General features: G+C 64.6%; 53 protein-coding genes (1 of these 53 cut by a window edge). 26 read left to right on the top strand and 27 right to left on the bottom strand.

Annotated features, from left to right (window positions below):
* Positions 1-244: the 5' portion of an alpha/beta hydrolase gene (locus tag CCR94_RS20065; RefSeq protein WP_104509600.1), read on the bottom strand. It extends 977 nt beyond the left edge of the window; 244 of the gene's 1,221 nt are visible here — the first part of the coding sequence; it begins with the start codon at positions 242-244; its stop codon lies off the left edge, out of view.
* 120 nt (positions 245-364) lie between these two features.
* Between CCR94_RS20065 and CCR94_RS20060 the strand changes: the two genes are divergently transcribed.
* Complete coding sequence (locus CCR94_RS20060; protein WP_104509599.1) at positions 365-1,120, top strand: carbonic anhydrase; 756 nt, start codon at positions 365-367, stop codon at positions 1,118-1,120.
* A gap of 1 nt (position 1,121) precedes the next feature.
* Here CCR94_RS20060 and kdsA read toward each other — a convergent pair whose 3' ends face one another.
* Both kdsA and CCR94_RS20050 read right to left on the bottom strand, forming a co-directional pair.
* Entirely contained in the window at positions 1,122-1,970 is an 849-nt protein-coding gene (gene kdsA, locus CCR94_RS20055) for a 3-deoxy-8-phosphooctulonate synthase (protein WP_104509598.1), read from the bottom strand.
* Positions 1,971-1,986: 16 nt separating this feature from the next.
* Complete coding sequence (locus CCR94_RS20050; protein ID WP_104509597.1) at positions 1,987-2,583, bottom strand: hypothetical protein; 597 nt, start codon at positions 2,581-2,583, stop codon at positions 1,987-1,989.
* A gap of 140 nt (positions 2,584-2,723) precedes the next feature.
* Here CCR94_RS20050 and CCR94_RS20045 point away from each other — a divergent pair, with 140 nt between their 5' ends.
* Positions 2,724-3,083, top strand: coding sequence for a diacylglycerol kinase (locus CCR94_RS20045; RefSeq protein ID WP_244594154.1), 360 nt, complete (start codon positions 2,724-2,726; stop codon positions 3,081-3,083).
* A gap of 7 nt (positions 3,084-3,090) precedes the next feature.
* Here CCR94_RS20045 and CCR94_RS20040 read toward each other — a convergent pair whose 3' ends face one another.
* The 5 genes from CCR94_RS20040 to tpiA all read right to left on the bottom strand — a co-directional run bounded on the left by CCR94_RS20040 (position 3,091) and on the right by tpiA (position 7,064).
* Complete coding sequence (locus tag CCR94_RS20040; RefSeq protein ID WP_158254849.1) at positions 3,091-3,483, bottom strand: type II toxin-antitoxin system VapC family toxin; 393 nt, start codon at positions 3,481-3,483, stop codon at positions 3,091-3,093.
* Positions 3,480-3,716: a type II toxin-antitoxin system VapB family antitoxin gene (locus CCR94_RS20035; RefSeq protein ID WP_104509594.1), complete on the bottom strand. Its 237-nt coding sequence runs from the start codon at positions 3,714-3,716 to the stop codon at positions 3,480-3,482. Before CCR94_RS20035 ends, CCR94_RS20040 begins: the two co-directional genes overlap by 4 nt.
* 64 nt (positions 3,717-3,780) lie before the next feature.
* On the bottom strand, positions 3,781-5,409 hold the full coding sequence (locus CCR94_RS20030; protein ID WP_104509593.1) for a CTP synthase: 1,629 nt from the start codon (positions 5,407-5,409) through the stop codon (positions 3,781-3,783).
* 325 nt (positions 5,410-5,734) lie between these two features.
* Entirely contained in the window at positions 5,735-6,133 is a 399-nt protein-coding gene (secG, locus tag CCR94_RS20025; RefSeq protein WP_104509592.1) for a preprotein translocase subunit SecG, read from the bottom strand.
* A 181-nt stretch (positions 6,134-6,314) separates the two neighbouring features.
* Positions 6,315-7,064: a triose-phosphate isomerase gene (tpiA, locus tag CCR94_RS20020; RefSeq protein WP_104509621.1), complete on the bottom strand. Its 750-nt coding sequence runs from the start codon at positions 7,062-7,064 to the stop codon at positions 6,315-6,317.
* 333 nt (positions 7,065-7,397) lie between these two features.
* Between tpiA and CCR94_RS20015 the strand changes: the two genes are divergently transcribed.
* From CCR94_RS20015 to CCR94_RS20000, 4 genes are all read left to right on the top strand, one after another.
* A complete protein-coding gene (locus CCR94_RS20015) occupies positions 7,398-7,916 on the top strand; it encodes a hypothetical protein (protein WP_104509591.1) in 519 nt (172 codons plus the stop codon).
* A 393-nt stretch (positions 7,917-8,309) separates the two neighbouring features.
* The gene (locus tag CCR94_RS20010) at positions 8,310-10,199 is read left to right on the top strand and encodes a SurA N-terminal domain-containing protein (RefSeq protein ID WP_104509590.1); all 1,890 of its coding nucleotides are present in this window, start codon (positions 8,310-8,312) and stop codon (positions 10,197-10,199) included.
* A 6-nt stretch (positions 10,200-10,205) separates the two neighbouring features.
* A complete protein-coding gene (trpE, locus tag CCR94_RS20005; RefSeq protein ID WP_104509589.1) occupies positions 10,206-11,726 on the top strand; it encodes an anthranilate synthase component I in 1,521 nt (506 codons plus the stop codon).
* 234 nt (positions 11,727-11,960) lie between these two features.
* Positions 11,961-13,700: a DEAD/DEAH box helicase gene (locus CCR94_RS20000; RefSeq protein WP_244594153.1), complete on the top strand. Its 1,740-nt coding sequence runs from the start codon at positions 11,961-11,963 to the stop codon at positions 13,698-13,700.
* Between the two features lie 344 nt (positions 13,701-14,044).
* Here CCR94_RS20000 and CCR94_RS19990 read toward each other — a convergent pair whose 3' ends face one another.
* From CCR94_RS19990 to argS, 6 genes are all read right to left on the bottom strand, one after another.
* A complete protein-coding gene (locus tag CCR94_RS19990) occupies positions 14,045-15,229 on the bottom strand; it encodes a radical SAM protein (protein ID WP_104509586.1) in 1,185 nt (394 codons plus the stop codon).
* Between the two features lie 284 nt (positions 15,230-15,513).
* Complete coding sequence (gene scpB / locus CCR94_RS19985; protein ID WP_104509585.1) at positions 15,514-16,248, bottom strand: SMC-Scp complex subunit ScpB; 735 nt, start codon at positions 16,246-16,248, stop codon at positions 15,514-15,516.
* Positions 16,249-16,376: 128 nt separating this feature from the next.
* The gene (locus CCR94_RS19980; protein ID WP_104509584.1) at positions 16,377-17,186 is read right to left on the bottom strand and encodes a segregation and condensation protein A; all 810 of its coding nucleotides are present in this window, start codon (positions 17,184-17,186) and stop codon (positions 16,377-16,379) included.
* Between the two features lie 287 nt (positions 17,187-17,473).
* Positions 17,474-18,478, bottom strand: a complete 1,005-nt coding sequence (gene nagZ / locus CCR94_RS19975) for a beta-N-acetylhexosaminidase (RefSeq protein ID WP_104509583.1) — start codon at positions 18,476-18,478, stop codon at positions 17,474-17,476.
* Between the two features lie 14 nt (positions 18,479-18,492).
* Complete coding sequence (locus tag CCR94_RS19970) at positions 18,493-19,782, bottom strand: SPOR domain-containing protein (protein WP_104509582.1); 1,290 nt, start codon at positions 19,780-19,782, stop codon at positions 18,493-18,495.
* A gap of 51 nt (positions 19,783-19,833) precedes the next feature.
* Complete coding sequence (gene argS, locus CCR94_RS19965) at positions 19,834-21,612, bottom strand: arginine--tRNA ligase (protein WP_104509581.1); 1,779 nt, start codon at positions 21,610-21,612, stop codon at positions 19,834-19,836.
* Positions 21,613-21,707: 95 nt separating this feature from the next.
* On the opposite strand from argS, the gene CCR94_RS19960 reads away from it, so the two are divergent.
* Entirely contained in the window at positions 21,708-22,784 is a 1,077-nt protein-coding gene (locus CCR94_RS19960) for an acyltransferase family protein (protein WP_104509580.1), read from the top strand.
* 12 nt (positions 22,785-22,796) lie between these two features.
* On the opposite strand, the gene CCR94_RS19955 is transcribed toward CCR94_RS19960, so the two are convergent.
* On the bottom strand, positions 22,797-22,961 hold the full coding sequence (locus CCR94_RS19955; RefSeq protein WP_104509579.1) for a Flp family type IVb pilin: 165 nt from the start codon (positions 22,959-22,961) through the stop codon (positions 22,797-22,799).
* Between the two features lie 87 nt (positions 22,962-23,048).
* Entirely contained in the window at positions 23,049-23,687 is a 639-nt protein-coding gene (locus tag CCR94_RS19950) for a hypothetical protein (protein ID WP_104509578.1), read from the bottom strand.
* Positions 23,688-23,755: 68 nt separating this feature from the next.
* Here CCR94_RS19950 and CCR94_RS19945 point away from each other — a divergent pair, with 68 nt between their 5' ends.
* The gene (locus tag CCR94_RS19945) at positions 23,756-24,286 is read left to right on the top strand and encodes a gamma carbonic anhydrase family protein (protein WP_104509577.1); all 531 of its coding nucleotides are present in this window, start codon (positions 23,756-23,758) and stop codon (positions 24,284-24,286) included.
* 4 nt (positions 24,287-24,290) lie between these two features.
* Here the strand turns inward: CCR94_RS19945 and CCR94_RS19940 are convergent, their stop codons facing one another.
* The gene (locus CCR94_RS19940) at positions 24,291-24,896 is read right to left on the bottom strand and encodes a PilZ domain-containing protein (protein WP_104509576.1); all 606 of its coding nucleotides are present in this window, start codon (positions 24,894-24,896) and stop codon (positions 24,291-24,293) included.
* Between the two features lie 85 nt (positions 24,897-24,981).
* Positions 24,982-25,608: a PAS domain-containing protein gene (locus CCR94_RS19935; RefSeq protein ID WP_104509575.1), complete on the bottom strand. Its 627-nt coding sequence runs from the start codon at positions 25,606-25,608 to the stop codon at positions 24,982-24,984.
* A gap of 518 nt (positions 25,609-26,126) precedes the next feature.
* On the opposite strand from CCR94_RS19935, the gene CCR94_RS19930 reads away from it, so the two are divergent.
* Positions 26,127-26,894: a rhomboid family intramembrane serine protease gene (locus CCR94_RS19930; RefSeq protein WP_104509574.1), complete on the top strand. Its 768-nt coding sequence runs from the start codon at positions 26,127-26,129 to the stop codon at positions 26,892-26,894.
* A 147-nt stretch (positions 26,895-27,041) separates the two neighbouring features.
* The gene (locus CCR94_RS19925) at positions 27,042-27,473 is read left to right on the top strand and encodes a CBS domain-containing protein (protein WP_104509573.1); all 432 of its coding nucleotides are present in this window, start codon (positions 27,042-27,044) and stop codon (positions 27,471-27,473) included.
* A 362-nt stretch (positions 27,474-27,835) separates the two neighbouring features.
* Here CCR94_RS19925 and CCR94_RS19920 read toward each other — a convergent pair whose 3' ends face one another.
* The 6 genes from CCR94_RS19920 to CCR94_RS19905 all read right to left on the bottom strand — a co-directional run bounded on the left by CCR94_RS19920 (position 27,836) and on the right by CCR94_RS19905 (position 31,797).
* A complete protein-coding gene (locus CCR94_RS19920; RefSeq protein ID WP_104509572.1) occupies positions 27,836-28,840 on the bottom strand; it encodes a patatin-like phospholipase family protein in 1,005 nt (334 codons plus the stop codon).
* A 260-nt stretch (positions 28,841-29,100) separates the two neighbouring features.
* Entirely contained in the window at positions 29,101-29,496 is a 396-nt protein-coding gene (locus CCR94_RS19915) for a DUF3126 family protein (RefSeq protein ID WP_104509571.1), read from the bottom strand.
* Between the two features lie 138 nt (positions 29,497-29,634).
* On the bottom strand, positions 29,635-29,790 hold the full coding sequence (locus CCR94_RS25260; protein ID WP_158254848.1) for a hypothetical protein: 156 nt from the start codon (positions 29,788-29,790) through the stop codon (positions 29,635-29,637).
* 73 nt (positions 29,791-29,863) lie between these two features.
* The gene (locus tag CCR94_RS25255; protein WP_158254847.1) at positions 29,864-30,022 is read right to left on the bottom strand and encodes a hypothetical protein; all 159 of its coding nucleotides are present in this window, start codon (positions 30,020-30,022) and stop codon (positions 29,864-29,866) included.
* Between the two features lie 88 nt (positions 30,023-30,110).
* Entirely contained in the window at positions 30,111-30,935 is an 825-nt protein-coding gene (gene cysE / locus CCR94_RS19910; protein WP_104509620.1) for a serine O-acetyltransferase, read from the bottom strand.
* A gap of 55 nt (positions 30,936-30,990) precedes the next feature.
* Positions 30,991-31,797, bottom strand: a complete 807-nt coding sequence (locus CCR94_RS19905) for an alpha/beta fold hydrolase (protein WP_425332348.1) — start codon at positions 31,795-31,797, stop codon at positions 30,991-30,993.
* Between the two features lie 200 nt (positions 31,798-31,997).
* On the opposite strand from CCR94_RS19905, the gene CCR94_RS19900 reads away from it, so the two are divergent.
* The 5 genes from CCR94_RS19900 to cobU all read left to right on the top strand — a co-directional run bounded on the left by CCR94_RS19900 (position 31,998) and on the right by cobU (position 35,732).
* Entirely contained in the window at positions 31,998-32,630 is a 633-nt protein-coding gene (locus CCR94_RS19900) for a hypothetical protein (protein WP_104509569.1), read from the top strand.
* A 134-nt stretch (positions 32,631-32,764) separates the two neighbouring features.
* The gene (locus CCR94_RS19895) at positions 32,765-33,007 is read left to right on the top strand and encodes a zinc-finger domain-containing protein (RefSeq protein ID WP_104509568.1); all 243 of its coding nucleotides are present in this window, start codon (positions 32,765-32,767) and stop codon (positions 33,005-33,007) included.
* A complete protein-coding gene (locus CCR94_RS19890) occupies positions 32,980-34,230 on the top strand; it encodes an FAD-dependent monooxygenase (protein ID WP_104509567.1) in 1,251 nt (416 codons plus the stop codon). The genes CCR94_RS19895 and CCR94_RS19890 overlap by 28 nt, the downstream gene beginning before the upstream one ends.
* Before the next feature lie 84 nt (positions 34,231-34,314).
* Positions 34,315-35,229, top strand: coding sequence for a division plane positioning ATPase MipZ (locus CCR94_RS19885; RefSeq protein ID WP_104509566.1), 915 nt, complete (start codon positions 34,315-34,317; stop codon positions 35,227-35,229).
* Positions 35,229-35,732 (top strand): bifunctional adenosylcobinamide kinase/adenosylcobinamide-phosphate guanylyltransferase, encoded by a 504-nt coding sequence (cobU, locus tag CCR94_RS19880; protein WP_104509565.1) that lies wholly within the window; start codon positions 35,229-35,231, stop codon positions 35,730-35,732. The genes CCR94_RS19885 and cobU overlap by 1 nt, the downstream gene beginning before the upstream one ends.
* 117 nt (positions 35,733-35,849) lie before the next feature.
* Here cobU and CCR94_RS19875 read toward each other — a convergent pair whose 3' ends face one another.
* Entirely contained in the window at positions 35,850-36,320 is a 471-nt protein-coding gene (locus CCR94_RS19875; protein WP_158254846.1) for a helix-turn-helix domain-containing protein, read from the bottom strand.
* A gap of 433 nt (positions 36,321-36,753) precedes the next feature.
* On the opposite strand from CCR94_RS19875, the gene aroQ reads away from it, so the two are divergent.
* Complete coding sequence (gene aroQ / locus CCR94_RS19870) at positions 36,754-37,191, top strand: type II 3-dehydroquinate dehydratase (protein ID WP_104509563.1); 438 nt, start codon at positions 36,754-36,756, stop codon at positions 37,189-37,191.
* Positions 37,191-39,257 carry an FUSC family protein gene (locus CCR94_RS19865; RefSeq protein WP_104509562.1) on the top strand — a complete coding sequence of 689 codons (2,067 nt, stop codon included), beginning with the start codon at positions 37,191-37,193 and terminating at the stop codon, positions 39,255-39,257. Before aroQ ends, CCR94_RS19865 begins: the two co-directional genes overlap by 1 nt.
* A gap of 11 nt (positions 39,258-39,268) precedes the next feature.
* On the opposite strand, the gene CCR94_RS19860 is transcribed toward CCR94_RS19865, so the two are convergent.
* Positions 39,269-40,060, bottom strand: a complete 792-nt coding sequence (locus CCR94_RS19860; RefSeq protein ID WP_104509561.1) for a sulfite exporter TauE/SafE family protein — start codon at positions 40,058-40,060, stop codon at positions 39,269-39,271.
* Positions 40,061-40,281: 221 nt separating this feature from the next.
* Here CCR94_RS19860 and CCR94_RS19855 point away from each other — a divergent pair, with 221 nt between their 5' ends.
* Positions 40,282-42,354, top strand: coding sequence for an elongation factor G (locus tag CCR94_RS19855; RefSeq protein WP_104509560.1), 2,073 nt, complete (start codon positions 40,282-40,284; stop codon positions 42,352-42,354).
* Positions 42,355-42,401: 47 nt separating this feature from the next.
* Here CCR94_RS19855 and CCR94_RS19850 read toward each other — a convergent pair whose 3' ends face one another.
* Positions 42,402-42,872 (bottom strand): Crp/Fnr family transcriptional regulator, encoded by a 471-nt coding sequence (locus CCR94_RS19850; RefSeq protein WP_158254845.1) that lies wholly within the window; start codon positions 42,870-42,872, stop codon positions 42,402-42,404.
* Between the two features lie 390 nt (positions 42,873-43,262).
* On the opposite strand from CCR94_RS19850, the gene CCR94_RS19845 reads away from it, so the two are divergent.
* From CCR94_RS19845 to rpoC, 8 genes are all read left to right on the top strand, one after another.
* Positions 43,263-43,538, top strand: a complete 276-nt coding sequence (locus CCR94_RS19845; RefSeq protein ID WP_146090114.1) for a hypothetical protein — start codon at positions 43,263-43,265, stop codon at positions 43,536-43,538.
* A gap of 49 nt (positions 43,539-43,587) precedes the next feature.
* Complete coding sequence (locus tag CCR94_RS19840) at positions 43,588-44,022, top strand: cupin domain-containing protein (protein WP_104509557.1); 435 nt, start codon at positions 43,588-43,590, stop codon at positions 44,020-44,022.
* Between the two features lie 237 nt (positions 44,023-44,259).
* Entirely contained in the window at positions 44,260-44,688 is a 429-nt protein-coding gene (gene rplK, locus CCR94_RS19835; RefSeq protein ID WP_104509556.1) for a 50S ribosomal protein L11, read from the top strand.
* Positions 44,689-44,691: 3 nt separating this feature from the next.
* Positions 44,692-45,390 (top strand): 50S ribosomal protein L1, encoded by a 699-nt coding sequence (rplA, locus tag CCR94_RS19830; protein WP_104509555.1) that lies wholly within the window; start codon positions 44,692-44,694, stop codon positions 45,388-45,390.
* Between the two features lie 639 nt (positions 45,391-46,029).
* Positions 46,030-46,557 (top strand): 50S ribosomal protein L10, encoded by a 528-nt coding sequence (gene rplJ, locus CCR94_RS19825; protein ID WP_104509554.1) that lies wholly within the window; start codon positions 46,030-46,032, stop codon positions 46,555-46,557.
* Positions 46,558-46,614: 57 nt separating this feature from the next.
* The gene (gene rplL / locus CCR94_RS19820) at positions 46,615-46,989 is read left to right on the top strand and encodes a 50S ribosomal protein L7/L12 (protein WP_104509553.1); all 375 of its coding nucleotides are present in this window, start codon (positions 46,615-46,617) and stop codon (positions 46,987-46,989) included.
* A 236-nt stretch (positions 46,990-47,225) separates the two neighbouring features.
* Positions 47,226-51,359 carry a DNA-directed RNA polymerase subunit beta gene (gene rpoB, locus CCR94_RS19815; RefSeq protein WP_104509552.1) on the top strand — a complete coding sequence of 1,378 codons (4,134 nt, stop codon included), beginning with the start codon at positions 47,226-47,228 and terminating at the stop codon, positions 51,357-51,359.
* 105 nt (positions 51,360-51,464) lie between these two features.
* Positions 51,465-55,646, top strand: coding sequence for a DNA-directed RNA polymerase subunit beta' (gene rpoC, locus CCR94_RS19810; protein ID WP_104509551.1), 4,182 nt, complete (start codon positions 51,465-51,467; stop codon positions 55,644-55,646).
* Positions 55,647-55,816 lie beyond the last annotated feature (170 nt).

The raw sequence follows: 55,816 nt of genomic DNA, 5'->3' as shown, positions 1-55,816 counted from the left end.
CGATGACGCGATTGGCGTCGGGCGGGATCGACACCAGAATGTCGGCGAAATTGTAATTGTTGTCGCGCTCGCCGGAAAACATCTTTTCCGGCTCGGGCGCGGGTCTGCGCGTGGTCGCGACGAGGACGTTGACTTGGCTGGCGCCGGGAACCGTGCCGCTCACGGGCAAAAGGCCGCCGTCGAGCCGTCCGGCGCAGCCGGCCAAAGTCAGGCACATGAGCGCGAGCGCACGATAAAAAATCATCCAAGCCCTTCCAGCGATTAAGCCTTCTAGCATGAACCCGAGATTAACCCAAGCGCGCGCGGCGGTATGTCGCGCGCGCGAACCATGCTAGCATAACACAACTAAAACGGGAGAACGTTCATGCATCTCAATCGACGCGCCATGCTCACCGGACTGCTCGCCTGCCCCGTCTGCGCCGGCCTCGCCCGCGCCGAGGGCGCCGCGCCGCACTGGGCCTATGAGGGCCACGGCGGGGCCGACGACTGGGGCAAACTCGATTCAAAATTCCAGGCCTGCGCCGTCGGGTCCGAGCAATCGCCGATCGATCTGAAAAAGGCGACCAAAGCCGATGTCGGCGCGCTGAAGATCGACTGGGTTCCGGAAGCCAACAAGATCCTCAACAACGGCCACACCATCCAGCTTAATGTCGCCGGCGCCAGTTCGGCCAAGCTCGATGGCGAAAATTTCGTTCTGAAACAATATCATTTCCACACGCCCAGCGAACATGCGCTGGAGGGCGCCCGCACCGACATGGAGGCGCATTTCGTCCACGCCAACGCCGCCGGCAAGCTCGCGGTGGTCGGCGTGCTCATGAAGGCCGGCGCGGCGCACAAGGGTTTTGCGGCGATCATGGCCGCCGCCCCGAAGGCGGAAGGCGAGGCTGCGCTCACCGCCGCCATCGACCCAAAAAGTTTTCTGCCCAAGGGCAAGGCCCGCTTCCGCTATGAAGGCTCGCTGACCACCCCGCCCTGTTCGGAAATCGTCGATTGGAACGTGTTTGAACAGCCCATCGAAGTCGCCGAAAAAGACATCAGGACGTTCGTGGGCCTGTTCCCGATGAACGCCCGTCCGTTGCAAGCCGTCGGCCGGCGCTTCCTGCTCAAGGGCGGGATCTGAGCTAAAAGCCCTTGGCGATCAGGTCGAAGGCCTGCAATTTCGCCAGCAGCGGCTCCAGTTCGTGGAGCGGGATCATGTTCGGCCCGTCGGAAAAGGCCTCGTCGGGGCGGTCGTGGGTCTCGATGAACAGGCCGGCGACCCCGACCGCCACCGCCGCGCGCGCCAGCACCGGCACGAATTCGCGCTGGCCGCCGGACGAGCTTCCCTGCCCGCCCGGTTGCTGCACGCTGTGGGTGGCGTCGAAGATCACCGGCGCGCCGATCTGTTGCGCCATGATCGGCAGGCCGCGAAAGTCCGTCACCAGCGTGTTGTAGCCGAAGCTGACGCCGCGTTCGGTGACGAGCACATTTGCATTGCCGGCATCGGTGATTTTCGCCGCGACATTCTTCATGTCCCAGGGCGCGAGGAACTGGCCCTTCTTGACATTGACCGGCTTGCCGGTGGCGGCGGCGGCCAGCAGCAGATCGGTCTGGCGGCACAGGAAGGCGGGGATTTGCAGGAGGTCCGCCACCTCGGCCACGGCGGCGCATTGCTCCTTCTCATGCACGTCGGTGACGACGGGCAGGCCGAAGGTCTGCTTGATCTCCACAAAAACCTTGAGCGCCGCGTCCAACCCTATGCCGCGCCGGCCGGAAGCCGAGGTGCGGTTGGCCTTGTCGAACGACGACTTGAACACCAGACCGAGTTTGAGGCGCTCGGCGATCGCGCTGAGTTTTTCCGCCATGAACAGGGCGTGGTCGCGGCTTTCCAGCGCGCAGGGACCGGCGATCAGGGCGAAGGGCAGATCGTTGCCGAAACGCGCGGCGCGCGGGCCGGCGCCGATGGTGACGATAGGGGCGGCTTCGGACATGGGGACTCCGGGAGGGTTACGCCTCGAAGGCGAGAATGAGGCCGGCGAGGCGCTCGGCAAGGACGAGGCGGCCGAATTTTTCCTCGAAGGCGAGGCCGGCGGCGCCGAAAAAGGCGCGGACAGCGTCGAGATCGGCGGCGAAGACGAGGGCGTCGGCGGTCAGGCCCGGATCCTTTGGATTTTGGGGATCTTGGGTGTCCGGGTCGCCGTAGAACTGGGTGAAGGCGGTGGGCGTCAGTATGTCCTGACGGGCGTTTTCGAGCTTGATTTCGATTCCGGCGGAGGTCGCGCGGATTTCGCGCTGGCCGGCGTCGCGGGCGCAAAATTCGGCCAGAGCGGCGGGATTTTCGCTCACCTTGACCAAAGCCGCAAGGCCGCGCGCGCCATTGCCGTGCGCGGCGCATTCGGCCGCCGGCGAGTTGCTGTCGGCGAACACGATGTGCGACACGCGCGGCGGCGGCGCTGTTTCGGCGCCCCGCAGGTAAATCGCGGCGGAACCCAGGGCGATGCGGCCGTCCCCAGCCGCGACGACAAATCCGAGCCGCGCCCAGGACTCGCGCGCCGCGTCCGGGTTCTGGCTCATGATCACCACGGAATTCAGGTATTTCGGCATTCAGGCGTCCGTCGGGCTGCGGTCGCCGCTTTATGATCCAGGCGGGGCCGCGCGTCCAGCCGCAAACACTTTGTCATAAAACCGAGACTTGCCGGCTCTATCGCGGGTTGAACCTGCATCCCTTTCCCGACGAGCGCCCATTGTCCTCGCCTCCGCCCGTGTTTCAAGCCTTGCTGCACTCCCTCGCCGGCCTGCGCGCCGCCCTGCGCAGCGAGCGCGCCTTCCGGCAGGAACTGGTCCTGCTTGTGGCCGCCGTTCCCTTGGCGCTGGTCCTTACCGGCGATCCCTTCCGCCGCGCCGCGCTGATCGCCAGCATTTTCGGCCTGATGAGCGTGGAACTGCTCAACACGGCGATCGAAAAACTGTGCGACCACGTCACCCCCGAGCGCAACGACCGAATCGAAGTCATCAAGGACATGGGCTCGGCGGCGGTTTTTTGCGCGCTTGTGCTGGCGGCGCTGCTTTGGGGGGCGACGCTGGTGGAGCGCCTGGGGTTTTGATCGAGGTTCAATCGTTCACATCCGTCGCCGCGAAATCATCGCCAACGTAAATCAGCTTGGCCTGAAAAAAACGCGCGGCGGCGTAGGAGAGGCAGTCGCCGAAATTCAGGCCGTGTCGGCCGGCGCCAAATTTTTCGCGCGCTGAAATCGCGATGGGCGTCATCTCCGGAACGATGGCGGCGACCTGCGCGCCGAGAACCTCGACAAGCTCCTGGATGAGGCGATGCGCTTCGCTCGGCGTCACCTCGCGAACGCGCACGAGCGCCAGCGCGGCTTCGAACACATTGACGCAAGTCGTCATCGGGGCATCAGCGGAAGCGATGGTGTCGGCCAGCTTTTCCCAGCCCGGCTCTTCCAGGCCGATGGCGACCAGCGCGCTGGTCTCGACCAAGAGCTTCACTCGCCCCATTCCCGGTCGAAGAAGGCCTTGTCCGCGCTCTCGCCCGTCTTGCGCGCCGCGCGCAAGCGCGCATGGACTGCGGCCAGACGCTCGGACACGGGCTGCTTCGCCTCATCGCGCGCCAACGCCTCCTCGCAAGCGGTTTTCACCGCCTCGGTCAAGGTAAGTTTGCGCGCTTGCGCCAACCGGCGCACCGCCTCCGTGGTTTCGGAACCCCTGATGTGCAGCGGCATGGCTCGCCCCGTCTACACAAGGAGATAGCATTGTCTACACCGCGCCTCAAGCAAGCGATCCCGCTTAAACCAGCCGGCTCTGCGCCTTGGCCGCCGCGATAAAGCTTGCGAACAACGGGTGCGGCTCGAACGGGCGCGACTTCAGCTCCGGGTGATACTGCACGCCAATAAACCAGGGGTGGTCGGCCAGCTCCACCGTTTCCGGCAGCAACCCGTCCGGCGAGGTTCCGGCGAAGAGCAGGCCGCAGGCCTCCAGCTTTTCCCGATACCCCATGTTGACTTCGTAGCGGTGGCGGTGGCGTTCGGAGATTTCGGTCTTGCCGTAAATCTCCGCGATTTTTGAACCCGGTTTCAGCTTCGCCGGATAGGCGCCGAGCCGCATGGTGCCGCCCATGTCGCCGCTCTTTTCGCGCTTTTGCAACTCGTTGCCCTTGAGCCATTCGGTCATCAGACCGACCAGCGGCTCCTTCGTCGGCCCGAATTCGCTGGAGCCGGCCTTTTCCATGCCCGCCAGCGAGCGCGCCGCCTCGATCACCGCCATCTGCATGCCAAAACAAATGCCGAAATACGGCACTTTGCGCTCGCGGGCGAAGCGCGCCGCCGCGATCTTGCCTTCGGAGCCGCGCTGGCCGAAGCCGCCGGGCACGAGAATGCCGTGAACGTGCTGGAGATAGGGCGCGGGATCCTGGTGCTCGAAAATTTCCGATTCGATCCAGTCGAGATGCACCTTGACCCGATTGGCCATGCCGCCGTGGGTCAGCGCCTCGGTCAGCGATTTATAGGCGTCGAGCATGCCAGTATATTTGCCGACCACGGCGATGGTGACGTCGCCCTCGGGATTGTGGATGGCGCGCGACACGGCCTGCCAGCGCGTCATGTCGAGGCGCGGCGCCGGGTCGATGCCGAACGCCGCCAGCACTTCGCGGTCCATGCCGGCGCCGTGATAGGCCAGCGGCACGTCATAGATCGAGGCGGCGTCGCGCGCCTCGATCACGGCGGATTCCCGCACATTGCAGAACAGGCCGAGTTTGCGGCGCTCCTCCACCGGAATTTCGCGATCACAGCGGCACAACAGGATGTTCGGCTGGATGCCGATCGAGCGCAATTCCTTGACCGAATGCTGCGTCGGCTTGGTCTTCACCTCGCCGGCGGAAGCGATATAGGGCAGCAAGGTCAGGTGGATGAAGCAGGTGTGGTTGCGCGGCAGGTCGTTGCCGAGCTGGCGAATCGCCTCCAGGAACGGCATGGCCTCGATGTCGCCCACCGTGCCGCCGATCTCCACCAGCACGAAATCGCAGCCTTCATTGCCGTCGAGCACGAACTCCTTGATGGCGTTGGTGACGTGGGGGATGACCTGCACCGTGCCGCCGAGATAATCGCCGCGCCGCTCCTTGGCGATAATGTCCTGGTAGATGCGGCCCGTGGTGACATTGTCCATGCGGTTGGCCGAGCGTCCGGTGAAACGCTCGTAATGGCCGAGGTCGAGATCGGTCTCCGCCCCATCGTCGGTGACGAAACACTCGCCGTGCTGGTAGGGCGACATGGTGCCGGGATCGACGTTGAGATAGGGGTCCAGCTTGCGCAGCCGAACGGAATACCCGCGCGCCTGCAACAGGGCGCCCAGCGCCGCGGAAGCCAGGCCCTTGCCCAGCGAGGACACCACGCCGCCGGTGATGAAAATGTACCGCGCCATGAAAGATCCTCACGTTTTTGGCGCGCGAAAAACATGAGTCTTTCGCGTCTCGCGCATTCTTCGATGGGGAGATTCGCTGCGGGCGAATCGCGGGGAATATTAGACGAGACTGCGCTGCGGGCATGTTACAACCCGCGCGGCATCCTCAACATTGTCGCGCACGCGGCAAAGAACCACGCGCGCAACCGCAACCTGCAAGCGCGTACACGACTTTATTGCGCCACCGCGACCCTGTTGCGTGCGTGGCGACGCCTTTACTACGTGCGTGGCGGCGCTTTTTTACTGCGTGCGTGGCGGCGCTTTTACTGCAAGCGTGGCGGCGCTTTTACTGCGTGCGTGGCGGCGCCTGCGCGGGTTCCGGAGCCGGGGGCGCGGGCGGCGTCTGGTCCAGTTTCTTCAACTGGTCGATCAGATTGCCGGATTGCGGCGCATCCTTCGGCGCTTCTCCCGCCGGCGCCGAGGCCGCAGGCTGCTCGAACACCGATTTCTGCGTCCGGGTGTAGCTGGCGAGAATGGTGAGGCCGAGACTGGTCGCGAAGAACAGGGTCGCGAGAATGGCGGTGGCTCGGGTCAGCAGATTGGCCTTGCCGCGCCCGGAAAAGAACGAGCCAGCCCCGCCGCCGCCGCCGATTCCCAGCGCGCCACCCTCGGAACGCTGCAACAGCACCGTCACGATCATGGCCACGACAATCAGCATGTGAATGACGATAAGAACCGTCTGCATGGTACATCCCAACGAGGCAAGCCGCCGGAGACTCGGACCCGGCGGCGGAATTTGTGGCGTCTTAGACCAAAATTCCGGACAAAGGAAGGGGAACCCCTCAAAAGGAAATGCTCGAACGTCATCTTGCGCCGCTCGCCGGAGCCGGCATCATGCGCAAGCACGTCACGGCCCGGCTCTCGGCTTATTTGTAGACGCCGGCGATCGCCAAAAAGTCCTTGGCCGTCAGGCTGGCGCCGCCGACCAGCGCGCCATTGACGTTTTCGACGCCCATCAATTCGGCCGCGTTGGACGGCTTGACCGAGCCGCCATAGAGAATGCGGACCTTTTCGCCCTCGCCCGGCAGCAGGTCGATCAGTTCATGGCGGATGAAGGCGTGGACTTCGGCGACATCCTCGATCGTGGGGGTAAGGCCGGTGCCGATGGCCCAGACCGGCTCATAGGCCACCACCAGGGTCGCGGCGGTGGCGCCGTGGGGCAGCGAGCCGGAGATCTGGGCGCCGACCACGGCGAGCGTCTGGCCGGCTTCGCGCTGGTCGCGGGTTTCGCCGACGCAGACAATCGCAATCAGGCCGGCGCGCAGGGCGGCTTCGGCCTTGGCGCGGACGGTTTCGTCGCTCTCGCCATGATCGGCGCGGCGTTCGGAATGGCCGACAATCACATAAGTCGCGCCGGCGTCCTTGAGCATTTCAGCCGAAATATCGCCGGTGTGGGCGCCGGAAGCGGCGGCGTGACAATCCTGTCCGCCAACGGGCATGCCGCCCGCCGCTTGAACGGCGGCGGCGACCAGCGTCGCCGGCGGGCAGATCAGCACTTCCGCGCGACCGGCCTCGCCCGCCTGAGCGGCGCGCGCGATCGCGGTCAACTCCGCCAGCGATGCGGCGAGACCGTTCATTTTCCAGTTTCCGGCGGCGAGCGGACGAATGTCTGTCATGGTCGGGACTCCCAAATTCTGCGGTTGCGATAGCAGAGGCGCGGCTTCTTGCCCAGAGGCGGCAAAACGCGCCGCGACAAAAGGCCGCTGGCTCGGAACTTGCTTCGTCGTCCCCAGGAGTTTTCCGGATGCGAAACCGGCCCGCCATATTGGCGCGTCCCCGTCATCCGCGCCACTGATCGCGCCCGTTTGTCGGGAAAGCTCCATCTTCGACATCGCCCAATGTTCGCGTGTCAATTTCGCGCGCGCGCCAGAATTCGCGCGCGCCAAGCGACAAAATTCCGCTACACTCCTGGATGGTTCAGGAAGGAGCGGGTCTTCGAAAGTCCTTCCATGACCGTCACCGAAACCTCCGCGTTGCAAGACCTCGACGCGCGACTGGTCAAGCCCACCCACAAGGGGCCGACCCATGTCGCCGGGCGCACCGCCTTTCGCGGCGACATCCTGCTGACCGACGCCGAATCGCCGGCGCTGACGGCGGCCATCGCCGCGGCCGAAAGCGGCCCCGGCCTGTCCTTTCTCGCGGGCCAATTGGAGAAATTCAGCCTGTTGCCGGTTCTGGTCGAGGCTTTCAACGGCGCCCTGGTCGCGGGCGGCAAATATTTCATCTATGTCGCCGACGTGAAGCGCGGCGACCGCTACCAGATCGCCTTTGGCGAGGCTTCGATCTACGTGCTGCCCTATGACGACGTCTCCGTCTATAACGAGTTGATCGACTTCTTTTATCTCGACAAGACCAAGCTGAAGAAGTTCGACACCGCCGCCAAGATCGACGCCCTGGCCGACGGCGCCGCCAAATATGACGAGAGTTTTCCCAAACTGACCTACGAGGAAGGCCTCGCCCGGCTCTGAACACGCGCGACCGGGTTCGCTCGGCAACCCGGTCGCCTTCGCAAACCTGCGTCCCGCCATCCGGGGCAATCGGGTAAACGCGTATAGCGGCGGCCAAGCTGGCGATCCCTTCTCCCCTTGCGGGAGAAGGTGGATCGCCGGCCGCCAGGCGGCGAGACGGATGAGGGGGCGCCAGCCGGAGAAAAACGCCTTTGTTCTTGCGTTTGCCCCCTCATCCGCTCCCTTCGGGGCCACCTTCTCCCGCAAGGGGAGAAGGAAACACGACCGTGCGCGCCCCTTTCATTATTCACCCGATTGCCCTGTCCCGCCGTCGCAAATGGATTGCGCGGGACGCGGCGCGTTTCTATAGTCCGGCGCCTTGCGCCACCCCCGGCGCCGAACAAGAGAGAAGCAATGCTCGACGGCCTGCGGATCATGTCGAAAAACTGGTTGGGGCGGACGATCCTCGCGGCCTTCGCCACCCTGATCGTCATCGGCTTCGGGTTTTTCGGCATTCGCGACGTATTCACCAATTTCCGCGCCGACCAGCTCGCGAGCATCGGCGCGACCACCATCGGGGCGACGCAATACCGCGCCGAATACCAGAACGAATTGCAGCGCCTGCAACGGCAGGCCCGGCGCGCCGTCACCAATGACGAGGCGCGGGCGCTCGGCCTCGACCGGCAGGTGCTGGCGCGGCTCCTCACCGATTCCGCGCTCGACCAGGACGCCGCCCGTCTCGGCCTGAGCCTGGCGGACGCCGAAGTCGCCAAGGCGATCAAGGCCGAAAAAATGTTCGCCGGCCCCGATGGCAAGTTCGACCAGTCGCGATTCGACATGATTCTGCGCGACAATGGCTACAATGAAGCCAGCTACCTGCGCGAGGAGCGCGCCACCGCCGTGCGCCGGCAACTCGGCGCGGCCATCGCCGGCGGTTTCAAGGTCCCCCACGCGATGCTGGAGGCGATCAACCGCTTCAACGCCGAGACGCGCAAGGCCGATTACTTCATCCTGCCGCCCGCCGACGCCAGCGCCCTGCCCGCGCCGGCCGAGCAGGCGATCAAGGAGTTCTACGAGCTGCGCAGGGACGCCTTTCGCAAGCCGGAATATCGCAAGGTGACGACGCTGACCGTCTCCGCCGAAACGCTGGCCAAGAGCCTGACCGTGTCCGACGCGGCGGCCAAAGCCGTCTATGACCGCGACGTCGCGCAAAAATACAGCACGCCGGAAAAACGCGCGCTGTCGCAATTGACCTTTTCCAGCAAGGAAGCGGCGGACAAGGCCCGCGCCCGCATCGATGACGGCGTGCTGTTCAAGACCGTGTCGCAGGACCCGCAGTCCGGCGGCGTGCCCGTCGATCTCGGCGAGGTGGCCAAGTCAGGCGTGTTCGATCCGGCCGTGGCCGACGCCGCCTTCAAGCCGACCGAGCCGGACGTGGTCGGTCCGGTGCAGGGCAAGTTCGGTTACGTCATCGTCAAGGTCGCCAGCATCACGCCCGGGACGACGCAGAGCTTCGACTCGGTCAAGGACGGAATCAAGGCCGAACTGGCCAAGACGCAGGTCAAGGGCGACGTGCAGAACAAGCACGACCGCATCGAGGATTTGCGCTCTTCGGGCAAGACCTTGACCCAGGCCGCGCAGGAGACCGGGCTGAGCGCGGACACCCTCGTCACCGACGCCTCCGGCGCCGGCAAGGACGGCGCCCCCCTCGGCGTCGCGCCCGAACTGGTCAAGGCGATCTTCGCCTCCGACGTCGGCGTGGACAATGATTCGGTGTCGCGCAAGGACGGCGGCTTCTCGTGGTTCGAGATCGCCGCCATCGAGCCGTCGCGCCAGCAGCCGCTGGATGAGGTCAAGGATCAGGTGGCCAAGGCGCTGAAAGACTCCGACGCGCAGAAGGCGCTCGCGGCCAAGGCCAACGAACTCGCCAGGAAAATCGACGGCGGCTCTGACATCGCCGACCTCGCCAAGGCCAATGGCGTCGCGCCGCGACAGGCCGCCAACGTACGCCGCGCCGGCGGCGAGGGGCTGACCGAAGCCGCCGTGGCGCAGATCTTCGCCCTGCCGGTGGGCGCGGCCGGGGTGGCGCTGGCCGATCAGGGCGGGCGCTATGTGCTGAAGGTGACGGATTCCACCACGCCGCCGCTGGACACCCGGGATCTCGGCCTCGCCCGCGCCCTGCCCCAGCTCGAAGCCGCCATGGCCGACGATCTGCTGGTGCAATATGTCGGCGGCCTGGAATCGCAACTGGGCGTAAAAATCAATCAGACGGCGCTGCGCGCGGCGCTCGGCTCGGACCAGTGAGGTTTCATGTTCAGCCCGGAATTCGACGTTTTCGCCAAGACCTATGAGAGTGGCGAACCGTCGCTGGTCAGCCTGAAACTGGTCGCCGATCTGGAAACCCCGGTTTCCGCCTTTCTCAAACTGTCGGCGGGCCGCGCCGGCGATGTGTTCCTGCTGGAATCGGTGGAAGGCGGCGCCGCGCGCGGCCGCTATTCCATGATCGGCCTCGATCCCGACGTGATCTTTCGCGTCAAGGACGGCACGGCCGAGATCAATCGCGACGCGTTGCGCAACCGCGACTCTTTCGTCCCCTGTCCGGAAAAGCCGCTCGACGCGCTGCGCGCCCTGCTCACCGAATCGGCCATCCCCGCCGCGCCGGGCCTGCCGCCGATGGCGGCCGGCGTGTTCGGCTATCTCGGCTATGACATGGTGCGCGAGATGGAGCGGCTGGCCTCGCCCAAGCCCGATCCGATCGGCACGCCCGACGCGCTGCTGGTGCGCCCGACCGTGATGGCCGTGTTCGATACGGTGCGCGACGAAGTCTGGCTGGTGACGCCAGTGCGCCCCAGCGCGGGCGGCGCCGCCCGCGCAGCTTACGAGAGCGCGCTGGAGCGGCTGGAGCAGGCGGTGGCGGCGCTGGAAAGCCCCATGCGCCACGAGACGCAGGCCGAGGACGCGCTGCTGTTGCAGTCGCACGCGCCGGTCTCCAACACGACCGAAGCGCGCTATCTCGCCATGGTCGAGCAGGCGAAAAGCTATATCCGCGCCGGCGACATTTTCCAGGTCGTGCTGTCGCAGCGCTTCACCTCGTCGTTCCAACTGCCGGCCTTCGCGCTCTATCGCGCGCTGCGCCGCGTCAATCCCGCGCCTTTCCTGTGCTATCTCGATTTCACCGATTTCCAGATCGTCTGCTCCAGCCCGGAGATTCTGGTGCGGGCGCGCGACGGCAAGGTCACCATCCGCCCGATCGCCGGCACCCGTCCGCGCGGCGCGACGCCGGAAGAGGACAACGCGCTGGCCGAGGAATTGCTGGCCGACCCCAAGGAGCGCGCCGAACATCTGATGCTGCTCGATCTCGGCCGCAACGATGTCGGCCGCGTGGCGGCGACCGGCACGGTCGAGGTGACGGAAAAATTCGTCATCGAGCGTTACAGCCATGTCATGCACATCGTCTCCAACGTGATCGGCGCGCTCGATCCGTCCAAGGACGTGATCGACGCGCTTTGCGGCGGCTTCCCCGCCGGGACTGTGTCGGGCGCGCCGAAAGTGCGGGCGATGGAGATCATCGACGAACTGGAGGCGGACAAGCGCGGCATTTACGCCGGCTGCATCGGCTATTTCGGCGCCAGCGGCGAGATGGACACCTGCATCGTGCTGCGCACCTCCGTGGTGAAGGACGGGTTCATGCACGTGCAGGCGGGCGCCGGCATCGTCTACGATTCCGACCCGAAAAGCGAACAGCAGGAATGCATCAACAAGTCCCGCGCGCTGTTCCGCGCGGCCGAAGAGGCGCTGCGCTTCGCGTCGAGCATTAAACGCGGGCAGTGACGGGAAGGCTTTCCTCCCGTATAGAAGCAAACGACGCCACGAACACGAGCCGTCAGGACCGGGCTTGTCCCGGTCCGCCATGCGGTTAGGTCAGAGGAATCCCCTGGAAGGTCCTGCCTCGTGAATTGGCGTAGGCCCGGCGCAATCCCCCGGATCAAGTCCGGGGCGCGCATGACGTCACCTTGTGCTGTAATCTCCCTTCCCGGGAACAGACAAATCCAGATCGGCTATTCCTTGACCCTGTCCACGATTCCCCCCGCCCTCGCCCGCGCGCTCGACGAACGCGATTACAAGAGCCTCACGCCGGTGCAGGAAGCCGTGCTGCGGCCCGACGCGGAGGGCCGCGACCTGCTGGTGTCCGCCCAGACCGGCTCCGGCAAGACCGTCGCCTTCGGCCTCGCCATGGCGGCCAACCTGCTCGGAGAGTCCGGCAAATTGCCGGAGCGCACGGCGCCCGCCGCCCTGGTGGTCGCGCCGACCCGCGAACTGGCGTTGCAGGTGGCCCACGAACTGACCTGGCTCTACGCCTATGCCGGGGCGCGCATCGTGTCCTGCGTCGGCGGCATGAACCCGCATTTCGAGCGCCGCGCGCTGGCGGGCGGCGCCGATATCGTGGTCGGCACGCCCGGACGGTTGCGCGACCATATCGAACGCCACGCGCTCGACCTGTCGCATATCGCCGCGATCGCCCTCGACGAGGCCGACGAAATGCTCGACATGGGTTTTCGCGAGGATCTCGAATTCATTCTCGGCTCCGCCCCGGAAGGTCGCCGCACCGTATTGTTTTCCGCCACCATGCCCAAGGGCGTCGCGGCGCTGGCCAAGAAATTCCAGCGCGACGCCCTGCGCCTTGAGGTGGTCGGCGCGGCGCGCGCCCATGCCGACATCGAATACCGCGCCGTGCGCGTCGATCCGCGCGAGATCGAAAAGGCCGTGGTCAATCTGCTGCGCTATTTTGATCCGCCGACCACCATCGTGTTCTGCAACACCCGCGACGCCTCGCGCCATTTGCAGGCGACCCTGCTGGAACGCGGCTTTTCCGCCGTGCTGCTGTCCGGCGAACTCGGCCAGCACGAGCGCAATCTCTCGATGCAGGCCTTGCGCGACGGCCGGGCGAAGGTTTGCGTCGCCACCGATGTCGCCGCGCGCGGCATCGACCTGCCCAGCGTCGGGCTGGTGGTTCACGCCGACTTCCCCCACGATGTCGAGGCGCTGAAACACCGCTCCGGCCGCACCGGCCGCGCGGGGCGAAAGGGCGTGTCCGCCCTGCTGATCCCGCCGAAGATGAACCGTCGCGCGGAAAACCTGTTCTCCGACGCGCAAGTGTTTCCGGTCTGGCAGATCGCGCCGGGACCGGAGGATATCGCGAAACTCGACCGCGTCCGCATCGCCGAAGACCCGGTATTTTCCCACGCTGGCGACGAGGAAGAGGTGGAGTTGGCCAACAGCCTGCTCGCGCAGCATGGCGCCGAAAAATGCGCGGCGGCGCTCGCCCGTTTCCTGTCGGCGCGCTGGCCGGCCGCCGAGGAACTCAAGGACCCCGGCTCCGCGCCGCCGCCGCGGGACAAGGAGCGCCGCGAGCCGCGCGCGCGCGTCGACATGACCGATTCGGTGTGGGTGCGGCTCGGCGTCGGCCGCGGCCAGCGCGCCGAGCCGAAATGGATCCTGCCCATGCTGTGCCGGAAGGGCGGCCTGAACCGCGAGGAAATCGGCGCGATCCGCATTTTCCAGGACGAGACCAAGGTCGAGATCGCCAGCGCCAAGGCGGAAGCTTTCCTGAAGGCGATGCGCCGGCCCGGCCCGGACAATATCCCGGTGGATCTGGCCAGCGCGCCCAGCGATCAGGAGCTTCAGGCCCGCGCGAAATCCCGCTTCGCCAAGAAACCCGACGGCGACAGAAAGCCCTACAGCGACAAGAAACCTCACGACGAAAAGAGCGCGGGCGACAGCAGGAAGAAAACCGGCAAGGTCTGACCGAACATCATGCCGCCGCGCGCATCGTGCTCTAGACACTTTGTTTTCGCATGATTTTTTCCAAAAACCGGTGTCCACTTTTTGGGATCATGCTCTAGATCGCGACGGCGAAATTCCGCGCGAACGGAATAAGAAATCCGAATGGATCATTCGGATTTCTTATGACAAGTCTCGCGGCAAGCGAGAGCACAAGAGTCTTCATCGTCGGCGTTCGGAAGCGCCTGAAAATTGAGGGAAATCCCATCCATTCTCACGCACGCCCTCTTGCCCGCAACTAGAAAGCTGGGCGACAACAAAGAAGATTGCGAAATTATGCGATTCGCATCATGTCCCAGTAACCCACATCACGCCCACTCCTCGATCTCCCTTTTCGAGACTTTCCAAGGTATTGGATGGCGTTCCTCCACGCGACAGTAGTGACAAAACGGGATCGGGCGAGCTAAAAACGCCATAATTTCGTCGGCGCTTATGTTGTCATGGATATTTATGCTGTTGCGGTCCGAAATAGAAATCGGAGCATTAAAGTAATCTTTCAATGTATATGCGTAAGCGGCCTGCGGACAGGTATAAATACGCCCATTTCGGAGGGTAAAATCTAAATTGGCGCCATAACAATTAATAAAGTTATTCAGATTCCTTTCAGGACTATGTCCGTTAGGCGCCACGTGCAAGTCAATATTTTGGGAAATCCACTGGACGTTCTCATCGGATAAAAGGACAGCAATGCCTTTATCCCGACAAATCCGAGCAAATTTATCATAATCTACCTTGATCGGATATCTTGACATGCGAAGAGAAATCTTGAATTTTTTCATGGACTCCCAGAACGCGTCGTCCATCTTCGATAGCAACAGCCCGTTGGTCAATATGTGGACCGGCGCGTTTGGAAAACAGGCTCTGGCAATTTCCATAAATGAATTGATTTCTTTGTGCAGCAACGGCTCGCCACCTAAAATTTCGATTAGCTCAGCCTCGCCACGAAACAAATGCGAGAGCCGTTCATAATCGCGCCTATATTCTTCAACACTAAGAAATTTTTCACTATGAAGATTTGAAAAGTGAGCGCATCCTGCGCAGTTCAGGTTACAGTGATCGACGATATGCGTTTGAAACCGGCCTATATTACGTGGTGTTAACTTCGTTAGTCTCCGCATTTGCACAGCTTCCGATTGCATTCGCTGATCAATATGCGCTCTTGTTGTGTTTAACTCGTTCTTTATTGTCGTTATTTCGACTTGCGCACCGGCCAGCTCATTCTTTGCGTTTATCAGGTCATTATGCGCAGTATGTAAATTGTTGCTTGTTGCCGTTAACTCATTTTTTGTAACATTTAGCTCATCTATTGTCGTCGCCAGCTCGTCCTTTGTCGTATTTAATTTAAATCTCGCGCCATCTCGCTCTCTATAAAGCCGAGAAACGAGGGGCAGGTTCTGCTTCAGGATTCGCTTCCAATACCCGCTACGCATGAATTCTTCTCCAATGCTGTCGATTTCATTTGGGGACTTCGGCGGCGGCCCCGCCTCAGCCATGGCCTCTGAAATGACCCCGCGCTCGGGGCGGCTTTAGCCGACTTCTTCATAAGCCGAGTCTCTCCCCCTGCTACGCCGAGGCGGAATCGCATATTTGACGTTCTTGAGGAACCGGCATGGAATCTTTTCCCACAATGGGCCACCAAGCACAACGAACGCTCAAAGGGAATTCATTCGAAACGGGCGCGCAAAGATTGCGAAGAACCCAAGGCAATTCTATATGCTTACTTGGACATGACGCCCATTCGCGACTCTCTCCGTTGGCAGCCTCCGGTAGGGACAGGCTAACTTTCCTCCGCTTCGCCTTCCGACGGATCGGGGGCGAAAGCCTCGCCGAGCGGTTCGTCGCCGAGCGGCTCCTCGTCGTCCATCAGGGCGGAATCGTCGCGCGGTTGCGGCACGCCGAACCCCTTTGGCAGGCGCCCGTCGAACAGGCCGGCCGCCTTCAAGTCATCGAGGCCCGGCAGGTCGGCGATCTGCTCCAGGCCGAAATGCAGCAGGAACTTGTCGGTCGTGCCAAAGGTCACGGGACGGCCGGGCGCGCGGCGGCGGCCGCGCAACCGCACCCAGCCGGTCTCCAGCAGCACGTCCATCGTGCCCTTGGACAGCGCGACGCCGCGGATATCCTCGATTTCCGCGCGGGTGGCGGGCTGGTGATAGGCGATGATCGCCAGGGTCTCCATGGCGGCGCGCGACAGTTTCTTCGGCTCGACCTGCTCGCGCTGCAACGCCCAGGCGAGGTCCGGCGCGGTGCGGAAAAACCATTTCTTCCCGACCCGGACGAGGTTTACGCCGCGCCCGAAATATTCGGCTTTCAGATAGGCCAGCGCCTTGGCGACATCGGCGCCCTCTGGCAGGCGCTTGGCCATTTCCTCTTCGCCGAGCGGTTCCTCCGCCGCGAAAACCAGCGCCTCGCACAGCCGCATATGCGCGCGCTGCGTCTCGCTCGGCGTTTCCCGGGCAAGGAGCGAGGCGGCGTCGGCCGCGCGTAGGTCGAAAAGGTGGTCCTGGTCGGGCATCTCAAGTCGTCTCGACGGTCGTAACCTATAACAGGCCGCCGAAAAGGCGCCCAGCGCCCTCGTCCTTCGAGACAGCCCTTCGGGCCCTCCTCGGGATGAGCGCTAATCCATTGATGGTCTCTATCGCCTCATTCGGCCGCCAGCGCGGGCGGCGGCTCCTCCTTGCGCCGCAGCCACAGCGGCCCGAACGTCCTGTCCTGACGCAGGTCGATCCGCCCCTCCTTGACCAGCTCCAGCGTCGCGGAAAAGGTCGAGGCGCGCACGGTGCGGGCCTGGGTCGGGCTGGTCACCCATTGAATCAGGAAATCGTCGAGCACGGTCCATTCCAGCGCCATGCCGAGAATGCGCTCCAGCGCCTCGCGCGCTTCCGCCAGCGACCAGACGACGCGCGTCTTGAACGAGACATGGGAAAGGGCCTGCTTCTGCCGCTGCCGGGCGTAGGCCGAGAGCAGGTCGTAGAGGCTGGCCTGGTAAAGCGGCGCGTTGACGACATCCAGCCCTTCCGGCGCGCCGCGCGCAAACAGGTCGCGGCCCATTTGCGGGCGCTCGCCCAGCAGCGCGGCGGCGGCGCGGATTTTTTGCAGGCGCTTCAGCCTTTGGGCGAGGTTGGCGGCCAATGAGGCGGCGTCGGGTTCTTCCGCCTTGGGCGGCGCCGGCAGCAGCAGGCGCGATTTCAAATAGGCCAGCCAGGCCGCCATCACCAGATAATCGGCGGCGAGTTCGAGCCGCACCTTCCGGGCCGCCTCGATGAAACGCAGATATTGATCGGCCAGCGCCAGCACGGAAATGCGCGCGAGATCGACTTTCTGGCGGCGGGCGAGATCGAGCAGCAGGTCGAGCGGACCTTCATAGCCGTCGAGATCGACGTGGAAAGCCTCATCCGGGTCTTCCCGCCGATCGTCCTCGAAATTTTGCCGCCCGTCCTTCTCCAACCCCATCGCGCTCCCTGAAGCGAATCATGCAGTTGAAGGGTGTGCGAAGCTGGCGCAAGCCGCAAGCGCGGAAAGGATTTGTTAAGAAGAGTCCACAGGAGAGAGCGGACACAACGCCCCGCTAAAAGCGAAATTTCCGAGACCCCTTCAACCTTGGGGCCGTCATGGCCGGGCTTGTCCCGGCCATCCACGCGGCGATAAAGCGCAAAACTCTCCGGAGACTTGGTCTCGCGGCACGGCGTGGATGCCCGGGACAAGCCCGGGCATGACGGAGGTGGGGTGTGACGGACGCTCTATGTAATGAGCGCCAGCGCGGCGAGTTTTCGCCGGGCCTCGGCCGCATCAAAATGCTGCAAACCGCGCACCCGCTCGCGCGCAACGAGCGCCCGCGCCTCCAAAACCCGCGCCAGCGCCTTGCCGGCAAGCTCCGGCGCCGCCTCGGCCACCGCCCGCGCCTCGGCGAGATCGCCGTTGCAATGCAGCGCCAGATCGAGGCCCGCTTCAAAGCATCTCTTTGTCCGCTCACGGAAATCGCCCGTCAGCGCCTTCATCGACAGGTCGTCGCTCATCAACAGCCCATCGAAAACGATTTTTTCGCGCACGACATGCTGGATGACCTTGCGCGACTGCGTCGCAGGCGCGTCGGGATCGAGCGCCTGATAGACCACATGGGCGGTCATGGCCGCCGGCAGGCCGGCATTGGCCGTGAACGGCGCGAAATCGCGCTCCAACTCGGCGCTGTCGGCCGAGACGACCGGCAATTCCAGATGGGAATCGGAAAAAGCGCGGCCGTGACCGGGAATGTGCTTCATCACCGGCATCACCCCGCCGCGCATCAAACCGCGCGCGGCCGCCGCGCCGAGGCGGGCGACATCGTGGGGATCGCGGGCATAGGCGCGGTCGCCGATCACGTCGTGCGCGCCTTCAATCGGCGTGTCGAGCACCGGCAGGCAATCGACGTCGATGCCGAGCGCCAGCAGATCCGCCGCCATCAGCCGGGCGGACAGTTCGGCCAGCGCCTCGCCGTCGGGCGCAAGGCCGAACCGCGCGGCGGCGGGATAAACAGGCCAATGCGGCTCCCGCAACCGCTGCACGCGCCCGCCCTCCTGATCGACCAGAACCGCCGCCTCCGCGCCCACGATGGAGCGGAAATCCGCCGTCAGGGCCGCGACCTGCGCCGGGCTTTCGACATTGCGGCGAAACAGGATCAGCCCCCAAGGCCGCGCTTCCGCGAAAAAAGCCCTCTCCTCCCCGGAGAGGGCCAGACCGGCGCAGCCGGCGATGAAGGCCTTGAACATCAGTTTCCGCAACCTCAGTTCTTGGCGGTGAAGCAGGCGCCGCCCTGCCCCTTGATGGCGTTGCACATGCTGTTGGCCGCTTCCTTGCTCATGTGGCCGACGCGGACACGATAGATGGTTTTGGCGCCGACTTGCGCCGAGACGAAGGTCGGATGACGGCCCTGCAACGCGGCGGCATATTTTTCGGCGTAGCGGCTGGCGGCGGCGCGGGCCTCCTCTTCCGTCGGGGCGCCGGCGAGTTGCACCGCCCAGTCGCCCGAAGCGGCAGGCGCCGCGGCGGCGGCGGGTTCCGGCTTGGCCTTGGGCTTGGCCTGCAAGGCGGCCTCGGTGGTCGAGGGCGCGCGCGGCGGCGCCGGCCGCGCCACGGGAATGGGCGGAGCGGCGCCCGGACCGCCAGCGGCCAGCGTGGGCAGGGTGCTGCGCGGCTTGGCGTCGGCCGCGTTGAGCAGGCTGCCGTCGGCGCGGATGGAGACGGTCTTGACCTTCTTGGGCGCCATCGGCGGCGCCTCGCCCCCCTGCTGCGGCCCAGCCGAACCGGACGTAGCAGAACTTGGCGCGGCGGAACCTGGCGCGGGCGGCGCGGGCGTGGCGATGGCGGCGGCGGACGTGGCCTGGGCCTGTTTGGCGGCGACCGTGAGGTCGGCGGCCTGCTCGCTCTTGCTCACCACCTTGGCCGGCGCATTGTCGTCCTTGCGGTCGAACAGGGCTTGGCCCGAACCGTTGGCGGCGCTTTCCTGGACGGCCGGCTTGACCTTGGCGGGATCGCTGTCGGCCTGGATCGTGACGACCTCGCCGGAGGACGAGCCCTTCTTGAGCGCCAGCCCGCCCGCGAACAGCGCGACGCCGCCGACCAGCACCGCCGCCATGGCGTACATCACCTTGCGGCGGCCGATGCCCGGACGCGGCGCCTGTTGCGCGAAGGCATGGGTGTCGGGCGCGAATTCCGGCGCCTGCGACGCCCAGGGCGCATCGACGCGAGGCGGCTCCTCGACCCAATGCGGGTCGGATTCGGCGGCGAAATGGTCCGCGCGCCGCGCCGGTTCGGCCTGTCCGAAATAAGGCTCGTGCGGCGCCTGCACCGGCGGCGCCCCTTCGGACACGGCCTTCTGGGCGCGAAACAGAGCCTCGAACGGATCCTGGCGGCCCTCGCCGGCGCCGCCGACGAGGCGGGCCAGTTCGGCGAGGGGATCGGGCGCGCTCGCCGCAGGCTGGCGCGACTGGGGCATCGGCGCGGCGGCGCGCAGACGGCGTTCGAACTCGTCGAGATCGAGTTCGGGACGATATTTGGCGGCGGACTCACCCATGACCAACCCTCGCAAAAAGGTAGAAGGCGGGAGGAGAGGCGACGCTTTACGTCAGCGCATCTCGTCCGGCGCGTTCACACCCAGAACAGATAGACCAGAGGCCAGGACGATCATTAACCCTGTCACAAGAGCCAGCCTGGCGCAGCTCAACTCTCCACTATCTTGATTAACAAAGCGTAATTGAGGCTGATCCTTGCCACGGTTCCAATGAGAATGGAACAATGACGCGAGGTCGTGCAGGTAAAACGCCAGTCGATGCGGTTCGTGGGCGCTGGCGGCCGCCTCGATGACACGTGGATATTGCGCCAGATGTTTGATCAAAGCTTGCTCGCCCTCGTCGTCCAGCAAGGCTAGGTCCGCCCGCGCCAGCGCCGCCGGCGACAGGTCGATCGCCGGGAAAGTCGCCAGCGCCTGCCGCAGCACCGAATGGGCGCGGGCATGGGCATATTGCACGTAAAAGACCGGATTGTCCTTGCTCTGTTCGATCACTTTGGCGAGATCGAAGTCGAGCGGCGCGTCGTTCTTGCGCATCAGCATGATGAAGCGCACCGCGTCCACGCCGACCTCGTCCACCACCTCGCGCAGCGTGACGAAGTCGCCCGAGCGCTTGGACATTTTCACCGGCTCGCCGTCGCGCATCAGCTTGACCATCTGGCACAGTTTGACGTCGAGCGCGCAGGTTCCCCCGGACAGGGCCTCGACCGCCGCGCTCATGCGCTTGACATAGCCGCCGTGGTCGGCGCCCCAGACGTCCACCAGCACATCGTATCCCGCCTCTATCTTCTTGCGATGATAGGCAATGTCCGAGGCGAAATAGGTGAAGGCCCCGTCGGATTTTTTCAGCGCGCGATCGACGTCGTCGCCGAACTGCGTCGAGCGGAACAGGGTCTGCTCGCGGTCCTCCCAATCGTCGGGAAGCTGACCCTTTGGCGGAGGTAATCTTCCTTCGTAGATCAAGCCCTTGGAACGTAGTTCCTCAAGCGCCGCCTCAACATCGGAGACGCCGTTTTTCTTCACGTGCAGGCTGCGTTCGGAGAAGAACACCTCATGGGTGATGTTGAGCGCGGCGAGGTCGTCGCGGATCAGCGCCATCATGGCGTCGATGGCGGCGTCGCGCACCTGCGGCAACCAGTCCGCCTCGGGCTTGTCCTTGAGGCTCTCGCCATGCTTGTCCGCCAGCGCGACGCCGACCGGCTTCAGATAATCGCCGGGATAGAGGCCCTCGGGAATCGTCACCGTCTCGCCCAGCGCCTCGCGGTAGCGCAAAAAAGCCGAGCGCGCCAGAACGTCCACCTGCGCGCCGGCGTCGTTGATGTAATATTCGCGCGTCACCTTCGAGCCGGCGAAATCGATCAGGCTGGCCAGGGCGTCGCCGAACACGGCGCCGCGACCGTGGCCGACATGCATCGGGCCGGTGGGATTGGCGGAGACATATTCGACATTGACCCTACGCGCCTTGGCGCGGCCGGCGGCGCCGCGGCCGAACTCCGCCCCTTGCGCCAGCACGGCGCCCAGAACCTTGCCGTAAACGGCCGGCTTGAGCCGGATGTTGAGAAAGCCGGGACCGGCGACCTCGGCCTGGTCCACATCGTCGCAATCGACCAGAGCGGCGGCGAGTTCGGTCGCGAGCTGGCGCGGATTGTGGAAGAACGCCTTCGCATCCTTGGCGAACACCATGGCGGCGTTGCAGGCGAGATCGCCCATGCTGGCGTCGCGCGGCGGTTCGACCACGAAGCGCGCGGGATCAAGGGCCTGCGGCAGGCGCCCCTGTTCACCCATGGTCTTGAGCAGATCGGCGATTCGGGCGTGAAAGTCAGCGAAAATGTTCATGATTGCTCGGTTAGGACAAATCCGCCGCCCCGTAAAGACGCAAGCCTCGGACAGGGCCGCGCTTCCATGATCGCGCGCCTGAAGCAGAGCGTCAGATGACCAAAAATTTTTCCCTCGCCCTCGACGCCCTGCGCTTCCTCGCCGCCCTCTGCGTGTTTCTCGACCATTTGTCTTCCGCGCCCTTCACGGAAAATGTGATTCCGCCGCGCCTGGGCGCCTATGGCGACATCGCCGTGACCATATTTTTTGTGCTGTCGGGCTTCGTCATCGCCCATGTGGTGGCGACTCGCGAGGGCAACGCCAGAGATTACGCGCTGTCGCGGCTGTCGCGGCTCTATTCGGTGGTTCTGCCGGCCCTGCTCGTGACCCTGCTCGCGGATTCGCTGGGCGCCTGGCTCAGCCCCGACTTCTATGCGGCGCAAAAAGTGCTGTGGAAGCCGGTCAGCGCGGCGGGCTACGCCTCCTCGGCTTTTTTCGTCAACGAATTCCAGATTTTCGGTTTTGGCGGCATCGCCCCCGGCAGCAACGCGCCGTTCTGGAGCCTGAGCTTTGAAGCCGCCTATTATGTGTTGGCCGGTCTGGTCCTGTTCGGGTCGCGGCGGGCGCAAACCCTGGCTATCCCCGCCTTGCTGCTGTGCGCCGGGCCGACCGTCGCCATTCTCGCGCCGATCTGGGCTTTGGGCTTCGCGCTCTACCGCGTCGCGCCGCCCAAGACGCCCATCCTGCTCGCCGCCGCCGCCCTCGGCGGCTTCGCGGTCATCCTGTTCGCGCCCGAATTGTTCGGGGCTTTCGATAATTTCGGGGTGAAATTCCCCTGGGGCTGCGGCGCCTTCAACCGCAATCTCGCGCAGGATTACGGCGTCGCGCTCGGCTTTGCCGCCTTGGTTCTGGCCCTGCGCGGCCTGCTCGGGACCGGCCCCGCGCTCAACCCGGCGGTGGAGCGTCTGATCCGCAAGGCCGGCGCGCTGACCTTTCCGCTCTATTGCCTGCACTATCCGATTCTTTGCTTCGTTTGCGCGGAAAGCCCGTTTGGCGCCAACGACCCGCGCCGCGCCCTGCTCGCGGCGGTCGTCGCCCTTGGCGCGGCGGCGGCGCTGACGCCGGCCTGCGAGCGGCTGAAGGCGGTGTTGCGCCAGATGCGTTTCGGACGCGGGGTTTTCGCGCGCGCCTGAAAACCTGAAAACTCAATTCATGGCGTTGCTGATGGCCTGGTAATGGCTGTTGACCTTGGCGCCCAGCATGTTGAGACCGCTGATCGCCGCCACCGCCAGCAGCGCCGCGAGCAAGGCGTATTCCACGACGGCCATGCCCTCGCTCGCCTTCAGGAAGTGAAGCCAGGATCTCTTCATGTCGCGTTCCGCCAGACGCCCCTCCCCGCGAGGCGCGCGCGAATGCAATCTAAGGTTGAGTTGCTGCGATCTGTTTAATTTCTAACTTCAGGGCGCGAGCGCGCCGCGCGTCAGCAGCAGCGCATTGGCGCGCATGACAGCCCATTGCGGCAGCCAGCGCGGGTCGAACCGCAGCGCGACATCAACGCCCTCGACCGCGAAATGGGCGAGACAGACCTCCGGCAGGCCGTCGTCCGGAATTTTTGGGCGCTGGCAGCGCGCGGAAAACTCCTCGCCGTCGGGCGCGCTGTAATAGAAATCCTCGCCGGGGAAAGGCGACTTGTCCTCGAACCGGCGCCGCAACAGCCCGCCTTCGCCAACCTGCACGTCCGGGGTCAGGTGCGGCGCGTAGCGGTCGGCGGGCGCGAGCCGGCCCGCTTCGCCGGAGGCCGGGGTCAGCGTGATGAAAATCTGCGCCGCGCCGGCCTTGTCGGCCTCGCCGGCCCCCGGCAGGCGGCGCGGATCGGCGGCGGCCGGCGCGAAATCCGGCGCGAGCACCACGAGATCGGCGCGATCCGGCTCGGTGACCTCGCGCAGATAGGCCGAGGTGAAATGCAGCCGCTTCGCGCCGATGGTCACTTCCACCGTTCCCGGCGGCGGCGGCGACGGCCACAGCCGCCACAAAGCGACGCCCGCCAAAACCAGCAGGGCGGGCGCAAAACCGAGCAGCAGCAGGAACCGGCGCATGGAAATCTCAAATTTTTCGGCGGCCTCGCTTTGATCCGATTATGATCGGCTTCGCAAGGGAGAACAGCATGAGTTTCTATTCGCTCGACGGCGAGGCCCCGGAACTGCCCGCAAACAGTCGCTATTTCGTGGCGCCCGACGCCAATGTGATCGGCCGGGTGCGGCTGCGCGAGGACGCCAACATCTGGTTCGGCGCGACGCTGCGCGGCGATAACGAATGGATCGAGGTCGGCGCGCGCGCCAACATCCAGGACGGTTGCGTGCTGCACACTGACATGGGCTCGCCGCTGACCATAGGCGACGACGTCACTGTCGGCCATGGCGTGATCCTGCATGGCTGCTTGATCGGCGAAGGCAGCCTGATCGGCATGGGCGCGACCGTGATGAACAATGCGAAAATCGGCAAGTTCTGCATTGTCGGCGCCAACGCCCTCGTCACCGAAGGCGCGGAATTTCCCGATTATTCCCTGATCGTCGGCGCGCCGGCCAAGCTGAAGAAGACGCTCGATCCCTCGGTGGCGGAAAAACTGCTGACCAGCGCCCGCCACTATGCCGAAAACGGGCGGCGCTATCTCGCGGGGCTGAAACGGATCGATTGAGGGCTTATAGCACGACGTTCTCATCAAAAACGTCGAACGACAGCGGCAGGGCGAATTCCAGCGCCATGCCGTGCTCGAACATGCGCACCACCCGCGCCGGGCGGCGGCCGATGTGGAGCATCGACCCCATCGGCGCCCGCGCCATGCAGGCGATCGCCGCGCCGGACACCGAAATGTCCACGATTTTCGCCGGCGCCAGGGTCCCGTCGGGGAAGCGCAGCGTGGTCTGGAGACAGTTCGGGATGATGCGCTCGTGGCGGCGGTCCTCGGGCAAGCCAAGGGTCTTGCGATTGACCAGCCAGGTCAGTTGGTTCACCAGCTTCTCGCGCTTGGCCGGCGGCATGTTCGCGGTCATCGCGAAGCCGAAATCGATGTGGCGGACGATGGTTCCCTCAATGCGGCCGAGCGAATCGAAATAGGCGATGACGCGCTCGCCCAGGGCGCCGCGCACCGGCGCGGTCACGGCGAGCCCGCCCACCGAGACATCGATGGTCTGGCAGGGAAACTCACGGCGGTCTTCAAGCATGTAGCGCCCCAGCAACGCCAGTTTTACGCGGGCGTGCCGCCGGCGCTCCACAGGCCTCGCACTGATCTTGGGCTGGAGATTCATGTCGCCGCCAATATGTCCAAACTATTGACGAAACTATAGCGCCTGTGCGGTTAACCCGATGTTACGAGGGGCGGGCGCTCCAGAATTACGCGTCGGACTTGTCGCGCCCGCCGGGGATGACGAAGAAGGAAAAGCGCCGGAATTTACCACGCGACGCAAGGTCGCCGGGTTTTTTCGCCGGCTCGGGCGGCTTGATGAACGACGCCACCGGCACGGACTGTTCGCTGTCGAGAAACCGGATCGCGATCAGCCGCAGGCACAGCGCCGCGCGCAGACCGAACCAACTCGGCAGCGTCTGCGGCGTCAGCGACGCCAGCAGTCGCGCATGGGTCCTGCCGCGATGGCGCAGCGGCAGCAACAGCAGTTCGAGCGCGATCTCCTCGCCGTATTCCGCTTGCGCCGTGAGTCCGGCTACGGCCGGGCGCTGGCCGTCGAGCACCGCTTGCGCCATGGCGCTGATTCCGGCGCGGTCTTCCGGCGCGAACAGAGAGACCAGGTTTCGCCCCTTCTGCTCGTCGAGAAACAGGGCGTTGAGCCGCGTCCCGGAAATGCGGATCGGCAATTGCCGTTCGTCATCCACCTCCAGGATCATGGTGTCGGCAAGGATGTGGCGGATGGCGGAGGGATCGATCTCCTCGCGCTCGGGCGAAAGCCGCGCGCCGCGCAACCGGTTCCAGTAGGAATAGAGTTCCTGCGTCGCCGCCTGTCTCATTTTCTTGCCCTTGACCTGTTCCGGGGCGTTTCCGTGCCGGTGCGAAACGGACAGCCCCTTATTTTTAGTTTCAAGGAGGAAGGAGCGAAGGTCGGGCCAGTTGCCCTTGGGGTTCTGGCGACCGCGCCCCGTCGGGCGGCGGGTCCGAAATTTCGGGGCGCGGCGGGTTAACGTTAATATCTCGTTGACGTTGTCAAAATGTTAGGACTTTGGCACTCTCCATAGACCGAACGGAGCCGAAACGGACAGCGACCCGGATGACGCAACGTTCACTCTAAAACGCAAGATGCGGAATTTAGACGATTTTTCCTTCAAAATCTCTGCTCGGGAAGATGAAGGGGTCGAGAAATCGTCGGGGCGCGCGCCTGAAGCGCCACACGCATCCTGTCCGCGCGGGGTTTGGCTTGGTTAACGCCCCCGCAACGTCGCCAAAGGGGGAGAGCCTGTCGCTCTCCCCCTTCGTTTGACTGTTTGGTTCCGCGTTTGCTTATTCCGTTCCGCATCCTTAAGTCAGGCCCATGCGCGAAAGAATTTTCAATCTCCCCGGCGTCGTCACCGCCCTGTTGCTGACGCTTGCGCTGGCTCATCTCGCCCGCGTCTTCCTGCCCGACGCCATCGACCTCCAGTTGCTGGCGACCTTCGCCTTCGTTCCCGGACGGTTCGGCCTGTTGCTGGACTCCTCGGGCGTGATCGCGCATTTGAACGCGCTGGCCCGCGTCTCCGACGACCAGGCGCAGCTCGCGCAATTCTTCCTCACCTACGCCTCCCCGTCCCTGCTCTGGCTCACGCCGATTTCCTACGCCTTCCTGCACGGCTCCTGGACCCATCTCGCGCTCAATGGGGTGTGGCTGGCGGCGTTCGGCGCGCCGGTGGCGCGGCGGTTCGGTTCGGCGCGCTTCCTGGCGCTCACCCTGCTCGGGGCCGTGGCCGGGGCGGCGGCGCAATTCGCCGTTCATCCGTTCGAACTCGGCCCGATGGTCGGCGCCTCGGCGGGCATATCCGCCTGTTTCGGGGCGGCGGCGCGCTTCGTGTTCCTGCCCGGCGCCTTCGCGCGCGATGCGCGCGCGCGCGACGAAGCGCCGCCGCTCGCCGGTTACGCGGAGATGATCCGCAACCGCCAGGTTCTCGCCTTTGTCGGGTTCTGGTTCGCCTTGAACCTGTTCACCGGCCTCGCCGGGCAAGCCGGCGGCTTCTCCGACGCGCCCATCGCCTGGGAGGCCCATATCGGCGGCTTCCTGTTCGGCCTGCTGGCGGCGCCGCTGTTCGACCAGCGACACAAGGCCTGATTTCGGCAACTCTCGATTGCGCGCGCGAAAAATAGGGCGCATCCTTTTGGTTAATGAGCGGAGCGCGGTCGCGCGGCGGGAACTCGAACAAAGCCGCCGCGTTTGACCGAATGAAAACAACCCGCTGTTCCCACAGGAGGAAATCGCATGAGCGTTGCACGGATCCTCGCGGCCAAGGGCTCCGAGGTCGTCACCATACCGCCCCACCGCACGCTTCAGGAGGTGGCCGCCCTGCTCGTCGAAAGAGGCATAGGCGCGGCGATCGTCTCCAACAGCGCCGGCGAAATCATGGGGATCGTTTCGGAACGGGACATCGTCCGCGCGGTCGGGCTCGTCGGCGGGGCCGTCCTGAACACCGCCGTGTCCGCGCACATGACCAGCAAGATCGCCACCACGGAGCCGGGCGAAGCGGTGGACGCCGTGATGGAAATCATGACAAACGGGCGGTTCCGCCACTTGCCCGTCATCGACAACAGCCGGTTGGTCGGCGTGGTCTCCATCGGCGATATCGTCAAATATCGCCTGGAAGCGATGGAATCCGACCAACGCGCCATGCGCGACTATATCACCACCGCGTGAGTTTTCAGGGCCATATGCGCTAGGTTAAGCTTGGTGGCTGCCGAGAACAGCGTGAGTTGATCCCCTCGTGCTTCGAGACGGCGAGCCTTGCTCGCCTCCTCAGCATGAGGGGATCAATGGAATCAATCGAGTAGCCCTCATGCTGAGGAGGCTCCGAAGGAGCCGTCTCGAAGCACGAGGGCGGTCCACGGCTCTTGCCGCAGCCCGCCAGCGCTTAATCTAAGCAGGATTTCCGAAAAGTGGCCCCCGGTTTTCGGACAAAAATCCTGCCCAAACCAAGGAGTCTAAGCAAACATTCGTTGGCGAGCCAAAGAATGTTTGCTTAGCGCATATGACCTTCAGGACCGGCGCTCCCGGCCCTGCTAAGCCGTTTCGTGCAGCTTGCGCTCCAGCGCGGCCATTTCGGCGATGTCGTCGAGCGCGCGCCGCGCCGCCTCGCGGCCGAGCGCGATCAGTTCGTCGGCGCGATGGAATTCGAAAAAGCCGATCTTGGCCAGCCTGGTGTTGATCAGGACGTCCGGCGGGTCGCCCGCGAGCCGCGAGCGCGCGATGCGGTCCTGGGTGATGTTGAAGGCTTCGAGCAGCGCGGTGGCGATCCCCGGCGCGCCATTGGCGCCCGGCAGGAATTGCCGGCGCAGCCGGCGCGCCTCGCTGGACGGCGGCGGCGGCTCCTCCTTTTTCGCGGTCGGGGGCGCGTCGCCATTGCCGCCCAGATCCGAAATCAGCGCGCCGCGATAGGCGGCGTCGCCGATCAGATTGACCGCGACCACGATTTCCGCGCCCATCGCCCGGCACAGAGTGACCGGCACCGGATTGACCAGCGCGCCGTCGAACAGCCAGCGGTCGTCGAACCGCACCGGCTCGAAAATGCCCGGCAGGGCGTAGGAGGCGCGGATCGCCTGCACCAGATCGCCGCGCCGCAGCCAGACTTCGTGGCCGAGGCCGATCTCGGTGGCCACCGCGCCGAAACGGATCGGCAAATCCTCGATGCGGCGGCCCGCCAATGTGCGGTGGAGTTCGTCGCGCAATTTGGAGCCGGCGAGCATGCCCGCCCCGGAAAAGGACAGGTCCATCAGCGAGATCATGCGGCGCTTGGTCAGCGAGCGCGCGAAGGTTTCGAGCTCAGCGAGCTTGCCGCCGGCATAGCAGCCGCCCACCACGGCGCCGATGGAGGAGCCGGCGATGACGTCGATCGGGATTTTGCGCGCGTCAAGCTCCTGCAGCACCCCGATATGCGACCAGCCGCGCGCGGCGCCGGCGCCGAGGGCGAGGCCGATGCGCGGGCGGCGCTCGGTTTTGACAACAGCCCCGCCCCCGCCGGCGGCGGATTCCGGGCGGTCGTAATTCTTCCAGTTCAATCCGAACATGGCTCGACTCCACTGCGCAAACTCCCCGGGATGACGCTATTACGGTTGCGTCATTTTGTCACAGCCTGCGCGCGGAAACTTGCGGAAGCCTTAAGCTCCCGCCCGCGTCGGGCCGCTCGAACCGAAAGGCGGAAACACAAAAAATGTTTCCGCCACCGAGGTTTGTCGCTTGCGATCGCCCTGGGCGCGTCGAGCGGAGATAGACGAAGTGTCGATCGGAGACTGACCAGGCGTCGGTCAGAGACCGACGAAAGCGTCGATCAGATATCTTCGAGATCGATGTCGAGGATCGCCATTTGCAGGGTGAAGGTCTTGCACTTGGGATCGTCGGCGGAAATCACCGCCAGGAAATCGTCGCCCCGGTTCAGTTCGACGGAATCGGTTTTCCGGCCGCGCGCGACGATGGTCAGATCGTCATTGTCGAACAGGCGGCGCAGGTACTCTTGCAGCACCGGGCGCTCGACCGGGAGCTTCATGGCGAAAGAGAACGAGCGGTCGCCGTCCTCGTCATCGACGACGATCGGCCCGAGCGCGCGCTCGCCGAAAGAGGCGACCGCCGCGTCCTCGTTCTTGGGATCGAGACCGACCTTGATGCCGGGCGCGCCGAAGGCTTGGCGCAGAAACTCCTGCAATTTCCGCAATTCACTCTTGTCCAACGCGCGACTCCCTGGCGGTTTCGTCCGCGAAGGCTTGCCAAAATACAGGGCGCCGCGCAAGGGGAGACGCAAAAGAGAGAAAACGCAAAAGAGAAGCGCCGCGCGAAAAAACCCCGCGCGGCGCCCGTTGAAGCAGGTTCAGCGAACGGGCGCCGACTCGGCGGTGGTCCTGACCTCGGCGGTGACCGCCGTCACGACGGTGACGACCGAAAAGCCGAGCAGAAGGGCGATGAACGCCACCTCCTTCAGCGAAGCGCCGGCCTGACGCTTGAAAATGCGGGCAATTGCGAGCATGAAAAGTTCCTGACGCGCCGGAGACCTCCGCCCCGGCGTCAGACAACCTTAGGTTGCAAATATTCAACGCGCGTTAACGCTGGCTCACCGCCATGCTGGTCGCATAGACGCCATAGCCGACCACGCCGACCATCGACGCCAGCGAAAATCCGATCAAGCCGGCCATCACCGCGAGTTCCTTGACCGTCGCCCCGGCCTGCCGTCTGAGAATGCGAGAGAACGCCACGACCATCGCTGCCTCCCTGGTTGAAGCGAATTCTTGTGGATTCGCTTGCCTCATCATGGCGCCACAACAAGATGGAGGGAAGCTTAACTCAAGACTATTCGTCTTCGGTTTTTCCGGAAAGAATCTGGTCCATTTCCCGCGCCGGCTCCTTGCAGCCGGAGGCGCCGACGATGCGCGCCGGCACGCCGGCCACCGTGACCCCCGGCGGCACGGTTTTCAGCACCACCGAGCCCGCCGCGACGCGCGAGCAGGCGCCGACCTCGATATTGCCGATGATCTTCGCCCCGGCGCCGATCAGGACCCCCTTGCGGATCTTGGGATGGCGGTCGCCGCGCTCATGGCCGGTGCCGCCGAGCGTCACGCTGTGCAGGATCGAGACTTCGTCCTCGATCACGGCGGTGGCGCCCACCACAAGGCCGGTGGCGTGGTCGAGGAACACCCCCTTGCCGATCCGCGCCGCCGGATTGATGTCGGTCTGGAACACGGCCGACGCCCGGCTTTGCAGATAGAGCGCGAAATCCTTGCGCCCCGCGTTCCACAGCGCATGCGCGAGACGGTGGGTCTGCAAGGCGTGGAACCCCTTGAAATACAGCAGCGGCTCTATCAACCGGGTGCAGGCGGGGTCGCGGTCGGCCACGGCGAGCAGATCGGCGCGGATCGCCTCCCCTATCGACGGATCGCGGCCGGCGAGCTCCAGAAAATTCTGTTCGATCAGGTCGCCGGGAAAATCCAGATGCGCCAGCCGCGCGGCGATGCGGTGCGCCACGGCGTGTTCGACATTGGGCGCGTTGAGGACCGAAACGGCGAGGAACCCGCCCAGATCCGGCTCGCGGCGCGCGGCCTCCTCGGCTTCCGCGCGAATCTGCGCGAACACCGGATCGGCGGATTTGTTCAGGGCCAACACGTTGGCGGCGATCATCTGTTTCTCCTCGATGGCCCGGAGGCCGGCGACGGTCTGGCTTAACACATAGGAGCTAAACGGCGGGTTGCAAACTCTCCAGGAAGGCCAGCACGCCCTCCTTGAACAGTTTGTCGCCCACGGCGCGGTTGTGGTCGCGCCCGGGAATGACCAGCGCGCGGGCGTCGCGCATCAGCGCGGCCAGCGCCAGCGGATCGCCGGCGATATCGTCCTCCGATCCGACGCAGATCAGGGTCGGCTGCGCGACGGCGCCGATCTCCTCGACCGTCATGGCGCGGCGCGAGCCGCGAATGCAGGCGGCGAGCGCGCGCCGGTCGCTGCGCGTCGAATCGGCGAAGGCGCGGAACATGCGCTGCTTGGGATCGGTCAGATCCTCCAGCGACGAGGCCTCCATGGCCTCGGCGACGCCCGACGGCGGGCCGTCGTCGTCGATGAGATGGATGCCGATCCCGGCCAGAATCAGGCCGCGAATTTTTTCCGGCGCGGCCAGCGCCAGATGCGCGGCGATGCGCCCCCCCATCGAATAGCCCATCACATCGGCGCGGGCGATTCCCAGATGATCCAGCAACCGGGCGGCGTCGCCGGCCATGGTCTGGGGCCGGTAGGCCTCCGGCTCGTAAAGCTTTTCGCTGCGGCCATGGCCGCGATTGTCGAACACGATCACGCGCCGGCCCGCTTGCGTCAGCGTCTTGACCCATTGCGGAAACAGCCAGTTGACGCCGTGATTGGAGGCGAAGCCGTGGATCAGCAGCACCGGCGTCTTGTGACGGTCTGTCTGGCCCGCCGCCCCCTCCGGCGGGAAATCGAGATAGGCGATCCGCACGCCATCGGACAGAAATTCCAGCATTCCCAACACTTTCATCGACCGGCTCCCGATCAGCCCGCGCGCGGAACGATACAGACGGCGGCGCCGGAACGCCAGAGCGCGGCGTCTTGGGCCGCGCGCTGCTGTCGCAGGCGCTAGCGGTTTTTGCCGACGGAATTTCGGAGTAACATGGGGCGCCGCGCAGGCGCGCAATCGCGAGAAATGGCGTAGCATTATTTGGTTGAGGATCACGCCAAATGACATCAGAAATAGCCGAAGCCCAAAAACTGTCCGGCATATTCCAGACTTTTACCACGGGACGCGCGGTCGCGCCGGACATCCAGGACAAGTGCAACGCGCACATGGACGCCCTTAGGGAAGAATTATCAAACAACAGATTGAAATATCTGGATTACGCCATCGCCTTCAAGAGCCGCAAACGCGAGATCGTCCGCAACGATCTGTCCCAGCATATCGTGGATGTGCTGTTCCTGGTGGACGAAGTGCGCAAGCCTTTCCGCCACGAGGTCGTGGCGGCGAACATTTGCGCCATCTACAACACCGACAAGGACGAGTTCTTCTATGTGATCAAGCGGGAGATCGGGCATCGGATCGGCGCCCAGAGCCTGACCGAGGATGAGTACGCCTATCTGACGGCGACCGTGAACGTCCCGGTGTCGTCGCCCGAACGACTCGGAATCGAGTTGCGCGAGCTTCAGACCCGGGTCTGGTACGGCGACAAGCAACCGGGCGAGGGACGCGGCGTTCGCGACCTCGTCGTCAAATACGCCAAGCGCGTGCAGGGGCCGTCCATTTCCGCGGTGGCCAATGTCACCATCGGCCTTGTCAATCATTTGCGGCGCAAGCGGGAAGCGCACGAGCCGTTATGACGAGGCGTTCCGTCGCCCGCCCCTCTACCCAAGGCGCGACGTGTTGATTATGGTGCGCGCCCTGTGCGGCGCGACGCCGCACCCCGGAATCAGGGATCGCCCCTCCAAGGTATCGCCCCTCCAAGGATCGCCACATGTCCGACCACGCCATTCCGCATTTCCACAACCAGCCGGGCCTGGCGACCATCCGGGTCGGCGCCAGGGAATTCATGTGCATCGGCGCGCTGCCGCCGTTCGACCATCCCCATATCTATATCGACATGGGCGGCGATACCGAGGCTTTGTGCCCCTATTGCTCGACCCGTTACGTTTATGACGCGGCGCTCCACGGCCATTCCGAGCCGGCGGAATGCGAAGTGACGCCCAAGGCCGCCTGAACGGCCAGCGCGTGGACTCCTCGCCCATTGTCATCGCCGGCGGCGGCGTCGGCGGCCTGTGCGCCGCGCTGGGGCTGGCTCGGGTCGGCCGGCGCTCGCTGGTGCTGGAGCGCGCGCCCGCCTTCCGCGAGGTCGGCGCCGGATTGCAACTCGCCCCCAACGCCACCCGCATCCTGCGCGACTATGGCGCGCTGGAGTTTCTCGACGGACTGGCGGTGGCGCCGACCGAGATCCGCATCCGCCGGGGCCGCGACGGCGCCGGTCTCGCCCGCCTGCGCCTCGACGACGCCGAAAAACGCTGGGAAGCGCCCTATCTCAACGTCCATCGCGCCGACCTGCTCTCCGCCCTGGTGGAGCTGGCGCGGCAAAACAGCCTGATCGAGATCCGCAATGACGCGACCCTGACGGGATTCGTCCAGGACGAGCAGGGGGTGGCCGTCACCTACCGCAGCCAGGACGAAACCCATCGCGCCTCGGGCGCGGCCCTGATCGGCGCCGACGGGGTGCGCTCGGTGGTGCGGTCGCGGCTGCACGACCCGCGCATCGACAAGGCCAATTTCACCGGCCACACCGCCTGGCGGGCCTTGATCCCCGCCACCGACCTGCCGCCGGCCTTCAGCGCGCCGGCGTCGAACCTCTGGCTCGGGGAAAAGGCCCATATCGTGCATTACCCGCTGCGCGGCTGCGCCATCGTCAATATCGTCGCCCTGGTCGAGGACGAGTGGCGCGGCGGCGGCTCCGAGGCGCCATCGGGCGAAAGCGGCCAGTTCTGGGACCAGTCCGGCGACCGCCGCTTCCTGCTCGAACGGTTCAAGGACTGGTGTGGCGAGGCGCGAGAGCTTTTGTCCGCGCCGGAGCACTGGCTGCGCTGGCCGCTGTTCGACCGCCCGCCGCTCGAGTCTTACGCGCGCGGGCGCACGGGTTTGCTCGGCGACGCCGCCCATCCCATGCTGCCCTATCTGGCGCAGGGCGCGGCCCAGGCGGTCGAGGATTCGGCGGCGCTGACGCTGGCCTTTCTCGAATTCGGCAAGGATCCCGGCAAGGCGCTCGCGCAATATTCGGCCGCGCGCCTGCCCCGCGCCAGCGCGATCCAGCAGGCCTCGCGCGCCCAGGGAAAAATCTACCACATGGCCGGCGCGCCGGCCTTCGCCCGCGATCTCGCGCTGCGCCTGACGCCCTCCAGAGGCCTGATGGCGCGCCAGAACTGGATATATTCGGCTTGAGGGGCGCGCGCATAAAGGTTAATCAACGTTAACTCCTTTACCGTGCGTTGAGTCGGCCCAGACTCCGCCCCTTATGAGCGCCTTATGAGTTTTGACGCCGAAGCGCCGGACCTGCGCCCAGCCCACGTCATCGTCGTCGCCAATGAAAAGGGCGGCGTTGGCAAGTCCACCTTGTCGATCCACCTGTCGGTGGCGCTGCTCAAGGCCGGCTATCGTCTGGCGACCATCGACCTCGACACGCGCCAGCGCAGCCTGACGCGATTCTTCGAGAATCGCGCCTCCTTCGCCCGCGGCGCGCCCTATGACGTGGAACTGCCGCGCCATTTCGCCCTCGACCATGTCCGCGGCGACAACGCCAATGACAATGAATCGGCTGAGTTCGCCGCCTTCGCCGAAGCCATCGGCGAGGTCGAGCATGCCTTCGAATTCGTGGTGATCGACACCCCGGCCAGCGACACCTATCTGATGCGGCTGGCCCATTCGCTGGCCGACACGCTGATTTCTCCGATGAACGACAGCTTCATCGACATGGATGTGCTGTCGCGCGTGCATCACGACCGCGCCCATCGCGGCCAGGTGGCGCAATATGCCGAAATCGTGCTGGAGGCGCGTCGGAAACGCCGACTCGTCGACAATGGCCTGATCGACTGGGTGCTGGTGCGCAACCGCATCGCGGCGCTGCACTCCAACAATGCGCGCCAGGTCGATCAGGCCCTGCGCAAGCTCGCGGTGGAATTGCAGTTCCGCGTCGCCGACGGACTGCGCGACCGGGTGATCTTCCGCGAACTGTTCCCGATCGGCCTGACCGCGCTGGACGCCATCGAGGAGGCCAACCACCAGCTGACGCCATCGCAACAGACGGCGCGGCGGGAAATCGAGATGCTGGTCAGCGACCTCAGGCTGCCCGCCCGCGTCGCCGGCGCGGATTATCTTGAGGCGCGCCACGTCTGGTTTGAGTCGATCTCGTCTTATTATCGCGAATTGAAGAGCGGCGGCTGATGGCGACGCTCGTTCTCGGCGGGGCGCGCTCCGGCAAGACCGGCCATGCGCTGGGCCTCGCGCACAGGTCCGGCCTCAAGAAATTCATGATCGTCACGGCGCCGGCGCTCGACGGCTCGATGGCGCAACGCATCGCCCGCCACCGCGCCGAGCGCGGCGACGACTGGACCGTGTTCGAGGAGGAGACTGATCTCGCCCGCCTGCTGCGGCGCATCGCCGCGCCGGACCGGATCGTGGTGATCGACTGCCTGACGCTGTGGCTGTCCAATCTGTTCTTTCGGAACCGGGATTTTGCGCTGGAAACCGGGCGCCTCGGCGAGGCGGTTGCGGCGGCGCCGGGCGAAATCGTGGCCATTTCCAACGAACTGGGCCTCGGCGTGGCGCCGGAGACCCGACTCGGCAACGATTTCCGCGACGCCCAGGGTCTCGTCAACCAGAGGATCGCGGCCGCCTGCGGAAGAGTCTTCTTCGTCGCCGCCGGACTGCCGCTACAGTTAAAATAACGCCGCCTGAAACTCGAGAGCCTTCCCCGCGTCGCTTGAAGCGGGGAAGGCTCTCGAGTCCTTTGAAAACGCGTATCCTTTTCGCAAAACCGGCGTCCACTTTTGCGGGATGCGCCCTTAGTTCGACCAGGGGCCGTTCCGGAAGGCGCGGAGCTGCGCGATATTGCTGTCGAGGTCGTTGGCGGGACGCAGCAATTGCGCCGCCTCGACCAGTTCCGGCGAACGTCCGCCCTTGGCGAAGGATTCGGCGAGATCGGCGAGCACGCCGCGCAGTTCCGGACTCTGGATCTGGAAGAACGCCCGATAGAGCCGATGCGCGTCGCTGAGCAGCGCGTCGCGTTCGCCGGGACGGCCTCCCGGCGCCGTGAAGTCGTCGTCCGCCACCAGGAAGCAGGACGGCGGCGCGTCGAGCACGCCGCACAATTGTTGCAATTGCCGGGCGCTCATGCGCCGCTCGCCGGATTCGAAGGCCTCGATCGCCTCCATGTCGAGGTTCAGAGCCGTTGCGACGGTGGCGCAACTCAGGCCAAGCGCCTCACGCCTGCGGCGTAAACGCACGCCGATTTCCTGATCGATTTGATTCGCCATTGCTTTCGCCCTCGGCGCCGGGGTCGCGCCCTGATTCATTGAGGTAAACGTCTCTTTAATGACAGAACCTGCACAAATTCGCCGTGACGTGCAAGGGCGACTGACAGGATTGCATCGTCAACCTTACGACGCGAATCTGACTCGCTCCGAACACTCGCACCTTGATTTTGCCGCGCTTTTGATTTTAACGCGTTTTGGATTTTAACGCGACTTGGGTTTTAACGCGGCTTGGGCCAGCAGAATCGACGCTCTTGCTCCATGCTCCCGGGCGCGCCTATCCTGCCGTTGATAATCAGTGCAATAAGCTCTGTCACGCTTGCGGTGCGATTGCAATTCGGCAATGACCGCAATCGATGTTTTTTCTTCGCCTTCGCAAGGGCTTGGCTTCGTTTGGCCTTGTCCTTGCCCGCATCTTGCTCCGGAACCCTCCCCCATGAGCCGCCTCGTTTTCCTGCTGAACGGCCCGAACCTGAACCTGCTCGGCCAGCGCGAGCCCCATATCTACGGAGCGGAAACGCTCGACGATGTGAAGCGCGCCTGCTCGGATTTGGCGCGGGATCTCGGCCTCGAACTCGACTTCCGCCAGACCAATCGCGAATATGAGCTGATCGACTGGATCCATGAGGCGCGCGGCAAGGCGGGAGGCGTCGTCATCAACCCCGCCGGCTACAGCCATACGTCCGTGGCCCTGCTCGACGCGCTCTGCGCCTACGAAGGCCCGGTGATCGAGGTTCACATTTCCAACATCCACAAGCGCGAGGAGTTCCGCCATCACTCCTATGTCTCGCGCCGCGCCGACGGCGTGATCGCCGGTTGCGGCACGCAGGGCTACCTGCTGGCGCTGCGCCGGCTCGCGAGCCTGCTGGCCTGATGCGCATCCCGCCGTCCCTGTTCAAATATCTGCTCGGCCAGCATATCCTCAACGGCTATGCGGTCGCGCTCGGCGTGCTGCTGGTCGGACTCGCCTTCGGCCTGCTGGCGGGTTTCGACGCCGCCCTGGCCGCCGCTTCCGGCGCGCTCTGCGTCTCGGTCGGCGACACGCCCTCCCCGCTTTCGGCAAAAATCCGCATCCTGCCGGTGTGCTGGTGCAGCGCCGTCGCGAGCGCGCTGCTCACGGCGCTGGCCGACGGCAGCGTGGCGCTGGAGGCTTCGGCCGTGATCGTCATCGGTTTTGTCGCCGGCCTGCAAATCGCCTGGGGCCGCTGGGCCATTCCGCTGTCGATCCTGACCCTGCTCGCCATGGTGTTCACGCTGGGCGCGCCCGGCGACAAGCTGGCGTTCTGCGGCATGATCGCGCTGGGCGGCGCGCTCTACATCCCCATCGCGCTCGGCCTGACCCGGCTGCTCGACGCCTCCGGCCGGCGGGTGATGCTGGCGGAGCTGATCCGGGAATTCGCCACGTTCCTGCGCCGCATGGCCGACTTTTACCGGCCGGGCGCCGACGAAGGCGCGGCCTGTTTGAAGGTGGTGGAGCAGCAGGCCAGCTTTTCCGACCATCTCCAGACCGCGCGCAGCCTCAGCGTCCAAGCCGCAAATCCCGAATCCGGCGCGCGGCTGATCGCGGCGCTCGCGGTCCTGCTCGAAGCTTTCGACGGCATGATCTCGACCATGGCCGACCACGCGCCGCTGCGGCTGGCGGCGGCGCAATCGGACATCGCCGCCCGCGTGGAAGGTTTTTTGCGCGGCGTCGCCGAGGATCTGGACGCGCTTTCGCTCGACCTGCTGATCGCCGGGCGCGAGCCGAGCTTTCCCGATCACGCCGCCGCGCTGGACAAGCTGGCCGAGGCGATCGCCCGGCTCGACCCCGGCGATCCCCGCCTGCTGCGCGCCGCGCGCATGACCCGCGCCCGCCTCGCCTTCGTGCTCAACCATCTCGCCCGCATCCCCTCGGTGGTCTCCAGCTTTGCCGAAGCGGAAAAGGCGGTGGCCGGCCTCGATCTGCGCAAATTCGCGCCGCCGCTGCGGGTGTCGCTGGCGCCGGTGATCGCCGAACTGCGCTGGGACTCGCCGGTGTTCCGCCACGCGCTGCGGCTGTCGGCGGCGCTGGCCTGCGGCTATGCGCTGATCACGATTTCGCCCATGCTGCGTAACGGCAACTGGATTCTGCTCACCATCGCCGTGATCATGCGCGCGAGCTACAGCGCCACCACGCAGCGCCGCGACCAGCGGCTGTTCGGCTCGGTGGTGGGCTGCGCCATCGCCGGCGCGCTGCTGTGGTTCGGTTCGAAACCGCTGCTGCTGTTCGCGCAACTCTCGGCGGTGGGAATCGCCCATTCCTTCGGCCGCGTCGATTATCGCCTCACCTCGGTCGCGGCCTCGGTGATGGCGCTGCTCGGCCTGCACCTGCTCGATCCCGGCGAGACCGCGCCGGTGGCGTCGCGCCTGATCGACACCGTCATCGGCGCCGGCGTCGCCTTCCTGTTCAATTTCCTGCTGCCCAATTACGAGCGCTACAGCGCGGGCGCGCTGGCGAGCGCCTTTTTGCGCCGGCTCGCGACCTACGCGGACAAGGCGCTGCGCTGGGACGTGGCGGTGCAGGATTACCGCCTGGCGCGGAAAGCCCTGATCGAGAGTCTTTCCGCCCTTGGCGAATCGTCCAGGCTGGCGCGCAAAAATCCCGGGGCGGAAAATTTCTGGCCGAGCTACAGCAAGCTGATCGCGCAAGCCTATTTCACCGCCGCGCAGATCGTCACCATCCGGCTGCTGATCCGCAACCGCATCGCCGAACTCGACGCGCGCGCCTGCGCCGCGCTTCTGGACGACACCCGCGCCGCCGTGCTGGCGCAATTACGCCCGGATTGCGCGCAGCCGCCGCCGAGCTGCGCGTCCGCGCCCGACGAGAGCGACGCCTTCGCCGCCCTGCGGTTGCGCTGCGCCGAGGCGGCGGTCGAGGCCGAAAGATTGCGGCGGCGCGCCACGCAATTGGGCGCGGCTTGAAAGCGCGCGCGTTACTGAAAAGCCAGTTTGGCGCCAACCAGCGCGAGGACGCCCGCGAGCAAGCCGCGCAAAAGCTTGTCCGGGGCGCGCGAGGCGAAAGCGCTGGCCAGCGCCACGCCCGGTATGGAGCCGGCAAGCAGCCAGACCAGCATGGACCAGTCCACCGAGCCCATCGCCCAGTGGCCTGAGCCGGCGATCAGCGTCAGCGGCGCGGCGTGGACGATGTCGGAGGCGATGATGCGCAGGGTCGGCATCCGCGGATAGAGCATGAGCAGCACCGTCACGCCGATGGCGCCGGCGCCCACCGAGGAAATGGTGACGAGCACGCCGAGCAAGGCCCCGAGCGCCACCGTGAGCGCGGCGATGGCGCGTTCGGACATCGCGTCGAACCGGGGCGCCATGCGCGCCACCAGCCAGGGACGGAACACCAGCGAGATCGAGGTGAGCAGCAGCGCGATGCCGAGGGCGAAGGTGATCGCGGAGCCGGCCTGGCCCGACTCTAAGCCGAGACGCGACAGGCCGAGCAGCGTGAGCAGGGCCGCCGGGACGCTGCCGGAGGCGAGGCGCAGCACCACTTTCCACTCGATCGACTTGTTGGCGCCGTGGACGGTCGAGCCCGCGATCTTGGTGAGGCCGGCGTAGAACAGATCCGTGCCGACCGCCGTCGCCGGATGGATGCCGAACAGCAGGACGAGCAGCGGAGTCATCAGCGAGCCGCCGCCGACGCCGGTCAGGCCGACCATACCGCCGACCAAAAGGCCCGAGAAAACAAAGGGCCACTCCACCAAACCGGTCCACGCCATGGGTCGTCTCTCCTAACGAGAGAGTGAAAATATATATTCTAGTGAAATAGTCAAATATTTTCCAACCGCAGCACGCAACCAGTGCGCGCCGATTTTTACGTTTCGTCAGCAAGTTACGCGGAGGCCATGATCTTGATCATTGGCAAGAAGCGACGGAAGTGAAATATTTGCGACAAGTCCCGTGGTCATCCGGGCCTTTATAAAGCCCAAGGAGGCTTGAGATGAGCGAAGTTCTGCCCGGCGACAGACGCGTAGCGGGCCCGCGCTTGATTGCGTTGGTTGGCCCGTTCCAGAGCGGCAAGACCAGCCTGCTCGAATCCATTCTGACCCGCGGCGGCGCGCTGGCGCGCCAGGGATCCGTGCGCGACGGCTCCTCCGTCGGCGATTCCAGTCCCGAGGCCCGCGCCCACGCCGCCAGCGTCGAGGTCAACATCGCTTCCGTCGATTATCTCGGCGACCGTTTCACCTTCGTTGATCTGCCCGGCTCCGTCGAATTCGCCTACGAGGCCCGCAACGTGCTGCCGCTGTGCGACGCCGCCGTGGTGGTGTGCGAGGCGGACGAGCGCAAACTGCCGGCGCTGCGCGTGATCCTGCGCGAACTCGAGGATCTCGGCCTGCCGCGCGTCCTGTTCATCAACAAGATCGACGCCGCCAATGTGCGAATCCGCGACGCCCTCGCGCTGTTGCAGCCGGCCTCGCGCACGCCGCTGCTGTTGCGGCAGATTCCGATCTGGCAGAACGGCATCGTCACCGGCTTCATCGATCTCGCGCTCGAACGCGCCTTTGTCTATCGCGAACACGCGCCGTCGGTGGTGGTGGACGTGCCCGCCGGCGAATTGCCGACCGAGAAGGAAGCCCGCTACACCATGCTGGAGAAGCTGGCGGACTATGACGACGGCCTGATGGAGGAACTGCTCTCCGATATCGAGCCGCCGCGCGACCAGATTTTCGACGATCTGAGGCGCGACCTGCGCGACGGCCGGGTCGCCCCGGTTTTGATCGGCTCGGCCTCGGAAGGCCACGGCGTCACCCGCCTGTTGAAGGCGCTGCGCCACGAAGCGCCGGCGATCGCCCGGACGCGCGCGCGGCTGGGGATCGCCGATGAAGGCGCGCCGCTCGCCCATGTCATCAAGACCATCCATACCGCGCATGGCGGCAAGCTCAGCTTCGCGCGCGTGCTGCGCGGCGCCTTCGTCGATGGCGCGACGGTGAAGAGCGCGCGCGGCGAGGACCGCATCTCCGGGCTTTCGCGCCTGATGGGCGTGGCGAGCAGCAAGCAGGCCAGGGTCGAGGAAGGCGATTGCGTCGCCTTCGGCCGCCTCGACCATGTCGCCACCGGCGACAGTCTCGGCGACGCCAAGGGCGGCGTTCCCGCGCCGGTCGTGGCTGCGATCGCGCCGCCGGCGCCGGCCTATGGGCTGGCCGTGACGGTGAAGGACCGCAAGGACGAGGCGCGCCTCGCCACCGCCATCGCCAAGCTGTGCGAGGAGGATCCGTCGCTGGTGTTCGCGCAGGACCAGGAGGCCGCCGAGATGCGCCTGCTCGGCCAGGGCGAGATGCATGTGCGCGTGGCGCTGGAGCGTCTCGCGGCGCGGTTCGGCGTGCTGGTGGAAACCCACAAGCCGGCGGTCGGCTACAAGGAGACCATTCGCCAAACCGTCAATGTGCGGGGACGCCACAAGAAACAGTCCGGCGGCCATGGCCAGTTCGGCGACGTCGCACTCGATGTCGCCCCCCTGACCCGCGGCGAGGGCTTCGCCTTCAACGAGACCGTGCATGGCGGCGCGGTGCCCCGGAACTATTTTGGCGCGATCGAGGAGGGCTGCGTGGACGCGCTGGAGCGCGGGCCGCTCGGGTTCCCGGTGGTGGACGTCAAGGTGACACTGACGGACGGCTCCTACCATACGGTGGATTCCTCGGACATGGCCTTCCGCACGGCGGCGCGCCTCGGCGTGGCCGAAGCGCTGGCCAAGGCCGGCCCCGTGCTGCTGGAGCCGATCCAGTCCGTGGAAATCACCACGCCGAGCGACTCTCTGTCGAAGATCACCGCGATCGTCTCCGGCCGGCGCGGACAGATTCTCGGCTATGACGCCCGACCGGACTGGGAGGGCTGGGACGTCCTGAACGCCCTGATTCCCGAAGCGGAAATGGAGGGTCTCATCGTCGAACTGCGCTCCGCCACGGCCGGCGTCGGGTCGTTCACGCAGAAATTCGACCATTGGGCCGAAATCGCCGGCAAGTCGGCGGACGCCATTGTCGCGAACCGCGCGGCGGCCAAAACCCCGGCGCACTGAGCGTCGGCGATTGGACGGAGGGGGGGCGCGACCGCCGCCCTCCGCTTTCAGCCGCGCTGCGCCTTGCCGGGCGGCTTTTCTTCCGACAGATAGGCTTCAAGGCGGGCGCGCGAAGGAATCTTCACCCCGCCATAGGTCATTTCAATCAACCCCTTGTCGGCGAGACTGCGCAGCAGCCGACTGACGCGTTGACGCGAACCGAAGCCGAATTGCGAAATATGGGTCTGGGTGACGGGCGCCGCGAAGCCTTCCTTCGCCAGCGCCACCGCGTCGGACGAGGCCAGCAGCAAGAGATAGACCAGGCGCTTTTCCGGCCCATAGGCGGCGAAGGACAGCGCCCAGCCGGTGAGAAGGCGCGTCCATTCGCCGACCATATCGATGACCTCGAGCAAGGCCGCCGGATTGGCGCCGACCAGGCGCTGAAGGTCGCGGGCGGGAATCGCCACGAAAGTGGCGTTGGCCGAACTCCACAGGTCGCACATCATCGGCGCCGTGCCGAAAACGCCGATCCAGCTCATCCATTTTCCAGGAAGAATTGGCAAGAACGAGAAACCGCCCTCGGCAGTGGAGAGGGCATAATCGATGCTGCCCGAGACAACATAGCGTAAATACTCGGGGCGATCCTCGCGATCTGTCAACAACGTGCGCTCATGATAATGCTCGACACGCGCTTTTCCGCAGAGTTCCCGACGCTCCTGTTCCGTCAGGCGCCCAAAGACCCTGCACATTTTTATTATAGCAGGGACGTCAATCGACTTTGCGTTCATGGAGTCCACACATCAAGTTGCCCAACGGCATGCCGCCGAAATTCTCCACCGTTTCTCTAATTGGTGGAAACTTAACATTTAATCAGACCAATCCGCCATAGCATGGTCTGGGGCATCTGGCACTTTTTTGGGGAGTTACGCATGAAGGTCGGCGAGGACTGGAACGACCAAACCAAGGGATTGGAGGCATTGGATAGTCCAGACAATGCCGAAGAAGGCGCTTCGCTGCTGGAAACCGTGGTCAACGCGCATTATCTCGCCCTGCAAATGCGCATGCTCGTCAAGGCGCGACGGTTCACTGGCAGCGAAGCCACGGAATTGTTGGCGTCGGCCTTGACCGAATGGGCGCAACTCGCGGGCGGCGAATGTTTCGAGCCCCCCTCGCTCAGCGTCTTGAAATCGCGCGACAGGCACTGATCGCCCGCGCATCTTGACCTTGAGGCGTGACCATGGGGAAAGAACAACCATGCTGACCCGTCGCGGACTGACGCAATGCGCGCTGTGCGCATCCGCCAGCTTCGCGGCGGGCTTTTCCGCGACCTCGGGCTTGATTCTCCCGGCGCGCGCGGAAGCGCCCGGCGCGCCCTCGGGCATCCGGCGCGCCATCCTTCGCCGCGGCGAAGGCCCAAGTCCAGACACCGAAACCGTACTCGCGGAGGCTCTGGTCGAACCCAATGCCCTCGTGCCCCGCCACATTCATCCGGGCATCGAATCCGGCTATATCGTCGAGGGCGCGGCGATCCTGGAGTTGGACGGCGCGCAACCGCTGCCGATGCGGGCCGGCGACGGAGTCTTGATCGCGGCCCGGCGTCCCCATCTTCTCAGGAACGGCGACAAGCCGACCCGAATCATCTCGACTTATATTCTCGAAAAGGGCCAACCCATCGCGATTCCGCTCTGAATTCTTTCAATTCCCCGAATTCTGCGCTTTTTTCTTGTCAAGCGCCGATTTCCCCTATAGAGACGCCTAACCTCCCTTGTGGAGGCGCACCAATGCGGGAGGTTCTCCGGTCGCCAACCGGGTCGAGAACCGCACCGCAACCTGCAACCCGCGCGGACCGGGACCATCCCGTCGCCGCGCATTTTCGTCTGGACGCCAGCCGGCGGCTTGACGAAACATCCCTTGGGAGCAGCCATCATGGCAAAGAAGATCACGGGCTACGTGAAGCTTCAGGTTCCGGCCGGCGCGGCCAATCCGTCGCCGCCGATCGGACCCGCGCTCGGTCAGCGCGGCCTGAACATCATGGAATTCTGCAAGGCGTTCAACGCCAAGACCGCGCAGATGGAAAAGGGGACCCCGATCCCCGTCGTCATCACCGCTTACGGCGACCGCAGCTTCACCTTCGAGATGAAGCAACCGCCGGTCACCTTCTTCCTCAAGAAGGCGGCGAATATCAAATCCGGCTCCAAGACCACGGGACGCGGCTTCGTGGGCAAGGTGACCCGCGACCAGATCCGCGAGATCGCGGAAAAGAAGGCGGCGGATTTGAATTCCCATTCGATCGAAGCCGCCATGGCGATGATCGAGGGATCCGCCAAGTCCATCGGCCTGGAAGTTGTGGGGTAAGCCATGAGCGGTAAGCGGATTACAAAAGCCCGCGAGGGCGTTGAGCGCACCAAGCTCTATCCCGTCGCCGAGGCCATCAAGCTGGTGCGCGAGCGCGCCTCGGCCAAGTTCGACGAAACCGTCGAAATCGCGCTCAATCTCGGCGTCGATCCCAAGCACGCCGACCAGATGGTGCGCGGCGTGGTCAACCTGCCCAACGGCACCGGCCGCGTGTTGCGCGTCGCCGTGTTCGCGCGCGGCGCCAAGGCTGACGAAGCCAAGGCCGCCGGCGCCGACGTGGTTGGCGCGGAAGACCTCGTCGCAGCCGTCCAGGGCGGCACGATCGATTTCGACCGCTGCATCGCCACTCCCGACATGATGCCGCTGGTCGGCCGTCTCGGCAAGGTTTTGGGTCCGCGCGGCCTGATGCCGAACCCGAAGGTCGGCACGGTGACCATGGATGTCGTGGCGGCCGTCGCGGCCTCCAAGGGCGGCGCCGTGGAATTCCGCGTCGAAAAGGCCGGCATTGTGCAGGGTTCTGTGGGCAAGTCCTCGTTCGGCGAGGACAAGCTGGCGGAAAACATCGCCGCCTTCGTCGACGCCGTGGTCAAGGCCAAGCCGGCCGGCGCCAAGGGCACTTACCTCCAGCGCGTGGCGATTTCCTCGACCATGGGCCCGGGCGTGAAGGTTGACCCCTCTTCCATTTCGGTGGCGCAGCACTAAATAGTGCAGAAAGCGCTTGACGCGAATTTGCATTGAGCCGCTTGACAATTTGCAAAAAATCGTTCCGCCCCTCTTGGCAGGCGGAACGAACATGTTTAAAAGACGAGTTTCGGGGGTGTCACCCATCCCCGTTTTCCCGCACAGGTCGCAAAGGGCCATTCCGCTTTGGTCGGATGATAGCCGCGAACAAGACTACTGAAGCGCCCCGGACCGAAGGGTCTGGATTGGCGCCTAAGTTTTTGTCCGTTTGCTTTGGGTTCTGACGGGAAAATGCAAGCTTCCGCTGGGGGCGCCGCAAGGCGCTTGCGGCGGTGGATGGGCCGGAAAACTTTAGCCTTGGTTAAAGCGCTTCGGTCCTGTCCTGTCCGAGACTGCCGGCGCTTCCCTTTGCGGGGAAGCTTAATCGGTGCGACGGGTTTCGTCCACGGCCAGCATAGACGGGGAAAGACCGGATTTCCCGGCGGTTTCAACCGCCGGACACGAGTTTGGTTCGAACCCTCTGATCCACGGGATGCGCCGCAAGCGCGTTCCAAGTGGGGACAGGCGCATCGGCGCCGCGAAGTTCAAGCCCAGGCTTTTCGCGGCATGTCGGCAACCGGCGTGATCAGCAATGATTGCGTCATTTGAAGTGAGAGCACTGTGGACAGAGCGGAAAAAAAACAAGCCGTCGCCACGCTCCATGACGTCTTTGCGAAGACGGGCGTGGTCGTGGTGGCGAAATATTCCGGCCTGACCGTCGCCCAGTTGCAGAGGCTGCGCAAGCAGGCTCGTGACGCTGGCGCGAGCGTACAGGTCGCCAAGAACCGCCTCGCCAAGATCGCCCTCGACGGCACGGACGTCGCCTCCATCGGCGCCCTTCTCAAGGGTCCGACCCTGATCGCCTATTCGGCCGATCCGGTGGCGGCTCCCAAGGTCGCCGCGGCTTTCGCCAAGGACAACGACAAGTTCGTCATCCTCGGCGGCGCCATGGGGACAACAGCCCTGAGCGTGGATGGCGTGAAGTCGCTTGCGACCCTGCCGTCTCTCGACGAACTGCGTGGCAAGCTGGTCGGCCTTCTGGTCGCTCCGGCCACCAAGATCGCGCAACTGTCGACCGCTCCCGCCGCGAAACTCGCGCGCGTGTTCGGGGCTTACGCCGCCAAGGACGAACAAGAGGCCGCGGCCTGATCTGGCTGGCTTTAAAGCTTGAACCATCGAACCAAACCTAAAAAGTGGAACTGAAAAATGGCTAACCTCGAAAAGATCGTCGACGACCTCTCGGCCCTGACCGTTCTCGAAGCGGCTGAGCTGGCGAAGTTGCTCGAAGAGAAGTGGGGCGTGTCCGCCGCCGCCGCCGTCGCCGTCGCCGCCGCTCCGGGCGCCGCCGCCGCCGCTCCGGTCGAAGAGCAGACCGAATTCACCGTCATTCTGGCCGCCGCCGGCGACAAGAAGATCGAAGTCATCAAGGAAGTCCGCGCCATCACCGGCCTGGGCCTCAAGGAAGCCAAGGATCTGGTCGAAGGCGCGCCCAAGGCCGTCAAGGAAGGCGTGTCCAAGGACGACGCCAAGAAGATCAAGGACGCCCTCGAAAAGGTCGGCGCCAAGGTCGAGCTCAAGTAATTTCGGGTTCTTTCCCGTTGTTGCATATGACGGTCTCGGGGTTTTCCCCCGGGGCCGTCTAGCTGTCCCGGAGGGCTGAAACGCCGGGTTCGAGGGGGAAGACCTCGAAAGACCGAAAACTTCCAGGATTTTACGCGGCCCAGGGTTTCGACCGGGTTGCCGCGTGGCCCCGGTTCAGGCCGGGGGAGAGGCGCAGGCCAATTCGGGCCCGCCTGAAATGAGGTGCGAGGAGCGACATGGCGCAAACGTTCACCGGCCGGAAGCGTATCCGCAAATTCTTCGGTCATATCCGCGAAGTCGCGGTCATGCCCAATCTGATCGAAGTGCAGAAGGCTTCCTACGATCAATTCCTCATGGTGGAGGAGCCGAAAGGCGGCCGCACCGACGAGGGATTGCAGGCCGTGTTCAAATCGGTGTTCCCGATTTCGGATTTTTCCGGCGCCGCCTTGCTGGAATTCGTGAAATATGAGTTTGAAGCGCCCAAATATGACGTGGACGAATGCCGCCAGCGCGGCATGACCTTCGCCGCGCCGCTCAAGGTGACCCTTCGCCTGATCGTGTTCGATGTCGATCCCGACACCGGCGCCAAGTCGGTCAAGGACATCAAGGAGCAGGACGTTTATATGGGCGACATGCCGTTCATGACCATGAACGGCACCTTCATCGTCAACGGCACCGAGCGCGTCATCGTGTCGCAGATGCACCGTTCGCCCGGCGTGTTCTTCGACCATGACAAGGGCAAGAGCCATTCGTCCGGCAAATTGCTGTTCGCCGCCCGCATCATCCCCTATCGCGGCTCCTGGCTCGACATCGAATTCGACGCCAAGGACATTGTTTACGCCCGCATCGACCGCCGCAGGAAGATTCCGGCGACGTCGCTGCTGTTCGCCCTCGGCTTCGACGGCGAGGAAATTCTGAACGCGTTCTACCGCAAGGTGGCCTACAAGCGCGAGAAGGACGGCTGGCGCCTGCCGTTCGACGCCGAACGCCTCAAGGGCATGAAAGCGGTCGAGGACATTTACGACGCCGACACCGGCGACGTGGTGGTCGAGAAGGGCAAGAAGCTTTCCGCGCGCGCCGCCCGGCAACTGGCCGAGAAGGTCAAGTTCATCCGCGCGGTGGACGAGGATCTGCACGGCCATTACATCGCCGAGGATCTGTTCAACCCGCAGACCGGCGAAATCTTCGCCGAAGCCGGCGACGAGATCACCGCCAAGTCGCTGGAGGCCCTGCTGGACGTCGGCTTCGAGGAACTGCCGATCCTTGACATCGACCACATCAACATCGGCCCGTACATCCGCAACACGCTGGCGGTGGACAAGAATTCTTCGCGCGAAGAGGCCCTGTTCGACATTTACCGCGTGATGCGTCCGGGCGAGCCGCCGACCATCGATTCGGCGGAAGCGATGTTCCATTCGCTGTTCTTCGATTCCGAGCGCTACGACCTCTCGGCGGTCGGCCGCGTCAAGATGAACATGCGCATGGATCTGGACTGCGAGGACAGCGTGCGCGTGCTGCGTCGCGCCGACATTCTCGCGGTGGTCAAGGCCCTGGTGGACCTGCGCGACGGCCGCGGCGAAATCGACGACATCGACCATCTCGGCAACCGCCGCGTCCGCTCGGTCGGCGAACTGATGGAAAACCAATATCGCCTCGGCCTGCTGCGCATGGAGCGCGCCATCAAGGAGCGCATGTCCTCGGTCGATATCGACACGGTCATGCCGCAGGATCTGATCAACGCCAAGCCGGCCGCCGCCGCCGTGCGTGAATTCTTCGGCTCCTCGCAGCTGTCGCAGTTCATGGATCAGACCAATCCGCTGTCGGAAATCACCCACAAGCGCCGCCTGTCGGCGCTTGGCCCGGGCGGTCTGACCCGCGAGCGCGCCGGCTTCGAAGTCCGCGACGTGCATCCGACCCACTATGGCCGCATCTGCCCGATCGAGACGCCGGAAGGCCCGAACATCGGCCTGATCAACTCGCTGGCCACTTTCGCCCGCGTCAACAAGTACGGCTTCATCGAGGCGCCCTATCGCCGCGTCAAGGAAGGCAACGTCACCGACGAGGTCGTCTATCTCTCGGCGATGGAAGAGGGCAAATATTCGGTCGCCCAAGCCAACGCCCAGCTCGACGAACAGGGCAATCTCGTTGAGGATCTTGTGGTCTGCCGTCAGGCCGGCGAAGTGGTGATGCACACCCGCGACACCGTCGATTTCATGGACGTGTCGCCCAAGCAATTGGTGTCGGTCGCGGCGGCGTTGATTCCGTTCCTTGAGAACGATGACGCCAACCGCGCGCTGATGGGCTCGAACATGCAGCGTCAGGCCGTGCCGCTGGTGCGCGCCGACGCGCCGCTGGTCGGCACCGGCATGGAAGGCGTGGTCGCCCGCGATTCCGGCGCGGCCATCGCGGCGCGGCGCTCCGGCGTCGTGGACCAGATCGACGCCACCCGCGTCGTCATTCGCGCCACGGAAGAACTCGACGCCGGCAAGCCGGGCGTCGACATCTACCGCCTGATGAAGTTCCAGCGCTCCAACCAGTCGACCTGCATCAACCAGCGTCCGCTGGTGCGCGTGGGCGATGTCATCCGCAAGGGCGACATCATCGCCGACGGTCCCTCCACCGACATGGGCGATCTCGCGCTCGGCCGCAATGTGGTCGTCGCCTTCATGCCCTGGAACGGCTACAATTTCGAAGATTCGATCCTGCTCAACGAGAAGATCGTCAAGGAAGACATCTTCACGTCGATCCATATCGATGAATTCGAAGTGATGGCCCGCGACACCAAGCTGGGTCCGGAGGAAATCACCCGCGACATTCCCAACGTTTCGGAAGAGGCGCTGAAGAATCTCGACGAAGCCGGCATTGTCTATATCGGCGCCGAAGTGGCCGCCGGCGACATTCTCGTCGGCAAGATCACGCCCAAGGGCGAAAGCCCGATGACGCCGGAAGAAAAGCTTTTGCGCGCCATCTTCGGCGAAAAGGCGTCCGATGTCCGCGACACTTCGCTCCGCGTCCCTCCGGGCGTGACCGGCACCATCGTGGAAGTGCGCGTGTTCAACCGTCACGGCGTCGACAAGGATGAGCGCGCCCAGGCGATCGAGCGCGAGGAGATCGAGCGTCTCGCCAAGGACCGCGACGACGAGCAGGCGATTCTCGACCGCAACGTCTACGCCCGTCTGCACGAAATGCTCACGGGCAAGCTGGCCCTGTCCGGCCCCAAGGGGTTCAAGAAGGACCAGACCCTCACCCGCGAACTGCTCGACGAATATCCGCGTTCGCAATGGTGGGTGTTCGCCATCGACGACGATGCCGTGATGGGCGAGATCGAGGCCATGCGCAAGCAGTACGACGAGGCGAAGAAGGGGCTGGAAAGCCGCTTCCTCGACAAGGTCGAGAAGCTGCAACGCGGCGACGAGCTGTCGCCCGGCGTGATGAAAATGGTCAAGGTCTTCGTCGCGGTGAAGCGCAAGATCCAGCCCGGCGACAAGATGGCGGGCCGCCACGGCAACAAGGGCGTGGTCTCGCGCATTCTCGCGCAGGAGGACATGCCCTTCCTCGCCGACGGCACCCCCGTCGATATCGTGCTCAATCCGCTCGGCGTGCCCTCGCGCATGAACGTCGGCCAGATTCTGGAGACGCATCTCGGCTGGGCCTGCCGCAACCTCGGCAAGCAGGTGGCCGAGGCCATCAACGCCTACCAGCGCACGATGGAAGCCGCCCCCTTGCGCAACAAGCTCAAGGCTCTCTATGGCGAAGGCGCCAAGATCGAGGATATCGACCGCCTCGAAGAGACCGAATTGCTGGAAGTCGCGCAGAATCTGACGCGCGGCGTTCCGATTGCAACGCCGGTGTTCGACGGCGCCCGCGAGCCCGATATCGTGGTCATGCTGGAACAGGCCGGCCTGGACGCTTCCGGCCAGACCGTGCTCTATGACGGCCGCACCGGCGAGGCTTTCGACAGAAAAGTGACCGTGGGCGTGATCTACATGCTCAAGCTGCACCATCTCGTGGACGACAAGATCCACGCGCGCTCCATCGGCCCCTACTCGCTGGTCACCCAGCAACCGTTGGGCGGCAAGGCGCAGTTCGGCGGCCAGCGCTTCGGCGAAATGGAGGTCTGGGCGCTCGAAGCCTATGGCGCCGCCTATACGTTGCAGGAAATGCTCACGGTGAAGTCGGACGACGTCGCCGGCCGCACCAAGGTCTATGAGAGCATCGTGCGCGGCGACGACACGTTCGAGTCGGGCATCCCCGAGAGCTTCAACGTGCTGGTCAAGGAAATGCGCTCGCTCGGCCTCAATGTCGAGTTGAACCAGTCCACCCCGCCAGAGTCGGAAGGCGAACTGCCGCCGGCCGAAGCCGCCGAGTAATTTGGGGAGGCCTCGCGCCTCCCCTGCCCCGCTGCACGCGCGGGCGCCGTCCGCGTATCACAGATTTTCGAGCGAACATCCCGGTCGGGATCGCAGGAGCCAAGCATGAACCAAGAGGTCATGAATCTCTTCAATCCGGTCGTCCAGCCGCAGGCTTTCGACCAGATCCAGATTTCCATCGCCAGCCCGGAAAAGATCCTCTCCTGGTCGTTCGGCGAGATCAAGAAGCCGGAGACGATCAACTACCGCACCTTCAAGCCGGAGCGCGACGGCCTGTTCTGCGCCCGCATCTTCGGCCCGATCAAGGATTACGAGTGCTTGTGCGGCAAGTACAAGCGCATGAAGTACAAGGGCGTCATCTGCGAAAAATGCGGCGTGGAAGTCACGCTGTCGCGCGTCCGGCGCGATCGCATGGGCCATATCTCGCTGGCCGCTCCGGTCGCCCATATCTGGTTCCTGAAGTCGCTGCCGTCGCGCATCGGCCTGCTGCTCGACATGACGCTCAAGGATCTTGAGCGCATCCTGTATTTCGAGTCCTACATTGTCATCGACAATGGCCTGACCTCGTTGAAAAACCGGCAGTTGCTGAGCGAAGACGAATATCTCATCGCCCAGGACGAGTTCGGCCAGGACTCCTTCACCGCCATGATCGGCGCGGAAGCGATCCGCGAGATCCTGCGCAACATGGATCTTGAAGGCATCGCGGCCCAGCTCAAGGTCGAGATTTCCGAGGCTACCACCGAGCTGAAGCCGAAGAAGCTCGCCAAGCGCCTGAAAATCATCGAGGCCTTCATCAATTCCGGCAACAAGCCGGAATGGATGATCCTGACCGAAGTGCCGGTGATTCCCCCGGACCTGCGTCCGCTGGTGCCGCTCGACGGCGGCCGCTTCGCCACCTCGGATCTCAACGACCTCTACCGCCGCGTCATCAACCGCAACAACCGCCTGAAGCGGCTGATCGAACTGCGCGCGCCCGACATCATCATCCGCAACGAAAAGCGCATGTTGCAGGAGTCGGTGGACGCTTTGTTCGACAACGGCCGTCGCGGCCGCGTCATCACCGGCGCCAACAAGCGGCCGCTGAAGTCGCTGGCCGACATGCTCAAGGGCAAGCAGGGCCGCTTCCGCCAGAATCTGCTCGGCAAGCGCGTCGATTACTCGGGCCGCTCCGTCATCGTGGTCGGTCCCGAATTGAAGCTGCACCAGTGCGGCCTGCCCAAGAAAATGGCGCTGGAGCTGTTCAAGCCGTTCATCTACTCGCGTCTCGACGCCAAGGGCCTGTCGGCCACGGTCAAGCAGGCGAAAAAGCTGGTTGAGAAGGAAAAGCCGGAGGTTTGGGACATCCTCGACGAGGTGATCCGCGAACATCCGATCATGCTCAACCGCGCGCCCACGCTGCACCGTCTCGGCATCCAGGCGTTCGAGCCGACGCTGATCGAAGGCAAGGCGATCCAGTTGCATCCGCTGGTGTGCTCGGCGTTCAACGCCGACTTCGACGGCGACCAGATGGCGGTCCACGTGCCGCTGTCGCTGGAAGCGCAGCTCGAAGCCCGCGTGCTGATGATGTCCACCAACAACATCCTGCACCCCGCCAACGGCCAGCCGATCATCGTGCCGTCGCAAGACATCGTGCTCGGCCTGTATTACCTCACGCTGATGCGTGACGGCGAACCGGGCCAGGGCATGTGCTTCGCCGAAATGGGCGAGATCGAGCACGCCGTGTTCGCCAAGAGCGTCACGCTGCACTCCAAGGTCAAGGGACGCGGCTGGACCTATGACGAAAACGGCGAGCGCGTGTCGAAAATCTTCGACACCACGCCCGGCCGCCTGATCCTGGGCCAGTTGCTGCCCAAGCACTTCAAGATCCCCTTCGACGTCGCCAACAAGCTGATGACGAAGAAGGAAATCTCGGCGATGATCGACACCGTCTACCGCAATTGCGGGCAGAAGGAGACGGTGATCTTCTGCGACAAGATCATGTCGCTCGGCTTCCGCGAGGCCTGCAAGGCCGGCATTTCCTTCGGCAAGGACGACATGGTCGTGCCCGAGTCGAAGAAGCGCATCGTCGAGGAGACGCGCAATCTCGCCAAGGAATATGAGCAGCAATATCTCGACGGCCTGATCACCCAGGGCGAGAAATACAACAAGGTGGTGGACGCCTGGGGCAAGTGCTCCGCGCTGCTCGCCGACGAGATGATGAACGGCATTTCCGCCGTGAAGAAGGATGCGAACGGTCGCGACGCGCCGATCAACTCCATCTACATGATGGCGCATTCCGGCGCGCGCGGCTCGCGCGAGCAGATGCGCCAGCTCGCCGCCATGCGCGGCCTGATGGCGAAACCGTCGGGCGAGATCATCGAAAGCCCGATCATCTCGAACTTTAAAGAAGGCCTGACCGTTCTCGAATACTTCAACTCCACCCACGGCGCCCGAAAGGGCCTCGCCGATACGGCGTTGAAGACCGCGAACTCCGGTTATCTCACCCGTCGTCTCGTGGACGTGGCGCAGGATTCGATCATAACCACGGTGGATTGCGGCTCGACCCGCGGCATCCGCATGCGGGCGATCATCGACGCCGGCCAGGTGGTGGCGCCTTTGTCGATCCGCATCCTCGGCCGCACCACGGCGGAAGATCTGGTCGATCAGGACGGGCAGATCATCGTCAAGACCGGCGAGATGATCCAGGAATGGCACATCGACCCGATCAACGCCGCCGGCATCCAGGAAGTGATGATCCGCTCGGTGCTGACCTGCGAAGCCACCAACGGCGTCTGCGCGCGGTGCTACGGTCGCGATCTGGCGCGCGGCACGCCCGTCAACATGGGCGAGGCGGTGGGCGTCATCGCGGCGCAGTCCATTGGTGAGCCGGGCACGCAGCTCACCATGCGCACCTTCCACATCGGAGGCGCGGCGCAGATCGCCGACAGCTCGTTCATCGAGTCGAGCTTCGACGGCGAGGTGAAGATCCGCAACCGCCATGTCGCCCGCAATTCCGAGGGCGACGTGATGGTGATGGCGCGCAACGTCGCCGTGGTCGTGGTTGGCGCCGATGGCGTGGAAAAGGCCACGCACCGCGTGCAATACGGCTCGCGCCTGAAGGTGGACGAGGGCGACAAGATCAAGCGCGGCCAGCGCATCGCCGAATGGGACGCCTATACCCGTCCGATCCTCACCGAAGTCGAAGGCGTCATCGGCTATGAGGATCTGGTCGAAGGCATGTCCATGTCGGAATCGGTCGACGAGGCCACCGGCATCGCCAAGCGCATGGTCATGGACTGGCGCATGAACGTGCGTTCGTCCAGCCTCAAGCCGGCCCTCACCATCAAGGGCAAGGACGGCAAGATCCTGAAGCTGGCGCGCGGCGGCGACGCCCGTTACCTGCTGCCGGTCGACTCGATCCTCAGCTTCGACCCCGGCGCCGAGGTCAAGGCCGGCGACATCATCGCCCGTATCGCCCTCGACAGCGCGAAAACCCGCGACATCACCGGCGGTCTGCCGCGCGTCGCGGAACTGTTCGAAGCGCGTCGCCCCAAGGATCACGCCATCATCGCGGAAATTTCGGGAACCGTGCAGTTCGGCAAGGACTACAAGAACAAGCAGCGTCTCTCGATCATTCCGAATGAGGAAGGCGCTGAAAACGTCGAGTATCTGATCCCGAAGGGCAAGCACATCCATCTGCAGGATGGCGACATTGTCGAAAAGGGCGATTACATCGTCGATGGCAATCCGGCGCCGCACGACATTCTGGCGATCAAGGGCGTGGAGGAGCTTGCGGCTTACCTCGTCAATGAAATCCAGGAAGTCTACCGTCTGCAGGGCGTGAGCATCAACGACAAGCACATCGAGGTGATCGTTCGCCAGATGCTGCAAAAGGTCGATATCGTCGATCCCGGCGACACCGACTTCCTGGCCAACGAACAGGTCGACAAGCTCGAAATGGACGAGGCCAACGAAAAGGTCGTCAACGAAGGCGGCAAGCCCGCCACCGGCACCCCGGTGCTGCTCGGCATCACCAAGGCTTCGTTGCAGACCCGGTCGTTCATCTCGGCTGCCTCGTTCCAGGAAACCACCCGCGTGCTCACCGAAGCCGCCGTCAACGGCAAGATCGACACGCTGGAAGGCCTGAAGGAGAACGTCATTGTCGGCCGGCTGATCCCGGCGGGCACGGGCGCGGCCATGTCGAAACTGCGCAACATCGCCAACACCCGCGACGACCTGATCCTGGCGCAGAAGGCGGAAGATTCCGCCGGCGCTGTCCAACCGCCGGCGCTTCCAGCGGCGGAGTAAGCAGACAATGCAAAGGCCGCGAAAGCGGCCTTTGTTTTGCGCCGGTTGGATAATCCTGGCGCGCCCGCGCTACCGGTAACTCTCGCGGCGATTGACCGAGAGAAGCAGCCCGAGTGAGGGTGGCGGTTTGTCTGTTCGCGGCGCGCCAGGATTATCCAACCGGCGCAAAA

Origin of the sequence: Rhodoblastus sphagnicola, assembly GCF_002937075.1 — a bacterium.
Classification (GTDB): domain Bacteria; phylum Pseudomonadota; class Alphaproteobacteria; order Rhizobiales; family Beijerinckiaceae; genus Rhodoblastus; species Rhodoblastus sphagnicola.
Note: the sequence above shows the minus strand (reverse complement) of the source record. Positions and strands in the feature narration are given on the sequence as shown.

Excerpts from the sequence above, each read along its gene's own strand:
- CCR94_RS19925 (WP_104509573.1), top strand. The coding sequence starts at position 27,042 with ATGAGCGTTGCACGGATCCTCGCGGCCAAGGGCTCCGAGGTCGTCACC.
- rpoB (WP_104509552.1), top strand. The coding sequence starts at position 47,226 with ATGGCGCAAACGTTCACCGGCCGGAAGCGTATCCGCAAATTCTTCGGT.
- CCR94_RS19850 (WP_158254845.1), bottom strand. The coding sequence starts at position 42,872 with ATGAGCTGGATCGGCGTTTTCGGCACGGCGCCGATGATGTGCGACCTG.
- CCR94_RS20030 (WP_104509593.1), bottom strand. The coding sequence starts at position 5,409 with ATGGCGCGGTACATTTTCATCACCGGCGGCGTGGTGTCCTCGCTGGGC.
- CCR94_RS19990 (WP_104509586.1), bottom strand. The coding sequence starts at position 15,229 with ATGGCTGAGGCGGGGCCGCCGCCGAAGTCCCCAAATGAAATCGACAGC.
- CCR94_RS19935 (WP_104509575.1), bottom strand. The coding sequence starts at position 25,608 with ATGAGACAGGCGGCGACGCAGGAACTCTATTCCTACTGGAACCGGTTG.
- CCR94_RS19905 (WP_425332348.1), bottom strand. The coding sequence starts at position 31,797 with ATGAAAGTGTTGGGAATGCTGGAATTTCTGTCCGATGGCGTGCGGATC.
- CCR94_RS20035 (WP_104509594.1), bottom strand. The coding sequence starts at position 3,716 with ATGCCGCTGCACATCAGGGGTTCCGAAACCACGGAGGCGGTGCGCCGG.
- CCR94_RS20060 (WP_104509599.1), top strand. The coding sequence starts at position 365 with ATGCATCTCAATCGACGCGCCATGCTCACCGGACTGCTCGCCTGCCCC.
- cobU (WP_104509565.1), top strand. The coding sequence starts at position 35,229 with ATGGCGACGCTCGTTCTCGGCGGGGCGCGCTCCGGCAAGACCGGCCAT.
- CCR94_RS19970 (WP_104509582.1), bottom strand. The coding sequence starts at position 19,782 with ATGGGTGAGTCCGCCGCCAAATATCGTCCCGAACTCGATCTCGACGAG.
- CCR94_RS20010 (WP_104509590.1), top strand. The coding sequence starts at position 8,310 with ATGCTCGACGGCCTGCGGATCATGTCGAAAAACTGGTTGGGGCGGACG.
- CCR94_RS19860 (WP_104509561.1), bottom strand. The coding sequence starts at position 40,060 with ATGGCGTGGACCGGTTTGGTGGAGTGGCCCTTTGTTTTCTCGGGCCTT.
- CCR94_RS19895 (WP_104509568.1), top strand. The coding sequence starts at position 32,765 with ATGTCCGACCACGCCATTCCGCATTTCCACAACCAGCCGGGCCTGGCG.
- CCR94_RS19840 (WP_104509557.1), top strand. The coding sequence starts at position 43,588 with ATGCTGACCCGTCGCGGACTGACGCAATGCGCGCTGTGCGCATCCGCC.
- rpoC (WP_104509551.1), top strand. The coding sequence starts at position 51,465 with ATGAACCAAGAGGTCATGAATCTCTTCAATCCGGTCGTCCAGCCGCAG.
- CCR94_RS19890 (WP_104509567.1), top strand. The coding sequence starts at position 32,980 with ATGCGAAGTGACGCCCAAGGCCGCCTGAACGGCCAGCGCGTGGACTCC.
- nagZ (WP_104509583.1), bottom strand. The coding sequence starts at position 18,478 with ATGTTCAAGGCCTTCATCGCCGGCTGCGCCGGTCTGGCCCTCTCCGGG.
- rplA (WP_104509555.1), top strand. The coding sequence starts at position 44,692 with ATGAGCGGTAAGCGGATTACAAAAGCCCGCGAGGGCGTTGAGCGCACC.
- trpE (WP_104509589.1), top strand. The coding sequence starts at position 10,206 with ATGTTCAGCCCGGAATTCGACGTTTTCGCCAAGACCTATGAGAGTGGC.
- CCR94_RS19980 (WP_104509584.1), bottom strand. The coding sequence starts at position 17,186 with ATGGGGTTGGAGAAGGACGGGCGGCAAAATTTCGAGGACGATCGGCGG.
- cysE (WP_104509620.1), bottom strand. The coding sequence starts at position 30,935 with ATGATCGCCGCCAACGTGTTGGCCCTGAACAAATCCGCCGATCCGGTG.
- CCR94_RS19955 (WP_104509579.1), bottom strand. The coding sequence starts at position 22,961 with ATGAAGAGATCCTGGCTTCACTTCCTGAAGGCGAGCGAGGGCATGGCC.
- CCR94_RS19940 (WP_104509576.1), bottom strand. The coding sequence starts at position 24,896 with ATGAATCTCCAGCCCAAGATCAGTGCGAGGCCTGTGGAGCGCCGGCGG.
- kdsA (WP_104509598.1), bottom strand. The coding sequence starts at position 1,970 with ATGTCCGAAGCCGCCCCTATCGTCACCATCGGCGCCGGCCCGCGCGCC.
- CCR94_RS25255 (WP_158254847.1), bottom strand. The coding sequence starts at position 30,022 with ATGGTCGTGGCGTTCTCTCGCATTCTCAGACGGCAGGCCGGGGCGACG.
- CCR94_RS19900 (WP_104509569.1), top strand. The coding sequence starts at position 31,998 with ATGACATCAGAAATAGCCGAAGCCCAAAAACTGTCCGGCATATTCCAG.
- CCR94_RS19960 (WP_104509580.1), top strand. The coding sequence starts at position 21,708 with ATGACCAAAAATTTTTCCCTCGCCCTCGACGCCCTGCGCTTCCTCGCC.
- CCR94_RS19865 (WP_104509562.1), top strand. The coding sequence starts at position 37,191 with ATGCGCATCCCGCCGTCCCTGTTCAAATATCTGCTCGGCCAGCATATC.
- CCR94_RS20050 (WP_104509597.1), bottom strand. The coding sequence starts at position 2,583 with ATGCCGAAATACCTGAATTCCGTGGTGATCATGAGCCAGAACCCGGAC.
- scpB (WP_104509585.1), bottom strand. The coding sequence starts at position 16,248 with ATGCCCGACCAGGACCACCTTTTCGACCTACGCGCGGCCGACGCCGCC.
- CCR94_RS25260 (WP_158254848.1), bottom strand. The coding sequence starts at position 29,790 with ATGCTCGCAATTGCCCGCATTTTCAAGCGTCAGGCCGGCGCTTCGCTG.
- CCR94_RS20015 (WP_104509591.1), top strand. The coding sequence starts at position 7,398 with ATGACCGTCACCGAAACCTCCGCGTTGCAAGACCTCGACGCGCGACTG.
- secG (WP_104509592.1), bottom strand. The coding sequence starts at position 6,133 with ATGCAGACGGTTCTTATCGTCATTCACATGCTGATTGTCGTGGCCATG.
- CCR94_RS19920 (WP_104509572.1), bottom strand. The coding sequence starts at position 28,840 with ATGTTCGGATTGAACTGGAAGAATTACGACCGCCCGGAATCCGCCGCC.
- CCR94_RS19855 (WP_104509560.1), top strand. The coding sequence starts at position 40,282 with ATGAGCGAAGTTCTGCCCGGCGACAGACGCGTAGCGGGCCCGCGCTTG.
- aroQ (WP_104509563.1), top strand. The coding sequence starts at position 36,754 with ATGAGCCGCCTCGTTTTCCTGCTGAACGGCCCGAACCTGAACCTGCTC.
- CCR94_RS19930 (WP_104509574.1), top strand. The coding sequence starts at position 26,127 with ATGCGCGAAAGAATTTTCAATCTCCCCGGCGTCGTCACCGCCCTGTTG.
- tpiA (WP_104509621.1), bottom strand. The coding sequence starts at position 7,064 with ATGACAGACATTCGTCCGCTCGCCGCCGGAAACTGGAAAATGAACGGT.
- CCR94_RS19950 (WP_104509578.1), bottom strand. The coding sequence starts at position 23,687 with ATGCGCCGGTTCCTGCTGCTGCTCGGTTTTGCGCCCGCCCTGCTGGTT.
- rplL (WP_104509553.1), top strand. The coding sequence starts at position 46,615 with ATGGCTAACCTCGAAAAGATCGTCGACGACCTCTCGGCCCTGACCGTT.
- CCR94_RS19945 (WP_104509577.1), top strand. The coding sequence starts at position 23,756 with ATGAGTTTCTATTCGCTCGACGGCGAGGCCCCGGAACTGCCCGCAAAC.
- CCR94_RS19845 (WP_146090114.1), top strand. The coding sequence starts at position 43,263 with ATGAAGGTCGGCGAGGACTGGAACGACCAAACCAAGGGATTGGAGGCA.
- CCR94_RS19875 (WP_158254846.1), bottom strand. The coding sequence starts at position 36,320 with ATGGCGAATCAAATCGATCAGGAAATCGGCGTGCGTTTACGCCGCAGG.
- argS (WP_104509581.1), bottom strand. The coding sequence starts at position 21,612 with ATGAACATTTTCGCTGACTTTCACGCCCGAATCGCCGATCTGCTCAAG.
- CCR94_RS19885 (WP_104509566.1), top strand. The coding sequence starts at position 34,315 with ATGAGTTTTGACGCCGAAGCGCCGGACCTGCGCCCAGCCCACGTCATC.
- rplK (WP_104509556.1), top strand. The coding sequence starts at position 44,260 with ATGGCAAAGAAGATCACGGGCTACGTGAAGCTTCAGGTTCCGGCCGGC.